We start from the raw sequence: 43443 nt of genomic DNA on the forward strand, positions 1-43443 counted from the left end.
CAGATTGAGTACCTGCAAGGATGTAAACTTGCAATTCGCACGCTTCTCTACACCAATCTGGCTAGAGCGTATGTTTATATGTTCCATCACTCTCATTATGCTGTTAATTGCACGATTATTTTCATTTTCAGAGAAGAAACTTCTCAAATCTGATAGAATAGTTGTATCTTTGCTCACGGCTTCTAAGTTTGAATTTTATTGTTTGGTCACTATAAAATTACTCATTTTCAATGAGTTAAACAAACTTTGAAGCCTTTTTTATTCCAAATTTACGTTAATATATGCATGTGATTTCTTACATGCGAAAGTTCAATTGATTAATTTAGTAATCAATAGAAAACTGCAAATTGACAAATCTTTTCTTTCTGTAGGTACTGTGATGTTAAGTATATTTGTTTTTATGCTATTTATGAGAGTCAATATGAAACCTTTTGGTGGCTTGTATAGAGGTGTTGTTGAGTTGAGTCGTATGTCGTTTGGAATTTATCTTTCTCATATGTTTGTTCTGTATTCTATAACAAAACATGTTTTTGAATATATGGGGAGTGGAATCATAGTTCAGATTCTTGTTATGGCATTGACATTTATTGGAGCGTATATTTTAACGAAATGTATCTCTTTTTTACCATGGAAGAAATATATTATAGGATAAAAAAGCCCTGTAATTAACTTATTTGTTTAGCGTTGTAATCATTATAAAAATGTAACAAGCGATTTTCCTTTTATCATTAAAAATAATTACTCTAAAATTTCACTAATTAGAATTTAATTCCTAATTTTGCGACTGGTTATCAAGTCTTGGATTTGCTTTCTGTTGTTTGCATCATAATAAGATTTTAAACGACAGTCGCTCGTCAATGGTTATTTGTATTATACTTTTTGATTGAGCGTCTAGTTATGCTAAGATAAACATGGTAATTTTTAGGATAAGATACTCTGTTTGATAAGGAATATTCTAATCAGTTTTGTTAGTCAATGGCGAATTTAATATAATAAAAGATGAAGATAGGTTTTTATATGGACAGTGCCAAATATGATGGCCGGGATTGCATGGATATTACGTCAGGAAATCCAGGGCTAGGGGGCTTAGAATATGAGCTCCTCATGGTTTCATATTTGTTAGAACAACGGGACAATGGCTAAAAACATAAAAAAAATAACGTTTCAACTTTTCGTGTTGAGATTCTTACGTATGCTCATCAGTGTCGTGTCGATTACGTATACGGCAAAGTTCTTCGGCGTGAGTGTAGAGAAAGATATGTGGGTGCTGGCATCTACTTTTATTTCGACACTTATAAGTATGTTTTGGGGACCGTTGGATGAAATATTTAGAACAAAGTTCATCTATATAAAAGAAGAAGAAGGAGAGACTATAGCCATAGATAAGGCTGCATCATTAGTAGGTTTTATCTTTTCAGTTACATTGGTTATGGGTGTCATCATTGGATTTCTTCATGAACCAATAGCCAACCTGATAACCTCAAATATGACTAGTGGTTCTGCATCGATACTGGGTAAACTTTTGATTTGTTTAATACCAAGTCTACTGATAACTGAACTGACTAATATATCGATTTCTGTGCTTAATGCGTATGAGGTTTATTACCTTCCGGAAATAGTTGCTTTTCTTTCCGGTATACTCAATATCATAGCTGTCATATTTTTTGCTCCCTTGATAGGTATCTATGCTTTGCTGATAGCTCAGTATTTCGGGATTGTATTCCTTTTGGTCCTTATTATCCACTTTTTGCATTTGAAAAATATTCCTCTATGGGATAGAATATTTCAGTACAACATACATGATGCATGGTCATTTGTGGTGTTTTCTCTTCCACTGTTCTTCCCTTATTTTGTTGGACAACTCAATACATTTGTACAGAAATATTTAGCTGGTGTTCTTGGAAGCGGTATAATCTCATCTGTAGATTATGCAAGTCAATTTATGACTATACTACAATCGGTACTGACAAGTGTGTTGACTACGGTGATGCTACCGATTTTAAGTAAAGACTACATCACACACGACATGAATGATTTTGGACATACGTTGAAAGAGAATTTTAAGATGTGCATGATTATCTATGCTATGGCTGCCATATTTATGATTGGTGCCACCACACCTCTATGTACTTTCTTTTTCCATCGTGGTAAGGTCAGTTACGAGGCTCTGCAATTGATAATCAATCTTACAAGATGCTTTGGATTTGCCTTTATAGGTGTATTCATGTACTTGATGGCAGGTACATCGCTTATGGCGAATAATAAAAGAAAAATCTATGCCAGCATAGGGGTTGCTAACCAATTAGTAGTATTGGCTTTCAATATAGTTTTTGTTCGCATATTGGGAGTTTATATTTTCCCTTTATCACTTGGACTCGTTCATTTGGTATCGGGCCTCATAATGTTTTATAAATTGGATATAGAGAATAAAAAGGGAATCTTTGTATTCTATCTAAAAGGTATTGTTGTGGTTATAGGAATATCGTCGATATATGCCATAGCTAACTCTGCTAGTGTAGTTGAGCATTCGTTTATAGCACTGATTATTAATCTAGGAACACTTGCTATAAGTGTTCCGTTAATGGCATGGTTGATAGGATTCAACGTGAGGAATATGATTCTTAAAGTATACCAAAATACAATAGCTAAAATAGGCTGATGTCTTAGATAATAAATTCGTATAATAATATGACAAATTTTACTTTATATTTCCCCGAATTCACAGAGGAACATTATGGTAAGGACCCTTTCTTAGTTCCTTTTTATCTTGGTAAAGAATTAAAATGTGATAGTATCAACATCCTTTATGATAGACGTGAACACACTTTACCCAAAGAGAAAGATGGGGTACACTTGATAGATATACCAAATGGTCACACGAAATCAAGTAAATGGTACCTATCTTATAAAGTTATGTACGCTTATCTTTGGCATCATGCTAAAGAGATTGATTATTTTATGCTCTTCTTTGATTGTCCGGAAACAAGAATTTTGGGATTGGTTTACAAATTGTTTAATCCCAAAGGAAAATGCTATATTAAGATGGATGCTAATCCTTATGATCTTCCAGACTACAATTTCCATCATTGTTGGATAAAGAGATGGCTGTTTGGATGTTTTGATAAATGGTCTAAAAAGAAAATAGATGTAATTTCCTGTGAAACGCAACTTGCATTTCAGAAACTTAATAAGAGTAAGACGTCTTGGAATCAGTGGGGTAAAAAACTGGTTTACATGCCAAATGGTTTCGATGATGCTCTCTGTAGTCATTTTGCTATTAAGGAAAAGAATATAGTTGAAAAAGAAAAACTTATGATTACGGTAGGGCGATTAGGAACCCCCGAAAAAAACACTGAGATGCTTCTTAAGGCATTGGCTAAGACGGACTTAAAGGACTGGAAAGTAATTCTTATAGGTACTATACAGGAAGATTTCAAAGATACCATTAATAAATTCTATAGCGAGAATCCGAATAAGAAAAGTCAAGTTACATTTGTTGGACCTATCTACGATAAAAAAGAATTGTGGGAATGGTATAATCGTTCAAAGGTTTTTCTCTTGTCTAGTAGATATGAAGGTTTTGCATTGGTGTTTGTAGAAAGTCAACGATTTAATAATTTCATTATTAGTACATCTGTTGGCGCAGCAAATGATGTAATTCAAAAAGGAAAGTATGGTCGATTAGTACCTATAGGAGATGCTGATGCCATGAGCCGAGAGATACAAAATGTGGTGGATGGTAAGACAAATATAGATGTTTATAAGCATTTTGATGTGTCTGTTTTGTCTTGGGAGTATAGAGTGAAAACAGTAGCTAATAAATTGATTAACCTGTAAATTGAGTATGCAAAAAGAAATAATTTTAATGCTGCTATAATATTATTGTGTTGTTGTAACACAAATACCTAGGGAATAATATACAATGTAAGTATAAATGGAAAATAAAACTTCATTGAAAAGTTGATAGATACGGAGTGTAAATTTTCAGTTTAAGTAATATTATATAAGAAAGAGGGATGCACTTTATTGCGTCCCTTTTTTATTTGATGATTTATATGTTTTTGCTCGGTATCCTTTATCTCGTACTATCGTTTGGTATTAGCAAAATTTCTTTATTATATTTTCGAGTTTAGAGAATCATCTCTCTCTTGTCGTATTTTTCATAGCAGCAAATAGATCTATCAATAAAAAAAGTCCTGTAAGTAAAAACTTACAGGACTTTGCGGAGAGAGAGGGATTCGAACCCCCGGTACCTCTCGGTACGACGGTTTTCAAGACCGTTGTAATCGACCACTCTACCATCTCTCCAATATTGTGGCCTTGCTTTGTTTCTTAAAAGCGAGTGCAAAGGTAGGGTTTTATTTTGAAACTACCAAATTTTTATCTAACTTTTTTCGAAAAAAGTTTTAGAAAGAGTTGCTTACCTTATATTATTATGAGACATTGGCCTTATTCTTGTTCTTTAGTTCTTCCTCTTTCTTCCTTTCCATTTCTTCGATAACCCATGGATCTAGTTCTTTTTGCTCGTGCTTTCCCCAATAGGCGCAACTGTGGATGATTTCTACCACCCATACTACGATGCCGAAGATAAACCAGGCAATGCAGAATTGCCAGAAGAATCCGAGGTTGTTCCACCATGTAAAGATTATATTTGTTACCATATTATTGCTTGTATTGATATTAAATCGTGGGCAAAGGTAAAAAAATCATTCGGCTTATGTGAAAAAAGTCTCTTTTTTTTTGTTTTTTAATCAAAGATTTTTATATTTGCCATTGTAAACCTTATTATATAGTACTAGTTACTATTCATTCGCTTAATATCAGATAACATATGACACAAGAGAAAATCTCTGAAGTAGAGAAATTCGAACAATTCGAAAAGGAAGAACGAACATCTTTTAACTTTCAAGTAGTCTTTGCCATGATCATCCTTAATTGGCAATGGTTTCTTCTGTCTATCGTCATCAGTGTTAGTGCAGCTATGCTTTATCTGCGCTATACGAAACCTGTGTTTCAGATGTCGGCAAAGATGTTGATCAAGGATGAACAGACTCCGCGAAATAGTCGTAATCAGATGCTTTCTAATATGCAGGATTTGGGTATTATGACCAATTCTGCGGGTATTGATAATGAGGTAGAGGTCCTTCAATCTTCTATTTTGGCTCGTGAGGTCGTAAAGAAGATGAAACTTTATGTTTACTACACTGCTATTGGCCGTGTCGGATCTTATTTAATGTATCGTGATCAACCGATCAATGTAGACATTGACCCTGCACACCTCGATAAACTTGATGAGGATTTGATAGAGAGTGTCTATAGTGCTACGATAACCTTTAGAAAGAGTGGCCCTCGTTATTTCATCGAAGGTACTACTTATAAAGGTGGTATGGCGATAGGGCGGTTTGAGCGTACTCTTACCTCTTTCCCTTGTTCGATACGTACGAAGATTGGTACACTTACCTTTACGAATAATCTTAATCGTATCGGTGGACGTCCGCTCAGCAGTTATGATGCCATAACTTGGCAGGCTACAATTGTACCGCCTGTCCTTATCGCTAAGAAATATCTGGGAGCGATGTCGGTCCAGCCTACGAGTAAGCGTACTTCTATTGCGCAGATTACTCTCAAGGATCAGATTCCTAATCGTGGTGTTGATTTCTTAAGACAGTTGGCTCGTTGTTATAATGAGCAGGCCAACGAGGATAAGAATGAAATTGCTCATAAGACAGAGGAATTTATCAACGACCGTTTGGCTAAGATTGATAAGGAATTGGGTTCTACAGAAGGTAAACTCGAAGGATATAAAAAGCGTAATAATGTGACCCAGTTGCAACTCGATGCTACAAATTCGCTACAGCAGAGTGCTCAGTTCTCTGATAAGTTGCAAGAGGCTACTTCTCAGGTGCAGTTGATCAATTATATCCGTGAGTATGTGAATAAACCGTCTCATGCTTATGACTTGATCCTTCGAATATCGGAATACAAGATCAGTCGTCTACAGCTTTGATTGCTGAATTTAATAAGGGCGTGCTCGATCGTAACCGCTTATTGAAGAGTGCTAGCGAACAGGCTCCGCAGGTACTGACACTTACCAGTACGCTCGATGAACTTCGTAGTTCTATCCGTACAGCTTTGATGCAGGCTCTTCGTTCTGCTGATATTAGGCGTCAAAGTTTAGCTAATCAGTATCAACTTTATCAGAGCAAGGTGAACAATTCGCCTGAACAGGAACGTGTGCTCACGCAGATAGGTCGTCAACAGGAGGTTAAATCTGGTCTTTATCTGATGTTGTTGCAGAAACGTGAAGAAAACTCTATCTCTCTTGCAGCTACAGCTGATAAGGGTAAGTTGATTGATGACCCTCAGGTAGACGGAAAGGTATCACCAAAGTCGGCAATCATTCTGTTCTTCTCGATGATTTTGGGTGTAGGTCTTCCTTTTGGAATACTTTATCTAATTCAGTTCCTAAAATATCGTATCGAGGGTCATGATGATGTAGCGCGTCTTACCAATCTTCCTATCGTTGCTGATGTTGCGGTGGCTAGTGAGAGCGCTAAAACGGCAGCGGGAATTGTGGTGCATGCCAACCGTAATGATTCTATCGATGAGATATTCCGTTCGCTGCGTACGAATGTGCAGTTTATGATGAAACCAGGGGATAAGGTGATACTTTTCACCTCTTCAACGTCAGGTGAGGGCAAAACCTTTAATGCTGCCAACCTGGCTGTCAGTTTTGCTTTGTTGGGCAAGAAGGTGATACTCTGTGGCTTTGATATCCGTAAGCCGGCATTGGGTCGTCTTTTTGGACGTTCCGACCGTCATCAAGGTGTATCTACATTGTTGGTAAAGAATGAAGTTACCGAGGCTGATGTTCTTGGACAAATTGATAAATCAAACGAAAACGAGAATCTTGATTTACTTTTGGCGGGACCTACACCTCCGAACCCTGCTGAGCTTTTGGCACGTGAGAATCTCAAGGACATCATTGATGTGCTTAAGAAGAATTACGATTATGTCATCCTTGACACCGCTCCGGTAGGATTGGTTACTGATACACTTCAGGTTGCTAAATATGCCAATGTTTGTTGTTATGTGGTACGTGCCGATTATACTCCGAAGAGTAATATGGGGCTTCTCAACAGCCTGGTAGAGGATAAGAAGATCAACAATGCTTGCATTATCCTGAACGGTGTGGATATGTCGAAGAAGAAATATGGCTATTATTATGGCTATGGCAAATATGGCAAGTATGGACGCTATGGCTATGGTTACGGTTATGGTTATGGCAAATATGGTCGTTATGGTTATGGTGGTTACGGAACTTATGGAACTTATGGAAATTATTCCGACAGTCACTATGGTAATGCCAACGATAATTCAATAAAAAGATAAATTATGATTATAGCAGTCGATTTTGACGGGACAATCGTGGAACACAAATATCCTGCGATAGGTGAAGAGATTCCTTTTGCTACGGATACTCTAAAAATGCTCATACGGGAACATCATAAGTTGATACTCTGGTCGGTACGTGAGGGCAAACTTCTTGATGAGGCTGTAGAGTGGTGTCGTCAGCGGGGGGTGGAGTTCTATGCTGTGAATCGTGATTATCCTGAGGAAACCATAAACAACAATCAGCATTTCAGTCGTAAGTTGAAGGCTGATGTATTCATAGACGATCGTAATCTTGGTGGACTTCCCGATTGGGGGACTATCTATCGTATGATTACCCACCACAAGACATGGAATCATCTCATCACCGAGGCTTCTTATGGGGGAAGTAATCATCATCGTCCTAAAAAGAAGCATTGGTGGCAATTCTAATGATAACAAAGAATTATAAATAAAAACAGATATGAAGAAATTATCTTTATCCATATTAACCCTTTTGGTAATGGCCTTATCTGTCATCACTATGACAGGTTGTGGCAGTAGTAAGAATGTAGCCTATTTCCAGAATAGCGATAGTATGCTTGTGGCGAGTAGCAGGGCTCTCTATGATGCCAAGATTATGCCTAAGGATGTACTTACGATTACTGTAAGTACAGTGAATTCTGCGGCTGCAGAACCTTTTAATCTTATTGTGGCTACGCCAATGAATGCCAACTTGCGTACTACTGCCACTCAACCAACTTTGCAGAGTTATATTGTTGATAATGAGGGATGTGTGAACTTTCCTATTATCGGTCGTCTGCATTTAGGTGGAATGACAAAGAACGAGGCTGAAAAGTATATTGCTGGACAGATTGCTCCTTATATGGCACAGAGTGAGCATCCTATCGTTACCGTTCGCTCTATTAACTATAAGATATCTGTATTGGGTGAGGTTGCTCGTCCAGGTATGTTTACCGTTGCCAATGAGAAGATCAATGTGCTCGAGGCGTTGGCTCAGGCTGGTGACTTGACGATCTATGGTGTTCGTGATAATGTGAAACTGGTTCGTGAGAATGCTGATGGTAAGATTGAGTTTCATCGATTGAACTTGAATGATGCTAATCTGGTGAATTCTCCATATTATTATCTGCAGCAGAACGATGTCATCTATGTAGAGCCTAATAAGGTGAAGGCGCAAAATTCTACTGTCGGTACCACCACTTCTTTGTGGTTCTCTGCTACGTCAATTTTGGTGTCTATAGCATCTTTATTGGTGAATATCCTTCGATAAGTGTATGATTTTGTAAGAGAAATCTAATTAACTATATAAAGAGAAAATGGAGAGTAATAAGCATCACCACCATCACCATCATCATAGAGATGGTGCGTCTGAGTTCAAATATAGGAGTTTGAACTCTATGGAACTCCGTAAAAAAATCAGTAAAGTGCTCAAAATCATTATGACTGTGATAGCCGTTCTTATGGTATGTGCAGTAATCTATGCTTATTTATTTGGTTAGATTCGGGGTATAGAAACGTTGTGGCGTGTACTGCTACGTAGTACGGACATTCCTTATAGGAGTGTCCGTTTACTTTTTTCGATTTTTGATGGCTGAGATATTCCTGATGAGTCCTTCGTATTTTGCTCGTTTTACGGCGCTACCTTTGAAGAGCTTTCGGTATTTCTCTACGGATAGTTGTTCCCAGTCTTCCCGTGTCATGTCGAGTAGTTCCGGTTTGGGTTGCAATTCCGGTATATGGTTAGGTTGCGCAAAGCGGTTCCAAGGACAACTCTGCTGACATCGGTCGCATCCATATATGCAGTCGCCCATCTGTTTGGCTATGGCTTCCGGTATGTCACCACGATTTTCTATGGTCTGATAACTTATACATCTGTTGGCGTCAAAGGTGGTGTAGGGACCGTGTTGCTGTAAGGCATGGGTGGGGCAGTGGTCTATGCAGGCATGACAGGTTCCACAGTGGTTTCGCATGGGTTTGTCATATTCCAATTCAACGTCAAGGAACAATTCGCCTAAGAAGAACATACTTCCTGCCTTGGGGATGATGAGTTGATGATTACGTCCTGTCCATCCCAGTCCTGCTTTCTCTGCCCAGTATCGTTCGAGTACAGGTCCGGAGTCCACGAATATCCTACAATGGTTGGCATTAGGGTTATTGCTGTGCAGTTCATCTTCGAATCCGAATTTGGAGGCCAAGAGACGTAATTTTTCCTTCATGACATCGTGATAATCCTGTCCTAATGCGTAGGCGGCAAACTGATATCCTTCTTCAGGCATAGGGTGGGCCGGTGTGTAGTTCATGGCTACCGATACGATGCTTTTGACTCCATCCATGAGAAGTCGGGGATCTAAGCGCTTATCCGTGTAGTTGTTCATATAGCTCATTCCCGCATTGCCTCCTTTATCGAGCCAATGCTTCAGCGCCTCTGCTACCTTCTCGTCTACCGGTGCAGCCTGGGCAATACCACAAGCAAAAAAGCCGAGGTTGATGGCCTCGGCTTTGATGTTATTCGAAAGTTTTGAATTCATATCCTTGCTCTTTAAGCCATTTTAAAGCTTCCGGTAGGGCATACTTTAGTTTATCGATACTTTTCAGCGAATCGTGAAAGGTTATGATGCTGCCGTTTCGGGTGTATTTCTTTACGTTGTTTACGACGTCGTCGGCAGTAAGCCATTTGGAATAATCGCGGGTGATAACGTCCCACATGATGATGCGGTATTTGCGATTTATCCACCAATATACGGTACGCCTCATAAGTCCATGAGGGGGACGGAAGAGATGGGCATGTATCAACTGGTTAGCCTCTTGGGTGTTGGCAGCATATGTGATGGCCATGTGCTTATACGATCCTAAGTGGTTGAAAGTGTGGTTACCCACCTGATGTCCTTCCTCTACGATCTTATTATATAGATCATGGTAGCGAGCTACATTCTCGCCAACCATGAAGAAAGTTGCCTTAGCTCCGAATTCTCGAAGGGTCTTCAGAATGAATGGGGTTGACTCCGGTATAGGACCATCGTCAAATGTCAAGTATACGGAATGATCGTTCTTGTCCATTCTCCATGTAGCGGCTGGATACAACCAGCGTAGGAATCTGCCTGACTTCTCTATGAACATTCTGAATCCTCCTTCTATTTATTGGCCTTGCAGTGTTTGACCTCCGCGACTTTGATAGAGTCGATATGAGGCATTCATCTGTTTGGTAATGGCATTGGCATAATTCTTGTCTACCATGCCTGCAATCTCTGCAGCATGATTCAATACCATGAACTGGCGTAAACAGTCGCTCTGACTCTGCATGAATCGGTCGTTGCTCAATGATAGATACCAGTTGGCGTATTGGGCTGAATTCAATACCACTCTCTGGAGAATCTTCTTGGCTTTGCTCTTCTGACCAAGCATAGCATAAGCCTGTGCCATATCCAAACCACCGCTATCGAAGTTGTAAGGTACGTTGTACTCCGGTATCTCTTTCTCTGATTTCTCGAGTACCTTCAGTGCCTTGGCATCTTTGTTCTCTGCAATCAAATGTAGGGCAAGTCCGGCAAGCAAGCGGCGGTGTGTGTAGCACATACGCATGGTTGTCTCGTCGATATAAAGACCACGTTGTTTGAGGTTACCATATTTGAAACGTGTCATCACGTTATGGTAGGTCTTTTCGGTATCGTAGTTCTTCATTCCTGCGATAGGATTGCCTTGGTGAGTTGTCGTGAATGGTGTGATACGGTTGACCAGACCTTCTTGAACGAAGTTGTCGCCTAAGTTCATATAGTTGTCATCACCGACAGTGATGGCTACATACAGTGGACGGGTCCAGTTGCATTGTGCTAGCATCTCAAGCATCATCAGATCGCCTTTGTATAGTGCGTTCTTACCCTTGAGAGAAATCACCATTCTGCTAGGAATAGAATCTCCTGCCATCATCATGCCACTCTTCTTGACGGCCTCTTTATCGATGTCGAGATACAGTGTATCTGTAGGGATAAAGTGCATATTACTGTCTTTAGAGCGAACCCAGTATTTCATGATGTTCTTCAGCTCGAATGGTTCGTCACCGAATTGTGCTTTTGCTTCTGCCGGATTCTGTTTGTAGAAGTCCAGAATCTGTTGCTTGGCATCAGGGTTCACCTCTACATATTCGTTTGTTCCTGAGCAGTAGTCAAGTCGTGGCCATGTGATAGGAACTGAAGGTGAATCATATGCTGGGCGTTTCATCTGGTCGATATACCAGTCGGTCTGCAGATAACTCAGGTTGCAGACACGGAAGTTGGTGCCGACTCCTTCTACCTCTTGATTGTACCAGAGTGGGAAGGTATCATTATCTCCGTTTGTGAAGATGATTGGGTTACCCTTCTCCTGAAGTGACATCAGATAGTTCTGTCCGAAGTCTCTACATGTATATCGATTACTTCTGTCGTGGTCATCCCAAGTTTGACTTACCATCTGTATCGGTACAAGCAATGCGAGGATTGCTACGATAGCGGAGATAGCGGTACTCTCGATCTTGCAATGCTTCTTCAGTAGGTCGATGATAGCTGCAACGCCCATACCACACCAGATTGCAAAGGCATAGAACGAACCTGCATAGGCATAGTCTCGTTCACGTGGTTGCATAGGGGTCTGGTTCAGATAGATTACGATAGCCAGACCTGTCATGAAGAACAGGAAGAATACAACCCAAAATTGGCGTATACCTCTTTGTCCGCGATAGGCTTGCCAGAATAGACCGATCAAACCTAAGAGTAGCGGTAAACAGTAGAATACATTGTGTCCCTTGTTCTCTTTCAGTTCATCCGGCAGTTTGCTTTGGTCACCCAGACGGGCATTATCCAAGAAACTGATACCAGTAATCCAGTTACCGTGCTCTAGTTCGCCATTGCCTTGCAGATCATTCTGTCGACCGGCAAAGTTCCACATGAAATATCTCCAATACATGAAGTTGCACTGGTAAGAGAGGAAGAATCTGATGTTCTCCAATGCTGAAGGCATCTTGACCATGATATTCTCACCACATCTGTCGTAAGGTTCTTCACTGCCATCAACGCCTCCCATCCAGTCTTCGTATGCTTGCTGATGGGCTGCATCATACATACGAGGGAATAACATATTCTGGGCATATACATATTTGTTCTTATGGCTTACTACGAAGTAAGAGTCTTTCTCGTTCTTGGAAGCCTTTTCTTTGCGCTGATAGATTGGTGCACCTTCTACGGTCACTGGTTTGCACATATTGCCATCCTGTTCGAGTTTTACCTGTGAGGTGTAAGCCTGTCCATACAATAAAGGACGGTCACCATATTGGTCGCGACTCAGATAGCTACCCAGGGTAAAGATGTCCTCCGGAGAGTTCTCATCCATAGGTGGGTTCGCTGTACTTCGGATAACGATGAGTGCATAACTAGAATATCCGATCATCAGCATCAACATGCACAATAAGGTTGTGTTCTTGATGCGAGCACTTACTAAAGGTACGAGGCTCTTCTCTCTCTTGACTTTGCGGTTCAGTACAAACCACAGAGCGATGAGAACGACAACTCCGATGAAGAATGCGCTCCATCCATAACCGTAGAAAGGTATACCGAGCATACCTACTGCGAGTAGGAAGGCGATGTTCTCTCGTTTCAGGTTTTTATCTTGGTAGGTCTCGTAGATGGCCCATATTACCGTTGCAATCAGGAGGATGATGTATATGATTTCACCCGTGTTGAATGGGCATCCGAGGGTGTTCACGAAGAACAATTCAAACCATCCGCCTACTGTGATGATGCCAGGGACGACACCATAGAGGACGGCAGCAACGACAATAAAGGAAATTGTCAATGCGATGAGTGAACCTTTCAGGTTGGCATCCTTGAACTTCTTGTAGTAGAATACCAATACGATGGCTGGGATGCAAAGCAGGTTGAGCAGGTGTACACCGATGCTGAGACCTGTCATATAGAAGATCAGTACCAGCCAGCGGTCGCTGTGTGGTTCGTCTGCATGGTCTTCCCATTTCAGAATCAACCAGAATACTACTGCTGTGAAGGCTGAAGAGAAGGCATATACCTCACCTTCTACGGCAGAGAACCAAAAGGTGTCGCTCCAGCAATAGATGAGTGCACCCACCATACCTGATGCTTCGATGGCTATCAGTTTGCCGATGGTCATCTCACTCCAGTCACGCAGAATCAACTTCCTTGTGAGATGTGTGATCGTCCAGAAGAGGAACAAGATACATGTTGCACTAAGAAGCGCACTCATCGTGTTTACCATCTTGGCCACTTCTGTGGTATTGCTGGCAAATTGTGTGAAGATGTTTCCGAGCAACATGAAGAAAGGTGCCCCAGGAGGGTGACCGATCTCTTGTTTGAATGCGGTTACAATAAATTCAGGACAGTCCCAGAAACTGGCTGTCGGTTCAATTGTGGAACAGTATGTGTACGCTGCGATGACGAAAGCCACCCAGCCCAAAATATTGTCCACTAATCTGTACTGTTTCATTTATAATAAATATTTATTGTGATTTCAAAATACCGTGCAAATATACTTATTTCTTTTGAGATTTTTATCCAAACCGCCTATGAATTGTAGCTTCGCTACTTTAAATTAGAATGTTTTAATACATTTTTAAGAAATGTTCTTCTAACTTATCTTTGGGTAGATCGGCTGTTTCGTGATAATGCAGTTTGTGATTTACGCAGGCTATGTGTTTTACATTTTGTAATATTTCGGTGATGTCATGACTTACGATGACGATAGCACATTGCTTGTTGATATTTGCGAGCATTTCATACATCTGTTCCTGGAAATGTCGGTCTATATAGGTGTTCGGCTCATCCAGTATGATGACGTCGGGACGTGATACGATGGCTCTTGCCAACAGTACTCTCTGCAACTGTCCTCCGCTAAGGGATCCGATAGGTGTCTTCTCAAATCTTTCCAGTTCCATATATCTCAGGCACTCTTTCACCTGTGCGTGCTGTTCCTTGGTATAGGGGCGTAGGATTTTTTTTTGTTTGGAGAGTCCCGATAAGACAACCTCATATACTGTGATAGGGAATTTCCTGTCTATGGCATTATATTGTGGGAGATATCCCATCGTAATCTCGTCAACCTTTTCGCCATTTCTGAAGTATTCTACCATTCCACTTTTAGGACTCTTGAGTCCGAGCAGAATCTTCATCAATGTGGTCTTGCCACCTCCGTTGGGGCCTATGACACCTAAGTAGTCATGGTCGTATATTGTGAGATTGGCATCACTTACGACAATGTTGTTGTCGTAAGAAGCCGTGATGTTCGTCAATTTGATAATTGGTTCCATATCATTTTCTGTTCTTTATGGTTAGACTCTTTGCGATCTTCAGCATTTCGTCAGACCAATTATAGTTCAATGGATTTATCTCGGTCGTCCCCGTATTGGTCGCCTCTTGTATGGTGATGGTTTTGCGCGGACTGAATTGTTTCTGTACGAAGATGGTTCTTATATCACTCTTGTTAGCTCTGTCGATGAGAGCTTGCGTTTGACTGGCACTTGGTTCCTTGCCTTCCTCCTCGAGTGGTATCTGCTCAAAATTGTAGTCTCTTGAAAAATAGGTAAGGGTAGGGTGATAGATGAGAAAAGCTATGTGACCAGAAGGTTGTTTTTTCAGCATCGCTCTGATCTCTGTATCCACCTGATTGATTTTCTTGATCAGTCTCAGATAGTTGTTCTTGTAGAAACTACTATCCTTGGGAGACTTTCTGACCATGGTGAGATATATCTGAGTAGCAATCTTTCTGGCCGATGAACAACTCATCCAAGTATGTGGGTCTTCTATTCCGTTTATATCTTTTATGGGGGTGATACCTTTAGAGGTGTCAACGATGACCAATCCGGGAGCGTTTTGTTTTAATTTTCGCATCCAAGTCTGTTCAAAACCAATCTTTCCGACCTTCATATAGTATTCGGCATGACTTAGTTCAACGATTTGTCTTGGTGTTGGCTCGTAGGTTTCCGGGCTCATTCCCGAAGGTACCATCGTCATCACCTGATATCTGTCGCCGACGATTTGTTCTGTAAAATATCGCATTGGTTCTATGGTCACGGCAATGACTGGACGATTACTTTGCTCAATGTTGCATGAACATATTGATAAGATGCTGGCGACCAAGATGATGTACCTTAATACCTTGCCCAGTGTTATACTTGTGATACTGATTGTGAGGTTAGCCCGCATCAGTCCTAAAGCTATTGTTATCGCAGAGCCGATAATGGGCAGAAAGGCAAAGAATCCGGCCCAGGCACCTTTTCCTTTCATGAATTTCTGAGCCTTGTCCAGATCTTTTTTCTTGACGTGCAGATATTTTTCTATCCATTCCATTTTTCCCAAGCGTCCCAGGAAATAATTGAATAGGGATCCTGCTACATTTCCGATGGAGCCATACACAACCAACTGCCATGGATTCAGGTTGGCGGCAATGAGTCCTGCCATAACAGCCTCACTGCTGAAAGGAAAGAAACTTCCGGCAAGAAAGGCAGCGACAAGCATTCCCCAATAGCCCCAGTCTGTTAAAAATGGAATAAGTGTGTCCATAGGTTTGAAGTCATATTAAAAATGGTAATCAGTAGGGTGATTATCATGATGAATATGAAGACGATGTTATTGACTTTTCCACGGGTAAGGGCTATGTAGTGGGCGATGATAGGGGAAGTGCTTACCGTGAAAATCGTAATCAGTTCATCATAGTGATTTGGGAAAATCAATATGAGTAGGAAAACAGCGATGTCCATGGTTATGAACGACTCATAGAACATGCGCACCTTGATGCTGTCTTTATAACTTGTTGTCAGGAAATGGATGATACCTATCAGTGCCAGGAGGGTGAGCCAGATAAAAGATATTCTTCTTGGAATATCGATGATGGTCCAGTCAAAGAGATGCTCACCAGAAATTAATCCCATAAGATGGTTGATAATCCATCTGTATTTTCCTATATATATGTAGTATCCTTCCAGGAACCAATAAGGCATAAAGATACCTAAGAGAGAACTCCAGAAGTTGCGCCAACTCCATGCCATGATCTTCGTAGTGAGGAGTATCCAGATGATAGGCAGCAGGTAGAGTATCTGTATAGAGAAGAAAGAGAGTATTCCTAGATAGATAAAAGCGTAGAATATCGGAGTAGAACCATCTTTGTGCTGATAGGTCTTAAAGAACATCAGGAAGAATCCTGCGAAGCATAGTCCCGTAGCAGCGGCACTGTTGTTTCCGAACAGAAAGTTTTCCATGACGGAGAATGCTAGGAAAGAGCATGAAACCATCCTGCTGTATATTCTTATCAGTGCATTCTGATTGTTCACTTCCACCATGAAGTAAGAAGTGACAATCATCAACAGGAACGAAAACCACCACTCGTGTGTGAGGAGTCCACAGGCGAGCCAGATGAAAACACTGTAGAGAGCCGCTGTAGGAAAGGCAAAGCGGCTCTCTGAAATCTTATTTTGTATTCTCTTTCTTGTCATGAATTACAAATCCTTTCCGATATCAGAACGGAAATATTTATCTTGGAATTTGATCTTCTGAGCTTCTTTGAAACTCTTCTGAAGAGCATCCTCCTTATTTTCTCCGTAACTGCTTACTGCAATTACGCGACCACCATTGGTAACGATTTCTCCATCTTTGACAGCGGTACCTGAGTGGAAAACCACAGAGCCCTCTACGTCGTCGATTCCTGTGATAGGGTAGCCTTTCTTGTAAGCCTCAGGATAGCCACCGCTTACCAGCATGACGCAGACTGCAGAACGCTTGTCAAACTCGATATCTCTCTTGTCCAGATCACCTTGTGCTACACCTTCGAAGAGGTCTACGATATCACTCTTTAGTCTGAGCATGACACTCTCCGTCTCAGGGTCACCCATTCTACAGTTATACTCGATGACCATAGGTTCGCCTTCTACGTTGATGAGGCCAAAGAAGATGAAGCCCTTATAGTCGATATTTTCCTCAGCGAGTCCTTCTATGGTAGGTTTGATGATACGTTCGTCAACCTTTTGCATCCATTCTTTCGTTGCAAAAGGTACAGGTGTGACACTACCCATACCACCGGTGTTGAGACCCGTGTCGTGTTCACCGATACGTTTGTAGTCTTTGGCTTCTGGAAGAATCTTATAATTCTTTCCATCTGTGAGGACGAATACAGAGCATTCGATGCCACTGAGGAACTCCTCGATGACAACCTTGGCCGAAGCGTTTCCGAACATACCGCCAAGCATCTCCTTGAATTCTTTCTTGGCTTCTTCCAGAGTAGGGACGATAAGTACGCCCTTACCGGCAGCGAGTCCGTCGGCTTTCAGTACATACGGTGCCTTTAGGGTCTCAAGGAATTTCAAACCTTCCTCTATGGTATTACCATCGAAAGTTTCGTAGGCAGCTGTCGGAATGTTGTGTCTCTTCATGAAGGCCTTGGCAAAATCCTTAGAACCTTCGAGCACAGCACCTTGTTTTGAAGGACCAATGACAGGTACATGACTTGTACGAGGATCAGTTTTAAAAGCGTCATAAACACCATTTACCAAAGGATCTTCCGGTCCTACTACTACCATATCAATCTTTTGATCGACAGTAAAATCCTTCAGCTTGTCGAATTCGTTCACGCCGATGGCTACATTCTCACCAACGTTACTGGTACCAGCATTACCCGGAGCAATAAAGAGTTTCTCTACTTTCTTGCTCTGTGCAATTTTCCAAGCTAAGGCGTGTTCACGGCCGCCTCCTCCTAACAATAGAATCTTCATCTTATTTTTATTTGGTTTTTAGTTTTTTGTATTCGCTGGGAGATAATCAAAGAAATATTGACTGATTCTCTCATGCAAGTGAGTACTTTGGTGACCTCGCATATTATGAGGTTCGCCCGGATATACGAAGAAGTCTGGTTGTGTTCCAGCTTCGATGCAAGCTTTCAGGAAACTGAATGCATGCTGTGGTACTACCACCGGGTCGTTGAGACCGATGATAATCTGGAGTTTACCTTTCAGGTTCTTTGCTTTAGGGAGCAGACTGCATTTGGCATAGCCCTCAGGATTTGTCTGTGGGGTATCCATATATCTTTCACCATACATCACTTCGTACCATTTCCAGTCAATGACAGGACCACCGGCAACACCGACTTTGAAAACATCAAGATAGGTCGTCATCAGATTTGTTGTCATGAATCCGCCGAAACTCCATCCATGTACACCGAGTCTGTCTGCATCTACGTATGGAAGACTCTTCAGGAATTTCACACCTTCCATCTGGTCTTTCATCTCTTCTTCTCCGAGGTGACGGAAGGTGGCTTGTTCAAAGTCCTTGCCTCTGTTCTCGCTACCTCTGTTGTCAAGGATAAAGAGCAGATAGCCTTTCTCTGCCATATAGGTTTCCCAACTACGTGAACAGTAGTGCCAACGTGCATCTACATTATGTGCATGAGGACCACCATATACATATATAATAGTAGGGTATTTCTTTTTGGCATCGAAATTCACAGGTTTCACCATGCGATAGTATAGGTCGGTGACACCGTCTGCCGCTTTGATCGTACCACACTCGTAGGTAGGAACGGTATATCCCTTCCAAGGATTCTCAGCCTTGAAATATGTTGTGCGTTTGGCATTCTCGGTATTGATGATCTCAATGTTTCGAGGAATTGTTGGTGTCTGATAGTTATCAAATACATACATACCACTGGCGCTTAGTGTCGCTGAATGCCATCCTTTTCCGTTGTCAAGGCGTGTGCGCTTGCTGTTATCCACGTTTACGGTCCATATATTTTGTTGGATAGGACTACATTCGTTGGATGTATATACGATGTTGTGGTTCTTCTTGTCGAAACCGATGACTTCCATGATGACCCATTTGCCTGATGTGATCTGCTTCAACTGTTTTCCGTTTTTGTCAAACAAGTACAGATGGTTGAATCCGTCTTTCTGGCTCTGCATAATAAATTTGGAATGATCCCATGGCAAGAACTGGATAGGGTGTAGCGGTTCTACATATTTGGCATCGGTTTCGCGATACAGTTCTGTGATCTTATTACCATTTTCGGCATTGTAACTTACCAATCGACAGTCGTTCTGGTCACGGTTCAACTCAAACATATAAATTGTCTTCCCGTCAGGACTCCATGCAATATTCGTGAAGTATCGGTCTATTGGGTCACCGGCCTTCAGATAGATGATTTTTCCACTCTTGATGTTATATACACCCACTGTTACCTGATGAGAAGTCTCGCCGGCCATAGGATATTTTATAGGTTCCGGAGTAGCGATGCGGCTCTGTCCGGCCTTAGGCTTCCAGTCAAGTTCTGGAATCGTCACCAGAGGATAGTCGCTCACCATACTTTGGTCCATGCGGTAGAATGCAAGGAGTGAATGGTCAGGGTTCCAGAAGATACCACCGGAGATACCGAATTCATCGCGGTGTACACTCTGACCATATACGATATTTCTGCTACCGTCTGTTGTGAGTTGGTGCTCCACACCCTTGCTGTCTTTTACAAACAACTGGTCATCACGTACGAAGGCCGATGGAGTAGTATCCTCCACAACAGTACCCTTCTTCCAGTTGATGAGTTGGTTACCAATCTTTACGATGCATTTTCCTGCAAACGGAAAAGCAGTATTATAAAGGGAATGAATCTTCTTCACCCCCTTTATAGCATTAAGTTTGTCAATATCAAAAAGAAGAGACTCCTTGCCGGTAGATTTGTTTACCAGATAGCAATTTTCCGCATCCTGGCGTACAAGTTCATCACCCCACCAAGTAGTCCAGCGGTTCTTAGCTATCATATTATGATAGTTCTTACCACCGAAGTTTAAGTCTTCAAGAGTTAGTTCTTTCAGTCCCTGCGCAGAAGCCATCATAGGAATCATCAGTAGAATCAGAGAAAATAGTTTATTCATCTTCATTGAATCTATTACGTCTCTTATCAAAGCCACCGCGCTTGTTCCCTTTGTCGAAGCGCTTTCCGCCTTTTTTGTTATAACTCTTTTCCTCTTTCTTGTCACCATCGTTTCGGTTTCTTCTGCCACGTTTCCCGCCGAAGAAGTCATCGTTCTTGCCGAAATTAGGTTTGTGGAAGGTGAAGCTACGAATGTCTCCATCCTCGTTTTCTTCCTCTGCCTCAAGACGTTTCTTGAACTCACGGTTCTTCTTGAAACGATGCTTCTGTGCCATCTCGCGCTTTTCAGCATCAGTTTTCACGATACCGCCCTCTGCACGGAATTCCTTCATCTTACCATCAAAGATAGAATATTTTCGGAACTCACATTCCAGACTACCGTTATATACAGGAATCTTGATAGAAGGTTTCAGACCGATTTGCTCGAAGCATTCCTCACGGTAGCTCAATATCCAAGCCTCGTTGCCCATGAAGGCATGTTTCAGTCTTTCACCGATCATCTTGTATGTACCCAACAGGTTTGGTGTAGAGATACGCTCACCATATGGAGGATTCGTGATCATGATACTCTTCTCCTCAGGCTTCTTGAAATCCTTGAAGTCGGCTTGTGATACTGTGATGTCTTTGCTGAAGCCAGCGGCACGAACGTTAAGACTTGCGGTGTTCACAGCCTTCATGTCAATATCATAACCATAGATGTGGTGTGTGAACTCACGTTCCTCAGAGTCATCATTGTAGATCTTGTCGAAGAGCTCCTGATCAAAGTCAGGCCACTTCTCAAAGGCAAATTCCTTGCGGAAGATACCAGGACTCATGTTGCGTGCGATGAGGGCAGCTTCTATTAGGAGTGTACCTGAACCACACATAGGATCGATGAAGTCGGTGTCACCCTTCCAACCCGTCATCAGAATCATACCGGCTGCAAGGACCTCGTTGAGCGGTGCTTCCACACTTTCCTGTCGATAGCCACGACGGTGAAGACTCTCACCACTTGAGTCGAGACTCAGGGTCGCATCATCCTCAGCCACATGGATGTTCAGTCGAATATCTGGGTTGGAAACAGAGATGTTAGGGCGAGTACCCGTATTCTCGCGGAACTGATCGACGATAGCGTCTTTAACCTTATAGGTTACGAAGCGCGAGTTGCGGAATTCTTCAGAATAGACTACAGAGTCTACAGAGAAAGTCTTTCCCTTTTCAATATATTTACTCCAATCTATTTTCTTTACCTCATTGTACATATCTTCAGCAGACTTCGCTTTGAAATGAGCGATAGGCTTCAAGATACGGATTGCAGTGTGCAACTGAAAATTGGCACGATACATCATCTCTTTGTTACCCGTGAAAGAAACCATTCTACGGCCAATTTGTACATTGTTAGCACCCAGTTGGGTGAGCTCCTGAGCCAAAACGGGTTCTAATCCCATAAAGGTCTTGGCAATGAGTTCAAATTCCTGTTCCATTGTTGAATTCTAAATCTAATTTATCTATTTTTTCTCTTTTATACTTTTTCGTCTTAGGCTTCATATCCTTGGTCACCCAGACGTTTGCTCCGACGATACATCCTTCTCCGATTTTAATCCTTCCCAAGATGGTCGCATTGGAATAGATAATCACGTTGTCCTCAATGATAGGATGACGTGCAATGCCCTTGATAGGGTTTCCTTTATCATCTAATGGAAAACTCTTTGCTCCCAAGGTTACACCTTGGTAGAGCTTGACATTATTTCCGATGATACACGTAGCTCCGATGACGACACCTGTTCCGTGGTCGATGGTGAAATATTCACCGATTTGCGCACCAGGATGAATGTCGATACCGGTTTCAGAGTGTGCGATTTCTGTGATGAGTCGCGGGATGAGTGGTACGTTGAGTTTATACAACTCGTGAGCGATACGATAGCTGCTCAAAGCCTTGATGACAGGATAGCAACTTACGATTTCCGCCTTACTGCTTGCTGCCGGGTCACCATTGTATGCTGCACAGATGTCGGTGCCGAGTACCCTTCTAATCTCAGGGAAAGTCTCTATCACCTTCATGGATATTTCTTCAGCCTTACAACGTTCACATTCCAACTCTTCTGCAGTTTGTTCTTCAGCGGTATCCGCAAAGCACAATCCTGCAAGCACCTGCTCAGCAAGCATTCTTTGTAGGCGCTCTGCTCTTACACCGAGATGAAACTCGAGAGTTTGGGTCGTGAATGAATTTCTTCCGAAATAACCGGGAAAAAGAATTGAACGAGACAAATCGATAATTTCTTCAAGCGTCTTGCCTGAAGGCATTGGATTGCCGTCTCTGTACTGGTGAAACAGTCCTTGTAGAGATTTCTCGGAGGAAAGCTCTTTTACTGTTTCGTTCAGTCTATGAGCTAAATTAATTTTACTCATTTATCTGTGTATCAATAATTCTGTTGCAAAGATAATATTTTTTTTGATATTATCCGCTATATCCGTGTGCTTTTCTTATGAATTCTTTATTTGTTTTTATTCTTCAGTACCTTGTAGCAGTGTGCCATCCGCCAGAAGGCCGTAAGGTTGGCGAGTATGGCTATTATTATCATACCTCCGGCGAGCCACCATAGGTTTTCCGTTGCTCCCGTTAGGATAGCGGTGATTGCCGTTACTACAACGCGTTCCGGTCGTTGCATCAGTCCTACTTTGCATTCTATCTGTAGTCCTTCGGCTCTTGCCCTTACGTAGCTCACCATCACACTTCCCAATAGGGCGGTGAAGGTTACGATTCCCATAGGGAACCAACAGTCATCCGGATGTTCTGTAAAGATGAGGACGATTCCCATCAGCGTGACCATTTCACTATATCTGTCGAGTGTAGAATCCAAGAGTGCGCCAAAACTACTCGTCATGTGCCTCATTCTGGCAAGTCGACCGTCCATCATGTCGAAGAGTCCTGCTAGCAGGATGATGATGCCGCCCCAGAAGACAGATGGCATATCACAGTTATGCAGGGCAGCATAAATGAAGAATCCCGCAGCGATCATGTTGCCGATAAGTCCGGTGGTTGTGATGATGTTGGGTGTGATACCGATACGAATCATACCTTTTATCAGTGGATTGATCATCTGATAGATGATTTTTTGCAAAAAGTCTCTATACTTCATGTCTCTTTGTAGCTGATTTTATTTTATCCATACGGCGATGATGACTTTGATGATGATCAAGGAGAAGGCAGAATATAATCCTGCCAAGATATCATCGGCGATCACCCATACAGCTCCTTCTTTTTTGTCGAGCGCTTTTATTCCGAGGGGTTTTACGATGTCGAAGAATCTGAATAATACGAGTGCCACGATAGCCCATAGATAGTCATCAGGACGGATGATGGACAGGGGAATCCATACGCCCACCCATTCATCGATGACGATGCGTGCAGGGTCTTCACCCCAGAAAGGTCGTAACCTGTCTACAGCCCACATTCCGATCCATGAACAGAAAATAATCAGAAACCAAGTGATGCTGCTCACAGTATCGCTTTCGGGAAAGAATAGGGTGAGTATCATCCATATCAAGGTCGCCACGATAGAGCCCGCTGTACCGGGTCCCCAAGGGAAGAATCCCGAACCCAATCCGGTCCCGATGATGACGGGTAGGAGAGGGGCTTTCTCGTTGGATATATTATTATGGTCATTCATACGATGTGCAAAAATAATAGAAAATATCAGAATATCCCCAAACTTTATATATAATATTCGGCAGAATCTACCAACCCCGCCCGTAACGCATATTTCGTTGCCTCGTGTACATTGTTTACCCCCAGTTTTCTGAAGATATTCTTTCGGTGCGTGTTGATGGTATGGAAACTGGAAAAACGTTTTTCGGCAATCTCCTTTGTTGTCATACCGAGGGCGATATCGATCAATACCTCCGTTTCCGTCTTGGTAAGCTTTACCTTTTCCTCATGTTGAGGCTCCGGAGCAAAGAGCATTTCCGTGGTACGTTGACAGATATATCGATGTTTCTGCATAGCAAAGGTGATGGATTCCCTGATCTCTGCTAATGGCGAATCTTTTAGTACAATACTGAACGTATTGCGACTGCCTATCAGTTTCTTGATGAAGTCCAAACTGAGATCTTCCGAGAATAGAAGCCAATGTGTGCGCAAGAAACGGTCACTTAAGATGATCAGTTCCTCTGCGTCGTTGATATCGAAGAGTGTGTAGTCGAGGATGATGACAGCATCGTCATCCTGTTTCAGGGCTTCGATGAGTTCTGTCTTATCCTCTATATATTTATAGGATGTTTGTGTAGAACTCTCGATGATATAGGTAAGTCCAGCGCGCGTTATATCTTGTTTGTCGGCAATATATATATTCATATTGTAAGTAAATCTCCCTCTTTCTATATTATATTGCTGCAAAGATAATGAATTTCGTTGGAATATGATAGCTTTTCGCAAAAAAAAACGGGCGCTGATGCGCTCGTTTTTATGAGATGGGGTTATGATTACAAACTTAAATCAGCAGTATATGCCAACTCACCGCCAACGTAAACTTCGATTTTGTAATCAGAGTCAGCGTAAACAGGTACGTTAATCTTCTCACCTGGGAGGACGTCCGCAAGTTTCTGGTCATCTACTAATACGCCATCCTCGATAGTCTTGATTTCTACATCCTTCATTGAAGTGGCAAACTTCAACCATGAAAGGTCGAATGTCTCATCATAATTGAATGTTACTGTGCCCTGTGCTACTGATCTGTGTGGATTTGGAGATGACAAAGGATTGAAATCGTCGTCTTTATTAATTCCACAAGGTTCCATACTGATGGTGAAAACATGGTGTCTTGTGATGGCATCACTATTTATAGGGTTGACAACTAAAGCTGCTGCGAGGCAACCAATTTTAAAGAGATTGCTTAATTTCATGATGATTTTTATTTTTATGATATTGTTTGATATTTTGTTTAATTTGATGCAAAAGTATAATAAAAAGATGAATACACCAAAAATCTGGTTCATTATTTTATTATGTTCATTACAGATGGTTTTGTGGTAAATGTCTATAATAAAAAATAAAGAAATTCTATTTTCACAAACGGAATTTCTTTTGAACTTTAATTTCTTTATTCTCTTAGATGTAACTCAAGTATATATTTTATAATGACGACTAATCAGAAAGTTTTAACCACTTAACTAACTGACTTTTTGTAACTTTTACATTTCGCATGTTTCGCATGTGGGGACTAAAACAGTTTCGCATGTATATGTATAACTTTCTAGTCTACGTTTGCAAAGGTAAGGGATGGTTGCGAAAGTTCCAAACTTTTTTGTCAGTTTTTTCTTGGCCCTATTGCTTAATGTATGGGTTCTAATCTTTTGTTTTACAGTCGATTGCGTTTTTTGCAGCGCCTTTTTTGTCCTCGAAAAGCAGCGCTCTTTGCTTGACTCTTGTGCGAATAGAACGTAAACTACTTCTACTAATGCACATAATATTTTCAATTTCCTCCTCGTTTTTCTTCATGTGCTCCAGTATCGAAAAGAACATATAACGGGGTGAAAGATCTTCGTAATCTTTGGTTAGATGATTGATGAAAGGTAAATCATGGAGTTTATAGTATTCAATAAAGTGGATAAAATCTCGTTTTGTCCACTTGGCGATGTTTCCGCCATTCTGGATTTCTTCGAATAACATGTGTCCGTGATACAAACTTTCTTGTCGTTTGGAGTTCATCTGTGAAACTTCCTCCTTCAACATAGTCACCTCTTTCAGGTTAGACTCGTCTGATTTCTGAAGTTTTTCAATCTGTCGTTTACTGATATTGATCAATAAATTGGATTCAATATTCTTGAGTTTCACCTTATTATATTTATAATAGAAGGAAACGATGATCAGTAGGGACAAAATAACGGCAAGGATAAAGATCGTCCAATACAGTTTGATATGTTCTCTGTATTGGATAGATTGCATCTCAAAATCAAACTTGTTTTGTAGTTGCTTGATATCTTCTCTTTGCTTATTACTGTATGCTTCGTCTACCAAGTCTGCTCTTTTTATAGACCATAGGTAGGCTTTCTTATAATCTCCTTCGCTTGCATATATGTCGGCAAGAACTCCCATGTATCGTTTTTTTTGCACATTTGTTGCAGCTTGTAGAGCTTTCTCCCAAAGTTTTATTGCTTCGGTTTTGTTTCCTTCTTCGTATTGTAGTGTCGCTAATGCATTATATGTATTTGGAAGAGGGGCTATTTCCAAAGCTTTAGCCAAATACTGTTTAGCTGAAGCTTTATCGTATTTAGAATAGATATATCCAATGTTTAAATAAAAAAATGCACGGTCTTTCTTTGGTACTTTGTTAAGATATGGGATACAACTCGTGAGATAAAATTGGCAACTATCTATTTTTTTTAATCCATAATATTCTACGGCAAGGTTGCCCATGGCATAGACAATCCAGTTTGTATTCTTTGTTGTTAGACCAAGATTCAAATTTTTGTGAGAGTAAGAAAGTGCCGTTTTATAATCGCATATTTGCTCGTTTAAAAAGGAAAATTTTTCTGAAATCTTATATTGCAATTCTATATTGTTGTCGTTGGTGTTGTAATATTCTGCCTTTTTTAAAGCCAAAGCAGCCCCTTTGTATTTGTTCTGATCTATAAGAATAGCTCCCTTATAGAAATAGGCTTCGGCAAGTTTCTTGTCGTTACTGTTCTCTCTATAATAGCTTATACTTTTTTCAAGATTCTTCAGACTGGAGATTGGAACATATCTCATATAGTCCAATCTAGTATTGATCAGGTAGTAATAAGCCTGAACATCCTCATCATTGATCTTATTATATTCAATGCGGTTGAATTCATGATATGCTGAGTCGATCATATCCTTAGAAAGAAGCGTATCGACTCTTTCCAATGCATTTTGATATTTCTCGTGATAACAGCCTGAAACAACAAAAGATGATACTAATAATATTGCGAATCTTAGAGAAGTCTTCATTATAGATAATTTTTCATACACAAAAATACAGATAAAAATTAAAATATCCACCTTTCAGAATAAAAATTAGCAAAAATTAGCTGCTTTTGTTGCGCAAATGTTTTGTTTATTCGCTTGCGGATTTAGTCTGCAAGCGCAAATTGCATTTCTGTGCTTATTCTTCTTTATATAACGTATATGGTGTGAAAGGTATTAAAAAGTTTATTTTTTGGCTTAAAAAGTAATATTTACATAGAGAAATAGGGGATTTTAAAAATATAATTGTTATTTTTGCGCAGTGTTCGTAATAATATCTTAACCTATATTGTTTTTTTTATGTGGATTGTATATTTTTTAATCATTACCATGATTGGAGGCTTATGGGCCTGGCATAGAGGTGAATGTGCCGAAACCTTTGAAGAAAAACATTCTGAAGAAACAGCTCATGCTGTAGATTACGTAAGTTCACACCGTTAACGGGTGAACTTATTTGGCAGTTTCCCATGTGTGTGTCGTTTAACGAACCTTAAATTCCTTAATTTTCACTCTTTAAAAAGTACTCATAATTCGAAAATTCATAATGAAAGAGGGGGCTGATTGTGAATTTAAGAAATATGAGTAAAATGTAACTCGCTGATTAATAATATGTTATGTTTTTGTGATTTGATTTCGCTATTAAAAAATACTAGGAAAGTAGGCTTTTTCAGTTAACTACGTTTGTCTATATTCCTATTCGTATTGGCTTACGAAGTTAACTTCGTAAGCCGATGAAGTTAACTTCGTTCGAGAAGTCTGTAGTTTTTGGCTCGATTTCCCTGTTTTTGGGGCTTATATTGAATCTAGAATTCGCTAGATGGAATAAAAAGGTGTTTACTTTTCTTTTAACAGATTCAAGGTTAAATCTTAAATTGTGTAAAAGAATCTCGTGAGAACTAAGATACGCGAGAGATAAAATTGCACTTTCTGTACACTCGCCTTGCAAATCAAACATTCCGGAGTCTTGATATGGAAAGTAGAGGGGGGGCTCTGTTTATTTATTGCATTTTTTTGCTTATTGTATTTACAATAAAGTAAAATGTAATTTGAGCCTTAATTTTGCTTTTAATTATTTCTTTTTGTGGATAAAAAGCCGTAACTTTGCAATTGTGTTAGAAATAACATGAGAAATGCGCTGAAGCGCTCATGGATAAAGTAAACAATCTGCGAGCTCAGGTCTTCGTTAACTAAAACAAAGAAACTAAGAATAACCTGTTGCTTAAATGTGGTATTGCGCTGAAATCTATCCGATAACTTTGAAGAACTATTCTTCAAAGGAGGATAAGGTATCACATACTGTACAAAATCTAAAATATGGCAAAGAGTTATAAGAAAACGACATTTCATTTTTTATATTATGTGTTGTCACGACGTTTATATATGTAATATTAGTACCACAATAGATATTACATGAGCCCTTCTTCTATAAAAACAATTGGTGATGTTAGAGTTTAATATAAAATTTAGTATAACAATTCCCGCATACAAACCGAACTTCTTGAAAGAGTGTATTGATAGTATATTGGTTCAAAGTTATAGTAATTTTGAGCTAGTTATAGTAAACGATGCTTCTCCTTATGATTTGGATAGTATTATTGGTTCATATCATGATTCAAGGATTCGATATTATAAAAACGAAAAAGGATGTGGGGCACTCCATGTCGTAGAAAACTGGAACAAATGTTTGGAGTTGGCAGAAGGTGATTACGTGATTTGTATGGGAGATGATGATAAACTGCTCCCAAATTGTTTGATGGATTACTATCAACTCATTCAGAAATATCCGGATGTAGAATTGTTTCATTCTATGACAGAGATAATTAATGAGAAATCAGAGGTGATGTATTTACAACAACCTAGACCAATCTGGGAATCTGCTTTGTCAATGATTTGGTGGAGATGGAATGGGAGAGAACAGTTTATAGGAGATTGGCTTTTCAAAGCATCCTCTTTAAAAAGTAGAGGAGGGTACACCTACTTTGATTTCGCTTGGTGCTCTGATGATTTTTCTGCTATTTATGCAGCCCTAGAAAAAGGTGTCGTGAATACGCAGACTCCAGGATTTCAATATAGAAGGAATAGTTTGACAATTACAAATAATGTGTCGAATACAAAACAAAAGTTAGCTTGTAGAATAAAGTCTTTAGAATTGTATAAAGAGATTTTGAAAAGAAAGCCAGAAGGAGCTGTTGATGTTGTATATCATAAACTTCTATCTGATAATCTTTATAAGTTCCATGATAAGTTCATAGCTGTTGACTTAGCTGCAGAGTTGCGCCATAATCATTTCCGGGTATTCTCTTGGCTCTTCGTGCGAAAGCAATACCATATAAGTTTGACCGTGTTGTTTAAGGCATTTTACCATTCTATACGATGAAAATATTAATAGTAGCAGAAGCCTTTCATGGCAGTACGATTTCTCTTGTAGAGAGCTTGATGGAATATCATAAAGTAGATGTATGTTTTACCACCTATTGTTCTACTGATATTCGGAATTTAGAAGCTCTTTCTATTAAATCGAATATAAGACCTTTTGTCTTAAGTCCGGTAACGAAGGATACGTCTATTGGTATCGGAGAATTGGACAAGGAAAAAGCTCATATCTATTTCTTAAGATCTATACTAAGTTCAAAGTTCCCCAAGCGAATCGTATCAAGTATAACACGTAGATTTCTTGTACATAAAGCGCGAAAGTATGATTTTGTAATTGTTATCGGACAAGGAGAGTTCTTTGCTCAATTAAGTATAGTCTTGCAAAAACAGGGAATTCCTAATTTTCATACATTGCATGAGATTTATATGCCTGGAACGCAGATGGTAAGTGATCATATTCAGAAGATGATAAATGCTAATGTCCCTATATTGTTGCATTCAAAATATGTATACCATGTTTTATCTCATGAATTTCCTGCATTTAAAGAGAATTTTTATGAAGTGCCTTTTGGTGTCTTTAAAGGCTTCTTGGAGTTCAATAGAAATAAAGCAGAGATAGTAAATCTGATAGGAAAGTACCCTTATATTTTGAACTATGGATATTTGGTGGATTATAAGGGGTATGATATCCTTTGGGAGGTCTATAAATTGATGAAATCAAGAAATCAATTACATTTCAAAATAGTTGTCGCAGGTTCTGGCCATAACAAATATGTGGATATGATGAAGAGAAATCCTGATTTTGTTGTTATTAATAAATGGCTTGACAATGATGACATTGCTACATTGATATCACATAGTGAGCAGGTGATATGTCCATATAAGAGAGCTTCGCAAAGTGGAATCCCTCAGACTAGTTTCTGTTTTGGAAAGCCCGTTGTTGCAACTGATGTTGGTGCTTTCCGTGAGGTTATTGTAGACGGCTATAATGGATGGATTTGCAAAAATGCAGAAGATATGGCTGATAAAATATTAGATATTATATCTCATAAAAAAAGTTTTACAAGTCACTTTCGTGATAATTATGGGTTATCTTCGATATATGATTGGAAGAATATTGCTTCTAAGTACAATGAGATTTTTAATATTCTTATGAGAAAATAAATAATATAAATTGATGAGTAAATATAAAGTCACAGTCGTTACAGTTTGTTATAATGCAGTAGATTGTATTGAAAAAACAATTTTATCTGTAATTAATCAGACTTATTCGAATATAGAATATATCATCATAGATGGTAAAAGCTCTGATGGAACATTAGAAGTAATAAATAAATATCAAGGGAAAATAGATGTTATCATATCCGAGAAAGATAAGGGAATTTATGATGCAATGAATAAAGGACTTCGTTTGGCAAAAGGCGACTTTATCAACTTTATGAATGCAGGTGATACGTTTGCTGATGATATGGTCTTGGAAAAATTATTCTCTCAGGATTTAGGTAATAACGATGTCATTTATGGCAATGCAATCTTTCTAAAGCCATTCGGAAAGTTCCAGTTGAAACCGGAGCCACTTTCGGCTTTGGAAGAGCATATGCCTTTCTGCCATCAGTCATGCTTTATCTCTAAAAAGATGGGTACAATGTATCCTTTCAATATTAAGTATAAAATTCTGGCGGACTATAATCAATTCAAGAGTATCTATCTTCATGGTGGACATTTTCAGTATTTCGATATAGATATATCATGGTATGAAAGTAGTTGTGGCGTTTCTGCAACCAATTGGAAAGAGATGGCCATAGAAAGAAAACTTATCAATAAGAAATCTTACCTATTAGATTATTATAGAGTTACAATTAATGGATTCGTGAAGTCGATAATAAGCAAAGTTTCTCCCCGATACTATAATAATCTGATGAGAAAGATATACTCAGAAAAGCCATATCATAAACTCGTTGACTGATGGATGCGTTTTCAATTTTTATTTATCTTAGCACTTTTTTTATTTCTTCTTTGTGTTTTGTTTTAGCGCAGAAATTATATTATACTAATGTGCGCTATAAAAAAATATTGGGAGTCATATTTGGAGTTTTTAGTATTTTAATCCCTTGTTTGTTGGCTTCTTTTAGGGGATTAAAGGTTGGAATTGATATTTATGGTTATATTACTCCGAATTTTGTGACTTCATCTTATACTTTGTCCAAGGGATTTTTCTTCTTTTGGAATAATATGACAGTACCGACGGAGATAGGATTTGCTTATTTGATATATATATGCTGTCAATTGAAATCCATCGGACTTCTGTTCTTTATAATAGAATTTCTTGCTATATTCCCAGTCTTGATTGTACTGAATATGTTCAGACGTCAGGGTGCTGCTTTTGTTGGAATTATGACATTCTTTTTTTTATTTTATAATTTATCCCTTTGCGTAATGCGTGTAAGTATTGCTATGTCGGCACTGATGTTGGCATATGTATTATTTCCTAAGCATAAGAAGAAGGCTTTGTTGTTATATATTTTTGCTATTGCTTTTCATAGTTCGGCAGCCTTATTGGGTGTTATCTTTTATGCGATATACAGAATTGTAAATTCACAGAGAATGTATCGAAATCTCTCCATCTTGTTTGGGTCTTTGATGTTATTCTTTGTGGGTATCAAATTTTTATTACCCTATCTGGTTTTAGTATCAAGTTTTCTAAATCCTAGATATGGTTATTATTTAAGTGAATATATCGGATCTGGAAGTTTTTCGGATATTCCGGTAACAGACTTCTTATCTAAGTTTGTGCTAATAGCGTTCTTTTATAGATTGTTGAAAGGAACTTCTGTTCTTCAGGAACATAAGGATATTGTTATTTTGGTATTGGTAGGCAGGTATTTTGTTCTTTTTAATGCTGTGTTCTATGAAGCAATGAGAATAGCATTTTATTTTGATTTGTTTCTTATCGTTTTAGCGTCTTTAGTATATAGTAGTAATTTGAGAAGAGTGAATAAATTAATATCATATATTATGATATTGCTTCCTTCATTCTTCTATTGGATATATTTTATGATGTACAAAGGGGCTTACGAAACTAATTATTATTATTTTAGATAACGGATAATGAAAGTATTAGAACTTACAGGCGAGCCAATATTGTCTGGTGGTCAAGAGGCATTTTTCATCAATGTTATGAAGCATATTAATATGGATAATATGTGTATTGATGTTTTGACTCTATATAATTGTGAGAATAGTTATTATAGACAGATTATAGAAAAATTGCATGGATCTTTATTTGAATTGAATCTAACTTTCAATCCCGGTGGTTTAAGAGCAAATATTTTAATTCCACTTATCAAGTTCTTGAGAATACATAAATATGATGTTGTTCATGTTCATTCTGGCAGTGTAAGTGTGTTGACAATATGTACGCTTGCATGTAAGGTATGTGGTGTAAAGAATATTATAGTGCATTCTCATTGTACTGGTTTCAGGAGAAGTTTTAAATATAATCTGATAAAGTCGTTCTCTTATCCAGTTCTTCGCTATCTACCTAATCAGTATTGTGCATGCTCTTATGAAGCTGGAATATGGAAATTTCCTAAAAAGATAGTGCAAAAGAGATTAAAAATCATCAATAATGGCATAGATTTGGATTTGTTTTCCCCGTGTGAAGAAATGCGTCGTGATATGCGAAGTCGATTGAAATTGTCGGATGATACTCTTGTGTTAGGTAATGTCGGAAGATTCGCATTTCAGAAGAATCATGAGTATCTTATTCGATTGTTGAAGATTTTAGTATCTCAAAAGTCAAATGTAAAGTTGCTCTTGGTTGGAGATGGTGAACTTATGGATGACGTTGTAGAACAAGTGAGCCAAAACGAACTGGAAGATTACGTAATCTTCACAGGAAATGTAGATAAAGTGCAGGATTATATGCAGGCCATGGATATTTTTCTGTTTCCTTCTCGATTTGAAGGTTTAGGTTTAGTCGGGGTAGAAGCGCAGGCTGTAGGTGTGCCTGTGATAGCATCCGAGAAAGTTCCGAGAACGATGAAAATCGTAGATGATGTATATTTTCTGCCTTTGTCGGATATGAATTTGTGGATGGAAAAAATTCAGGAATGCTCTCGTCACGATAGGGCATATAATAAAGAGGCTATCAAAAGAGCTGGATATGATATTAATCAGACAGCAGAAGAAATTAGAAAACTGTATTTCAAAGAATATGGAAGGAAATAATAAGATTCTTGTTACTGTAGTGACATATAACAGATTGAATGATCTTAAAGAATGTATCAATGCATTAAAACAACAATCATACGATGATCTTGATATTCTTGTTGTAAATAATGGAAGTTCTGACGGAACCGAAGAATGGCTTGAAGAACAGCAAGGATTGTTCTGTATCCATCAAGAGAACTTGGGAGGTGCTGGCGGATTCTATGCTGGTATGAAATATATGATGGATCATGATTATGGATGGATTCTTATGATGGATGATGATGGAATTCCAGATCAGAATGAAGTAAGAAACATTAGAGAAAGTTATGATGAAATTGCAGAGACGATGCATAAAGAGGTAATTCTAAATGCTTTGGTTGTTTGTAAGGATGATCATCAGCATACTGCTTTTGGATGGGCGAGAGGAAGTCATCGTTCTAATCTCGTATGTGAACTGAAGAAGAAAAGATACTTTAATGATATACATCCTTATAATGGTACATTGATTAGACGGAGTATTATAGAAAAGATTGGTCTCGTGAAAAAAGAAATGTTTATCTGGGGAGATGAAAAAGAGTATATGGCGAGAGCTGTTCATTATGGTATTGGTCTGTATACTGTGACTTCCGCAATTCATTATCATCCAAAAGAAAAAGGTATGAGAGTGGGAGTCTTCCCATTCTTAGCGAAACCTAAAATATTGATTAAGCCTAAAAAAATGTCTCATTATTATTATAGAAATGAGGGTTTTATTTATCAGACGTATCCTGAAAAAAGAAAGAAAATGTGGATATTCTTCATAGCTTATTGCTTAAGATTCACATTGCGTCTAGATATTAGAGAATTGGTAAAATTTATAAAGTATTTTAATCGTGGAAGAAAAAATAACTATGAAGAATAATATTAAAATCCTGATTGCTGCGCATAAAGCTTGTGATGTTCCAAATTCTGATATATATATTCCTGTACAGGTAGGCGCTGAACTTCATAAAAATCTGAATTTGGGATTTCAAAAGGACAATGAGGGTGATAATATTTCCACTCTTAATCCTTATTATTGTGAACTTACTGCTATATACTGGGCTTGGAAGAATCTAGATGCAGATTATATAGGATTGTCACATTATAGGCGTCATTTCAAATTTAAAAAGAAAAATTCTGAATTTAATAGTATCTTAAATTCTGAAGAAGCTGAGAAATTGTGTGCAAAGTATGATCTTATTCTTCCTGTGAAGAGAAAACTATATATTGAGACTGTTTACTCTCATTATGACCATACCTTCTATGGAGAGCAGTTTGATCAAGCACGAGATATCATTTCTAGCATGTGCCCAGAGTATTTGGATGCTTTTGATAAACATATGAAAGAACGATCTGAGCATCTTTTTAATATGTTTATTATGAAGAAAGAACTGTTTCATAGATACTGTGAATGGCTATTCCCTATTTTAAAGGAATTGGAATCAAAGTATGATCTGAAAAATATGGATGCTTTTCAGGCTAGATTAATAGGTAGAGTTGCTGAGCGTCTATTGGATGTCTGGATAGAGAAGAATGATATTAAATATAAAGAAATAGGTTATATCTATTTCGGAAAACAGAATATGCCAAAAAAAATTTTAGGTTTTATTATGGCAAAGCTGTTTCATGTGAAATATGACAAGAGTTTTTAAATGATATTTATTCTTGATAAAACTAATTTTTTAATATTACATATAGAAAATATAAACAGATGAAGCAATATGATTATCTTATAGTTGGTGCAGGACTCTTTGGTGCAACCTTTGCGCATTTAGCGCATCTTAAAGGTAAAAAGAGTCTTGTTATTGATAAGCGCTCACATTTAGGTGGAAATATTTATTGTGAAAATATAGAGGGTATCAATGTTCATAAATATGGTGCTCATATTTTTCATACTTCGAATAAAAAAGTTTGGAATTTCGTAAACTCTATTGTTGAATTCAATCGTTATACGAATTCTCCAGTAGCTAATTATAAAGGAGAATTGTATAATCTGCCTTTCAATATGAATACTTTCTTTGAAATGTGGGGAGTGAGAACTCCTGCTGAAGCGCAGGCTAAGATAGATGAACAGAAGGCTGAAGCTTTGGCTAAGATGAAGGCTGATGGGGTGGAGGAACCTCGTAATTTGGAAGAACAGGCTCAGATATTGATAGGAAAGGATATTTATGAGAAGCTGATTAAAGGATATACCGAAAAACAGTGGGGACGTAAGTGTACGGAACTTCCGGCATTTATCATTAAACGTCTTCCTGTACGTTTTACTTTTGATAATAACTATTTTAAGGATTCTTATCAAGGTATTCCTGTTGGTGGATATAACAAACTCATAGATGGATTACTTGTGGGTGTCGAGACAAAAGTTAATACGGACTTCTTCGATAATCGAAAGTATTGGGAATCAATAGCTGATAAGGTTGTTTATACAGGACAGATTGATGAGTATTTTGATTATCAATTTGGCAAACTAAACTATCGAACTGTTCGTTTCGAAACGGAAGTGATAGATGAAGCTAATTATCAAGGAAATGCGGTCGTAAATTATACAGAAGCAGAGGTGCCTTATACTAGAGTAATAGAACATAAACATTTCGAGACTTTTGGTGATGCGGTTTATGATAATCCAAAAACTGTTATCAGTCGTGAGTATAGTACGGAATGGTCGGATGGAATGGAACCATATTATCCAGTAAACGATGTGAAGAATAATAAATTGGCTGAGAAATACAGAATGTTGGCTTCTAAGCAGTCAAATGTAATTTTTGGTGGTCGTTTGGCAGAATATAAGTATTATGATATGGCTCCAATTATTGAGAAAGCCTTTGATGCTTTTTTTGAAGTTTAATTATTAATAAAAAATTGAGAGATGAATTATATTATTACTGGTGGGACTGGTTTTATCGGTACTCACCTTACAAAATTAATACATCAGAGAAATCCTCAGGCAAAGGTTTATAATCTAGATATTGTTAAGCCAGGAACACCATTACCTCTTCCAGGAAAGGCGACATATCATTCTCCCTTATTGGATGGTGAAGAATTGACTTCTACTTTCGTAGAATGTGACATTCGTAAACCAATAGAGAACTTGCCATTTGAGCCAACTCCTGAAGATATCATCTTTAATTTTGCTGCAGTACATCGTACGCCAGGATATCCTGATTATGAGTATTTTGAGACAAATCAGAAAGGAGCTGAGAATGTTACGGCTTTTGCAGAGAAATATGGTATCAAGAGGATCGTTTTTACTTCAAGTATTGCACCTTATGGTGCTGCAGAACAGTTAAAAGAGGAAACTACGTTGCCTACTCCTAATACGGCTTATGGTATTTCGAAACTGGTAGCTGAGAAAATCCACATGATTTGGCAGGCTAGGGATAAGGAAAACAGACAATTGACAATCTGTCGTCCTGGTGTTGTCTTTGGTAAAGGCGAAAATGGAAACTTTACTCGTTTGTATTGGGCAATTCGTGGTCATAAGATGGCTTATCCTGGTAGAACGGATACAATTAAGGCTTGTATCTATGTGAAGGAGTTAGTGAATTTCATGCTTTATCGTGTGGAGCAGCATCCTCATGGTGTGGAAATATATAACTGTTGCTTTGAACCTGCCTATACAATCCAGCATATCTGTGAGGTAATGAAGAAGGTTACTGGGTTGACTTCTTGGATTCCTAATGTTCCTAACTGGATTATTATGCCTACAGCAGCTGTACTTGGTGCGCTTGGTGCACCTATGGGTATTTGTCCTGCTCGTGTAAAGAAATTGCAGATATCTACAAATATCTGTGGTAAGAAGTTGAAAAATTGTGGTTATCAATTTAAGTATTCTTTCGAGGAGGCGTTGCAAGATTGGTTCAAGGATAATCGGAATGGATATTTAGAATAATAGAAATGTTATAATAAGATATTATGGATAAAAGAACTATAGGATATGTGTCTGCTGTCAATCCTTTCGAAGATAGAAAAGCATGGAGTAGAAGATTCCGTGAAATTATGAGTAAGTATTGAGATTAAGTCTTTTCTGTTTATGCTCATAAGCATAAACAGCAGCATTGCGAGAATCGCAAGGATAACATAGATGTGTTATCTTTGCGATTTTGTTTTTCTATGAAATTGAGACAGGAATGTATTTATATTAGAATGTAAGTGCTAAATATAAACGCTAAAGTTGAAAAATTAACAAAAATATTTTTGGAATACAATGAAAACGTGTATATTTGCACGGTAAAATAGAAAGGAATGGCTACAAAAGATGAAGTAGAACGTTTTCTTCTCAACTTTAAAGAGAAAGTGAAGATATATAATATCGTATATCGTGAAGATCGTGAGAAAAATGTTCAGATATTGGCGGAATTGGATATTACTCCTAGATATCGTACTGATGTTATCATGAAATTGAAGGTTAAAGATTATTCCGAAGGACCTATCCCTGATACATTGAATCATCTAAGTGATATGTGGGTTTTTGGCAAGGATGTGAAAGGTCGTGAAGTGTATATCAAAATAACGATGGGAGTCCCTGGTAATAGTACGATTTGTATATCTTTCCATATAGCAGAACATAAAATGAAATATCCTTTAAAATAATAGTAGCATGAAGAGTCCATTTACTGGCGGAAATGCCACATTGAAAAAAGAAGAATCTGTGCTTACTTATCGTAAGGAAAAGTGGGCATATATGCATTTGTATTATGAATGTGATGACACTAAGGAATGTTTCACTACGGAACATTTGGACGAGTTGAATATTGGACAAGTGTATAATCAATATCGTGCAAAATATGGTATCCCATTTGTAGACGAAATTGCGAAGATTCGGAAAATGTATAATTTATCGGCTGTAAAAATGTCACGGATTCTTGGATTCGGTGATAATCAGTACCGATTGTATGAAAACGGAGATATGCCAAGTGAGACGAATGGTAAGATTTTGATGTCGATTAAAAATCCACTCGTGTTTAAAACATTCTTGGAAAATTCGAAAAACCAGTTTAGTGAGGATGAGTTTACCAAGATGGTGGATAAGATGAACAGTTTACACTTGTATAGCGATGATGACAGGAATATGAAAATGGTATTCCAGGAACTTAGGCGAGACTTATATAATGGTTTCGCTCTTCAGAGTGTTGATCATGTGCGCAATATGATGCTATATTTCATTAATCGAATGAATGGGGTGTGGACAACAATGATGAATAAATTATTGTTTTATACAGACTTCTATAGTTATAAGTTGCGTGGCGTGGCGATGTCTGGTTTGAGTTATAGGGCTATTCAGCGTGGTCCTGTGCCTTTAAGATGGGAGAGGGTGTATAGTGTTTTTGATGATATAGAACAAGATTTAATACATATAGCTGATGGGGTGGACGGGCAGAAACTGTGCTCTAATTCTATGTATGATCCGTCTGAGTTCTCGGATGTGGAATTGAAAATACTGAATGTCGTATATGAGCGATTCCATGAAATGAGTGCTTCTCAGGCTTCTGACTTAAGTCACGCAGAAGATGTTTGGATGAAATATAAAGATACAAGAATGTTATTGGATTTTAATATGGCATTTAATCTGAAAGGGCTGTAATTGTATAATTCTGTCTAGTTTAAGGGTTTTTATGTTAGAACCGCCAGCAAAGTGCATCACATGCTACTTGTTGGCGGTTCTTGCTTGTTTATTATTTCATTCCCAGTAAGGGCTTGATTTGATTTTCTTTAAAGAGCGATACGATTGTAGAGATGATGAGACCCACGAAGATGAATGCTATGATAATCTTACTACGTTGAGGTGCTTTCTTGTCAACGGGAACTGTGGCACTCTGCAAAGTAGTGAAGGCTGGGGTAACCTCTTGTACCTTGGCCTGTGCCTGCTCTACACCTTGTTCAAGAGCCGTATAGGTATTATACTTGAGTTGCATGTCATTCTCTAAGTCTTCGAGTTTACTGCGTACACTTTCTAAGATAATGTCTTGGTTGGCATCACTATAAGCAATATATTGCTCTCTGACGGCGATGTATTTACGCTTAGCCTCGTTGTAAAGTTTTTGGTTGTAGGAGAGGTCACGACGCGCCTTGGCAGTACGATAGTCTGTGATAAACTTTTGTAGACGAGCTTTCACGCTGTCGGCCATGCATGCTGCGATGAGTGGGTCCTGATCGGTCACTGTGATGGTGATGACGGAGGTCTTGTCATCGACATCGCATACTACATTTTTGTTGATAACTTCAGCGATATTGGTTTGTTTCTTCGTAAGCATGAACGGATTCACAGGCTCCGTCTTGATGGTATCGGTGCGCTGTTTGCCGAAAATATGGGTCCACCAAGGTGTCTTCTGATATTTGAGAAGATAATCATAATAGGTCATTTCCATCTGATTGTTCTTGCGATGTACCTTGACATCGAAGAGTTTGGTTTTGAAGTCGACGGAATTGATGAGGTCTGGATATAGATCGGGCACAATAGCATCAGCATCTTTGTTGGTGGCTCTACCGCCTAATCCAAATCGAGATGCCAATGAACTAAGGCTACCTCCGCCACCACCGGAGTTTAATTCCGGCGCCAGCATCACCTGACTCTCGTAGATGTTGACCAATCCTTTGGCATATATGATACCTATTATCGTAAAGATAGGTACGATGATGGCATACAACATCCAGTTTTTGGAGAGTGCCTTTCCGATGGCAACGAAGTCGATGGCTTCTTCTCCCTTATTCTTGACAGTTTCCTTTATCTCTTTATTTCCTTCCATCATTCTTATTTTAATAATGCTACGATGACGGTAGCGAGTGATGCTAATGTTGTTCCGATACTTAAGATACCAGTAAGGCTCATTGGTGTCTTCTTTGGCTTGCTTGGTACGATGATCTCGCAACCTGGCTCAATCTTATTTTTACCCTTGACGCTTACTTTACCATTCTGGTATACGATGAAGGTCTTGCTCTTCTTGGCTCTTGCACTATAACCACCGGCCTCGTTGATGTAATAATTTACCGGCTTGCCCTCGATGTAAGATACTGTATTAGGATACATTACGTCACCGCTGATCTTGACGGTTGCATTGTATTCAGGGATGAAGAGGCGGTCGCCCTCACGCAGTGTGATATCTTCGTTACCGCCAGGATTCTTAAGCGCCTTCTCCAAGTTGATACCGACATAATAAGTATCACCTAAGTCTATCTTTTCAGTCTTGATCGTGTCTTTGTCATCTTGGCCTTTGATTGTGCGCATCAAGGTTTCCATGCGTAGACGCTCTTCTTCGTTGATGAGTCGCTCTATGCGGGCTCCCTTCACGTAGGCTTCCTGTGTCACACCACCGGCAGCTTTTACGAGTTCACTGAGTCGCATATTCTTAGTTGTGAGGGTGTAGTCGCCCGGGAATAGGGCTTCACCTTCGATGCTCACATTGCGCTGCTCTTTGAAGCCCGGACTGCGACGAACATATACTTGATCGTATGGCTGCAAGAAGAAGTCGTTGGTCTTATCAATGATGAGACCATTCTCGAGAGTGAAGGTAAAGGTCTCGGCAATCTTCTTGCTAGAGTAGGTAGAAGATGGGTCGAGGATGCGACGACTCACGTCAACCTTTGCTGTAGAGGCTGCATCGGTGAGACCACCGGCCTGTACGATGAAGTCTTCGATGGTTGTATTGTCAGCATATTCATAGGTTCCTGGGAATTGCACCTCGCCATGGATGGTGAGTGTGCGTGCTTTTATCTTGTCAGCCTCAGTAGGGATGAAGATAACATCCTCGTTTTGCAATGGAATATCAGCGGCAGAACCATTCATGATGGCTTCGATATCTACGGCAATGGTCTTCTTTGTGCGGTCTTCCTTCATACGCTGGATGACGGCATGCTTGCCATACGCCTCTTCGGTAAGGCCTTGTGCCTGTTGGATGAGTGATCGCACGGTAGTGATCTGGTCACCGAGCTGATAGAGGCCCGGACGGAACACAGCACCTTTCACCTCTACCATATTCTCATATCTGTCGAGGATAGAGTCAACGCGAAGGGTATCGCCATCCATCACCTTGAATCCACTCATGTCGAATTCATCGATGGTATATACTTGTTTCTCTTTGCCATTGGCACGGAGTAATCTGATCTGCTTCTTGTAGGCATTGCTGGCGAACCCTCCCGCGTATTTCAGTATGGTGGCAACGCTCTCGTTCTTGCGCATCTCGTAGATCATAGGGCGCTTAACGGCTCCGGTAATCTGAACGAGACAGTCGTATGGACTTACTACGATGACATCGTTGTCTTGCAGACGTACGTTGCCGGCAAGTCTACCGTTCATGATAAACTCGTAGACATCGACCACGCTGATGAGTCTACCACCACGATATACCTTAATATTACGGAGAGTTCCTAGGTCGTTGATACCGCCAGCCATGTAGAGGGCATGGAAGGTGGTAGCGAAGGCGCTCAGCGTATATGTGCCCGGCACTTTCACCTCACCCATCACATTGACACTGATGGTTCGGGTCTGTCCTACTGATGTGCTGATGCGACTGCTCTGATAGCGCGAACCGAGGGTGCGACGGAGCTTCGCATTGGCGCGGGCTACGGTGAGACCGCTGAGGTGGATAGGACCATAGTTTGGTACTACGACGGTTCCTTCCGGTGATATCGTAAGGGTTTGTTCGCTCTGAGAACCGCCATAGATGTTGATGACAACCTGATCGCCCGGACCGAGAACATAGTTGGATGGGGTAGCGATATTCATGTTAGGCTCGAAGCTGAGCAACTTGTTGTTGAAGATATCGCGACCGAATACTTTCTTGGTTCTATCTTCTTTTTCTGATTCTTTCAGATCAGACTCCTCGTCCTCATCGAGTTCATTGGGGTTTCTGTTATATTTAGAATAAGCCTTTCTGTTATTTTCGTTATCAAATTTGTCGGAAAGGTTGCTATTCATGTAGTCTCTTGGTTTGTCACCATTATTTTTTCGCAGTTTACTATTCGTATTGGTATCGTCAGCAGAGCCGTTTTTCTTATCGTTCTCGCTGTTATACTTATTGCGTATCTTTCTGATCTGGTCTATCTTGACACCCCTTTGCATCAGTTGAGCAGTGATCTGACCTTGCGACTTGCCTGCTTTCGTCGCGCTTTGAATATAGTCCATCACCTGTGAGTCGTTCATCTGAGCTGAAGCGCCCATAGATATGATGGATAGCAATAATGCGAATAGAATTCTTTTCATTGTAATGCCTTTATTATTTTTCGCTGATATTATACAAACAGTTGCAAAGTTAATATATTTTTGTGAAAGTGGGGCGATTTTTACAGAATTGTTTTAATAGGAATGTCATAAAGTAGGGGAAGGTATAGAATTTCCCGTTGAAGCCGATAGGGCTGCACCGTGTTAAATATGTTTAATCATCATCTTTCCCCTATAAAAATGTATATCTTTGCGTGCCGTCGGATGTGGTGGTGTCCTCTATAGTCCTCTCCCCGAAGGGGAGACCGAGGAGTGACTGTCTCTGCGCAGTGCGGACACTCCCTCCGGGGTGTGGTGTGTGGATTGTATCTCTATATCCGAGGGTACGCTATGGCGACCCCCGGTTATCCCAGCGACAACCCCT

Annotated in this window: 35 protein-coding genes, 1 tRNA gene and 1 pseudogene; 18 read left to right on the forward strand and 19 right to left on the reverse strand. The window is 39.5% G+C overall.

Annotation, left to right across the window (positions count from 1 at the left end; genetic code table 11):
* The first annotated feature begins 379 nt into the window (after window positions 1-379).
* The 3 genes from K333_RS13680 (at window position 380) to K333_RS13485 (ending at window position 3837) form a co-directional block, all read left to right on the forward strand.
* The gene (locus tag K333_RS13680; RefSeq protein WP_036889130.1) at window positions 380-652 is read left to right on the forward strand and encodes a hypothetical protein; all 273 of its coding nucleotides are present in this window, start codon (window positions 380-382) and stop codon (window positions 650-652) included.
* A gap of 522 nt (window positions 653-1174) precedes the next feature.
* Window positions 1175-2659, forward strand: coding sequence for a lipid II flippase MurJ (locus K333_RS0108250; protein WP_161624560.1), 1485 nt, complete (start codon window positions 1175-1177; stop codon window positions 2657-2659).
* Window positions 2660-2688: 29 nt separating this feature from the next.
* Complete coding sequence (locus K333_RS13485; RefSeq protein ID WP_024990391.1) at window positions 2689-3837, forward strand: glycosyltransferase family 4 protein; 1149 nt, start codon at window positions 2689-2691, stop codon at window positions 3835-3837.
* Between the two features lie 386 nt (window positions 3838-4223).
* Here K333_RS13485 and K333_RS0108260 read toward each other — a convergent pair.
* Window positions 4224-4308: transfer RNA gene (locus K333_RS0108260), tRNA-Ser, on the reverse strand.
* A 125-nt stretch (window positions 4309-4433) separates the two neighbouring features.
* Window positions 4434-4661: a hypothetical protein gene (locus K333_RS0108265; RefSeq protein ID WP_024990392.1), complete on the reverse strand. Its 228-nt coding sequence runs from the start codon at window positions 4659-4661 to the stop codon at window positions 4434-4436.
* A gap of 170 nt (window positions 4662-4831) precedes the next feature.
* Here K333_RS0108265 and K333_RS13360 point away from each other — a divergent pair.
* From K333_RS13360 to K333_RS0108285, 4 genes and pseudogenes are all read left to right on the forward strand, one after another.
* Window positions 4832-7392: pseudogene (locus K333_RS13360) on the forward strand (GumC family protein).
* Window positions 7393-7395: 3 nt separating this feature from the next.
* A complete protein-coding gene (locus K333_RS0108275) occupies window positions 7396-7824 on the forward strand; it encodes a BT0820 family HAD-type phosphatase (protein WP_024990393.1) in 429 nt (142 codons plus the stop codon).
* Window positions 7825-7855: 31 nt separating this feature from the next.
* Window positions 7856-8665 carry a polysaccharide biosynthesis/export family protein gene (locus K333_RS0108280; protein WP_024990394.1) on the forward strand — a complete coding sequence of 270 codons (810 nt, stop codon included), beginning with the start codon at window positions 7856-7858 and terminating at the stop codon, window positions 8663-8665.
* A gap of 46 nt (window positions 8666-8711) precedes the next feature.
* Window positions 8712-8894 (forward strand): hypothetical protein, encoded by a 183-nt coding sequence (locus tag K333_RS0108285; RefSeq protein ID WP_024990395.1) that lies wholly within the window; start codon window positions 8712-8714, stop codon window positions 8892-8894.
* Between the two features lie 69 nt (window positions 8895-8963).
* Here the strand turns inward: K333_RS0108285 and queG are convergent, their stop codons facing one another.
* The 15 genes from queG to K333_RS0108360 all read right to left on the reverse strand — a co-directional run bounded on the left by queG (window position 8964) and on the right by K333_RS0108360 (window position 27244).
* Window positions 8964-9923 carry a tRNA epoxyqueuosine(34) reductase QueG gene (gene queG / locus K333_RS12175; protein WP_024990396.1) on the reverse strand — a complete coding sequence of 320 codons (960 nt, stop codon included), beginning with the start codon at window positions 9921-9923 and terminating at the stop codon, window positions 8964-8966.
* A complete protein-coding gene (locus tag K333_RS0108295; RefSeq protein ID WP_024990397.1) occupies window positions 9901-10512 on the reverse strand; it encodes a polysaccharide deacetylase family protein in 612 nt (203 codons plus the stop codon). The genes queG and K333_RS0108295 overlap by 23 nt, the downstream gene beginning before the upstream one ends.
* 18 nt (window positions 10513-10530) lie before the next feature.
* Window positions 10531-13878: a protein O-mannosyl-transferase family gene (locus K333_RS0108300; RefSeq protein WP_024990398.1), complete on the reverse strand. Its 3348-nt coding sequence runs from the start codon at window positions 13876-13878 to the stop codon at window positions 10531-10533.
* 115 nt (window positions 13879-13993) lie between these two features.
* Window positions 13994-14698 carry a metal ABC transporter ATP-binding protein gene (locus tag K333_RS0108305; RefSeq protein WP_024990399.1) on the reverse strand — a complete coding sequence of 235 codons (705 nt, stop codon included), beginning with the start codon at window positions 14696-14698 and terminating at the stop codon, window positions 13994-13996.
* Window position 14699: 1 nt separating this feature from the next.
* Window positions 14700-15950: a metal ABC transporter solute-binding protein, Zn/Mn family gene (locus K333_RS0108310; RefSeq protein ID WP_024990400.1), complete on the reverse strand. Its 1251-nt coding sequence runs from the start codon at window positions 15948-15950 to the stop codon at window positions 14700-14702.
* Window positions 15926-16879 carry a hypothetical protein gene (locus K333_RS0108315; RefSeq protein WP_024990401.1) on the reverse strand — a complete coding sequence of 318 codons (954 nt, stop codon included), beginning with the start codon at window positions 16877-16879 and terminating at the stop codon, window positions 15926-15928. Before K333_RS0108315 ends, K333_RS0108310 begins: the two co-directional genes overlap by 25 nt.
* A gap of 3 nt (window positions 16880-16882) precedes the next feature.
* On the reverse strand, window positions 16883-18151 hold the full coding sequence (gene purD / locus K333_RS0108320) for a phosphoribosylamine--glycine ligase (protein WP_024990402.1): 1269 nt from the start codon (window positions 18149-18151) through the stop codon (window positions 16883-16885).
* Window positions 18152-18169: 18 nt separating this feature from the next.
* Window positions 18170-20296 (reverse strand): S9 family peptidase, encoded by a 2127-nt coding sequence (locus K333_RS0108325; RefSeq protein WP_024990403.1) that lies wholly within the window; start codon window positions 20294-20296, stop codon window positions 18170-18172.
* On the reverse strand, window positions 20289-21758 hold the full coding sequence (locus K333_RS0108330) for a THUMP domain-containing class I SAM-dependent RNA methyltransferase (protein ID WP_024990404.1): 1470 nt from the start codon (window positions 21756-21758) through the stop codon (window positions 20289-20291). Before K333_RS0108330 ends, K333_RS0108325 begins: the two co-directional genes overlap by 8 nt.
* Window positions 21742-22683, reverse strand: a complete 942-nt coding sequence (gene epsC / locus K333_RS0108335) for a serine O-acetyltransferase EpsC (protein WP_024990405.1) — start codon at window positions 22681-22683, stop codon at window positions 21742-21744. The genes K333_RS0108330 and epsC overlap by 17 nt, the downstream gene beginning before the upstream one ends.
* Window positions 22684-22769: 86 nt before the next feature.
* Window positions 22770-23414 (reverse strand): CDP-alcohol phosphatidyltransferase family protein, encoded by a 645-nt coding sequence (locus K333_RS0108340; RefSeq protein ID WP_024990406.1) that lies wholly within the window; start codon window positions 23412-23414, stop codon window positions 22770-22772.
* A gap of 18 nt (window positions 23415-23432) precedes the next feature.
* Entirely contained in the window at window positions 23433-23945 is a 513-nt protein-coding gene (locus K333_RS0108345) for a phosphatidylglycerophosphatase A family protein (protein ID WP_024990407.1), read from the reverse strand.
* Between the two features lie 44 nt (window positions 23946-23989).
* Window positions 23990-24628 (reverse strand): response regulator transcription factor, encoded by a 639-nt coding sequence (locus K333_RS0108350; RefSeq protein ID WP_024990408.1) that lies wholly within the window; start codon window positions 24626-24628, stop codon window positions 23990-23992.
* A gap of 128 nt (window positions 24629-24756) precedes the next feature.
* Window positions 24757-25176 carry a hypothetical protein gene (locus K333_RS0108355; protein ID WP_154653025.1) on the reverse strand — a complete coding sequence of 140 codons (420 nt, stop codon included), beginning with the start codon at window positions 25174-25176 and terminating at the stop codon, window positions 24757-24759.
* Between the two features lie 442 nt (window positions 25177-25618).
* Entirely contained in the window at window positions 25619-27244 is a 1626-nt protein-coding gene (locus K333_RS0108360; protein ID WP_024990410.1) for a hypothetical protein, read from the reverse strand.
* Window positions 27245-28700: 1456 nt separating this feature from the next.
* On the opposite strand from K333_RS0108360, the gene K333_RS0108370 reads away from it, so the two are divergent.
* The 11 genes from K333_RS0108370 to K333_RS0108420 all read left to right on the forward strand — a co-directional run bounded on the left by K333_RS0108370 (window position 28701) and on the right by K333_RS0108420 (window position 39446).
* Complete coding sequence (locus K333_RS0108370) at window positions 28701-29636, forward strand: glycosyltransferase (protein ID WP_051230913.1); 936 nt, start codon at window positions 28701-28703, stop codon at window positions 29634-29636.
* Window positions 29633-30796: a glycosyltransferase family 4 protein gene (locus tag K333_RS0108375; protein ID WP_027452562.1), complete on the forward strand. Its 1164-nt coding sequence runs from the start codon at window positions 29633-29635 to the stop codon at window positions 30794-30796. Before K333_RS0108370 ends, K333_RS0108375 begins: the two co-directional genes overlap by 4 nt.
* Before the next feature lie 13 nt (window positions 30797-30809).
* Window positions 30810-31598, forward strand: coding sequence for a glycosyltransferase family 2 protein (locus K333_RS0108380; RefSeq protein ID WP_024990413.1), 789 nt, complete (start codon window positions 30810-30812; stop codon window positions 31596-31598).
* Window positions 31598-32734: an EpsG family protein gene (locus K333_RS0108385; protein ID WP_024990414.1), complete on the forward strand. Its 1137-nt coding sequence runs from the start codon at window positions 31598-31600 to the stop codon at window positions 32732-32734. Before K333_RS0108380 ends, K333_RS0108385 begins: the two co-directional genes overlap by 1 nt.
* Before the next feature lie 6 nt (window positions 32735-32740).
* Window positions 32741-33862: a glycosyltransferase gene (locus K333_RS0108390; protein WP_051230914.1), complete on the forward strand. Its 1122-nt coding sequence runs from the start codon at window positions 32741-32743 to the stop codon at window positions 33860-33862.
* Window positions 33849-34745, forward strand: coding sequence for a glycosyltransferase (locus K333_RS0108395; RefSeq protein WP_024990415.1), 897 nt, complete (start codon window positions 33849-33851; stop codon window positions 34743-34745). Before K333_RS0108390 ends, K333_RS0108395 begins: the two co-directional genes overlap by 14 nt.
* A complete protein-coding gene (locus tag K333_RS0108400) occupies window positions 34735-35517 on the forward strand; it encodes a DUF4422 domain-containing protein (RefSeq protein ID WP_024990416.1) in 783 nt (260 codons plus the stop codon). The genes K333_RS0108395 and K333_RS0108400 overlap by 11 nt, the downstream gene beginning before the upstream one ends.
* A gap of 59 nt (window positions 35518-35576) precedes the next feature.
* Window positions 35577-36710 carry a UDP-galactopyranose mutase gene (glf, locus tag K333_RS0108405; RefSeq protein WP_024990417.1) on the forward strand — a complete coding sequence of 378 codons (1134 nt, stop codon included), beginning with the start codon at window positions 35577-35579 and terminating at the stop codon, window positions 36708-36710.
* 21 nt (window positions 36711-36731) lie between these two features.
* The gene (locus tag K333_RS0108410; RefSeq protein ID WP_024990418.1) at window positions 36732-37754 is read left to right on the forward strand and encodes an NAD-dependent epimerase/dehydratase family protein; all 1023 of its coding nucleotides are present in this window, start codon (window positions 36732-36734) and stop codon (window positions 37752-37754) included.
* Between the two features lie 353 nt (window positions 37755-38107).
* Window positions 38108-38455, forward strand: coding sequence for a type II toxin-antitoxin system MqsR family toxin (locus K333_RS0108415; RefSeq protein ID WP_024990419.1), 348 nt, complete (start codon window positions 38108-38110; stop codon window positions 38453-38455).
* Between the two features lie 7 nt (window positions 38456-38462).
* The gene (locus K333_RS0108420) at window positions 38463-39446 is read left to right on the forward strand and encodes a type II toxin-antitoxin system antitoxin SocA domain-containing protein (RefSeq protein ID WP_024990420.1); all 984 of its coding nucleotides are present in this window, start codon (window positions 38463-38465) and stop codon (window positions 39444-39446) included.
* Between the two features lie 91 nt (window positions 39447-39537).
* On the opposite strand, the gene K333_RS0108425 is transcribed toward K333_RS0108420, so the two are convergent.
* Together K333_RS0108425 and K333_RS0108430 are read right to left on the reverse strand one after the other, a co-directional pair.
* Window positions 39538-40611 carry a Wzz/FepE/Etk N-terminal domain-containing protein gene (locus K333_RS0108425; RefSeq protein WP_027452565.1) on the reverse strand — a complete coding sequence of 358 codons (1074 nt, stop codon included), beginning with the start codon at window positions 40609-40611 and terminating at the stop codon, window positions 39538-39540.
* Window positions 40612-40613: 2 nt separating this feature from the next.
* Window positions 40614-43061 carry an SLBB domain-containing protein gene (locus tag K333_RS0108430; RefSeq protein WP_024990421.1) on the reverse strand — a complete coding sequence of 816 codons (2448 nt, stop codon included), beginning with the start codon at window positions 43059-43061 and terminating at the stop codon, window positions 40614-40616.
* Window positions 43062-43443: the final 382 nt, after the last annotated feature.

Origin of the sequence: Segatella albensis DSM 11370 = JCM 12258 (assembly GCF_000426565.1) — a bacterium.
Classification (GTDB): domain Bacteria; phylum Bacteroidota; class Bacteroidia; order Bacteroidales; family Bacteroidaceae; genus Prevotella; species Prevotella albensis.

Bases quoted from the DNA above. Each gene is read 5' to 3' on its own strand.
- K333_RS13485 (WP_024990391.1), top strand. From the start codon at position 2,689: ATGACAAATTTTACTTTATATTTCCCCGAATTCACAGAGGAACATTAT.
- K333_RS0108280 (WP_024990394.1), top strand. From the start codon at position 7,856: ATGAAGAAATTATCTTTATCCATATTAACCCTTTTGGTAATGGCCTTA.
- K333_RS0108340 (WP_024990406.1), bottom strand. From the start codon at position 23,414: ATGAAGTATAGAGACTTTTTGCAAAAAATCATCTATCAGATGATCAAT.
- purD (WP_024990402.1), bottom strand. From the start codon at position 18,151: ATGAAGATTCTATTGTTAGGAGGAGGCGGCCGTGAACACGCCTTAGCT.
- K333_RS0108300 (WP_024990398.1), bottom strand. From the start codon at position 13,878: ATGAAACAGTACAGATTAGTGGACAATATTTTGGGCTGGGTGGCTTTC.
- K333_RS0108395 (WP_024990415.1), top strand. From the start codon at position 33,849: ATGGAAGGAAATAATAAGATTCTTGTTACTGTAGTGACATATAACAGA.
- K333_RS0108370 (WP_051230913.1), top strand. From the start codon at position 28,701: ATGTTAGAGTTTAATATAAAATTTAGTATAACAATTCCCGCATACAAA.
- K333_RS0108410 (WP_024990418.1), top strand. From the start codon at position 36,732: ATGAATTATATTATTACTGGTGGGACTGGTTTTATCGGTACTCACCTT.
- K333_RS0108275 (WP_024990393.1), top strand. From the start codon at position 7,396: ATGATTATAGCAGTCGATTTTGACGGGACAATCGTGGAACACAAATAT.
- K333_RS0108285 (WP_024990395.1), top strand. From the start codon at position 8,712: ATGGAGAGTAATAAGCATCACCACCATCACCATCATCATAGAGATGGT.
- K333_RS0108430 (WP_024990421.1), bottom strand. From the start codon at position 43,061: ATGAAAAGAATTCTATTCGCATTATTGCTATCCATCATATCTATGGGC.
- K333_RS0108425 (WP_027452565.1), bottom strand. From the start codon at position 40,611: ATGATGGAAGGAAATAAAGAGATAAAGGAAACTGTCAAGAATAAGGGA.
- queG (WP_024990396.1), bottom strand. From the start codon at position 9,923: ATGAATTCAAAACTTTCGAATAACATCAAAGCCGAGGCCATCAACCTC.
- K333_RS0108420 (WP_024990420.1), top strand. From the start codon at position 38,463: ATGAAGAGTCCATTTACTGGCGGAAATGCCACATTGAAAAAAGAAGAA.
- glf (WP_024990417.1), top strand. From the start codon at position 35,577: ATGAAGCAATATGATTATCTTATAGTTGGTGCAGGACTCTTTGGTGCA.
- K333_RS0108325 (WP_024990403.1), bottom strand. From the start codon at position 20,296: ATGAATAAACTATTTTCTCTGATTCTACTGATGATTCCTATGATGGCT.
- K333_RS0108345 (WP_024990407.1), bottom strand. From the start codon at position 23,945: ATGAATGACCATAATAATATATCCAACGAGAAAGCCCCTCTCCTACCC.
- K333_RS0108330 (WP_024990404.1), bottom strand. From the start codon at position 21,758: ATGGAACAGGAATTTGAACTCATTGCCAAGACCTTTATGGGATTAGAA.
- K333_RS0108315 (WP_024990401.1), bottom strand. From the start codon at position 16,879: ATGACAAGAAAGAGAATACAAAATAAGATTTCAGAGAGCCGCTTTGCC.
- K333_RS0108385 (WP_024990414.1), top strand. From the start codon at position 31,598: ATGGATGCGTTTTCAATTTTTATTTATCTTAGCACTTTTTTTATTTCT.
- K333_RS0108265 (WP_024990392.1), bottom strand. From the start codon at position 4,661: ATGGTAACAAATATAATCTTTACATGGTGGAACAACCTCGGATTCTTC.
- K333_RS0108375 (WP_027452562.1), top strand. From the start codon at position 29,633: ATGAAAATATTAATAGTAGCAGAAGCCTTTCATGGCAGTACGATTTCT.
- K333_RS0108360 (WP_024990410.1), bottom strand. From the start codon at position 27,244: ATGAAGACTTCTCTAAGATTCGCAATATTATTAGTATCATCTTTTGTT.
- epsC (WP_024990405.1), bottom strand. From the start codon at position 22,683: ATGAGTAAAATTAATTTAGCTCATAGACTGAACGAAACAGTAAAAGAG.
- K333_RS0108295 (WP_024990397.1), bottom strand. From the start codon at position 10,512: ATGTTCATAGAGAAGTCAGGCAGATTCCTACGCTGGTTGTATCCAGCC.
- K333_RS0108390 (WP_051230914.1), top strand. From the start codon at position 32,741: ATGAAAGTATTAGAACTTACAGGCGAGCCAATATTGTCTGGTGGTCAA.
- K333_RS0108380 (WP_024990413.1), top strand. From the start codon at position 30,810: ATGAGTAAATATAAAGTCACAGTCGTTACAGTTTGTTATAATGCAGTA.
- K333_RS0108400 (WP_024990416.1), top strand. From the start codon at position 34,735: ATGAAGAATAATATTAAAATCCTGATTGCTGCGCATAAAGCTTGTGAT.
- K333_RS0108310 (WP_024990400.1), bottom strand. From the start codon at position 15,950: ATGGACACACTTATTCCATTTTTAACAGACTGGGGCTATTGGGGAATG.
- K333_RS0108350 (WP_024990408.1), bottom strand. From the start codon at position 24,628: ATGAATATATATATTGCCGACAAACAAGATATAACGCGCGCTGGACTT.
- K333_RS0108305 (WP_024990399.1), bottom strand. From the start codon at position 14,698: ATGGAACCAATTATCAAATTGACGAACATCACGGCTTCTTACGACAAC.
- K333_RS0108355 (WP_154653025.1), bottom strand. From the start codon at position 25,176: ATGAAATTAAGCAATCTCTTTAAAATTGGTTGCCTCGCAGCAGCTTTA.
- K333_RS13680 (WP_036889130.1), top strand. From the start codon at position 380: ATGTTAAGTATATTTGTTTTTATGCTATTTATGAGAGTCAATATGAAA.
- K333_RS0108415 (WP_024990419.1), top strand. From the start codon at position 38,108: ATGGCTACAAAAGATGAAGTAGAACGTTTTCTTCTCAACTTTAAAGAG.